This is a genomic window from Microcoleus sp. K4-B3, assembly GCF_036704615.1.
Taxonomy (GTDB): Bacteria; Cyanobacteriota; Cyanobacteriia; order Cyanobacteriales; family Microcoleaceae; genus Microcoleus.
In genome coordinates this window covers 1-54,652 of sequence record NZ_JAUBSF010000039.1, presented here as the reverse complement: position 1 = coordinate 54,652, position 54,652 = coordinate 1, and the positions used below count along the sequence as shown (strand labels likewise).

The window sequence follows — 54,652 nt, the reverse complement described above, 5'->3', positions numbered from 1 at the left end:
GACTAATTATGAAATGGAACCGAAAAATAAAAAGTAAAGGTAACTTAGTTAATGCAGTTTAGATGTTTGACAGCTTACCATCAACCAGGATAAAGAGTGCGATATCGGGACGCATGACAAGATCGGGGTCGTTAACCAAATCTAGACCTAACACATCAGAATATTTCCGATAATTGTAATCCCAGGTCAGTTGCACGTACCCCCGTCCGTAAAACGGATAATAGGGCAGAGTTTTGCGGTCGTTCTCCCCTTCAGGTTCACCCAAATAATACGATTCCTTTACGGGTTGGAAACTATCTGCTGTTTCATGTTCAACGGTTGCGAGAATGTAAGCAATTTGAGCTTGAGAAGTAATTCCTTGGCGATGAGCTTCTTTGATAATTGCCTGCACCGCTGCTTCTTTATCACCACCTTTCCAATCAGGTAACATTCCAGCACCCTGCTTGGCATCCAGTAAAGCTTTAGCGGTGGTTGCCCCTAATACATCTCCGCCATCAAGTTTACGGCTGGCTTTAAAACTTCTTAAGGCTTCTTGCGTTTGAGGGCCGTAAATCCCATCAACAACCTCTAAAAGATGATTAGCGCGTAAAATGGTTTGAATTTCTGCACAGAATAGTTGATCTTCAACTAAAACTCCCGAGTTAATATCATCAAAAGGAATTGATTGCTTTTGGTCAATCACGTCTTGGACTTTCAGGCCGGATGGTTCGCTGGAAACCCCACGAGACTGTCCAGAAATTAACTGTGTCAGTTTAGTTTGGGTGACAAAACCGACAATTCCATCCACCTGCAACCCTTGTTGAGCCTGAAATTTTCGGATTGCGGCATCAGTTTCGGTGCCAAAGATACCATCTGTTGTAACTGAAATGCCAACGTTGGCTAAATCTTCTTGAAGTTTGCGGACTCGTTCTCCCTGCATTGGGGGTACAACCAGTCGCAGATCGCCTTGTTGGTCACTGCTGTAGGGGGCTGCATCAATTCCAGGGGAAAGGAAACTCACATGAAGATGATTGTCATGTCCATCCCAAAATTCTACCCCTGTGATTTGTGGATCGTTGAACAAAATTGTTTTAACACGCAAAATTGGATTATTGTAGAATAAATCTACCAATTCTTGAGTGCGATCGCGAGAGTATTCAGGAGCGCGCCAAGTAAGTCCAATTTCTGCATCAGTGTTAGCAACAAGAGAAATATCAACATCAAGTCCGTTGTCATGAGAGCTATGACCTGGTGTTGGCCCTTCTGCTGTACTGATATCTCCGATGCCAATGCGGGGTTTAGGATATTTTTTTACCCACTGATTACAGACATATTTGAGAGCCTGAAGCACTTCTGGACGACCATAGCAATTGTCTCCGTAACATTCATAGCCATCTCCATTGGCAGGCATTTGTTCAAAAAAACCTCGCGTTCCCCAACTAAACTGCTCAATTTCTTCTGCGGTGAAACCAATATTTGCAGTGCAGTGGGTATGGTTATGCTGCAAGGTTTCAGAGCGTTTGCGATTGATTTCTAATACCATTGTTTTTTTCCTTGTGAGAGTTTGTTTTTTGCTTCAAGATCGCTTTTTAGGATGGCGATCTAATCAACGTTGAATAATCTTGCAGCACTTTGCTTTCCCAAGTTAAAAGGTGTGAACCCCCGCCCCCAGCCAAAGTGCGAACAGGCTTACCCTCCGCCACATCCCAGAGTCCGATCGTCCGATCCCAGCTTCCAGAAGCCAGGATTTTACCGTCAGGGCTAAAGGCGACACTCTCAACCCAGTCCTGATGGCCGATCAAAGTTTGAATCCGTTTACCCGTCGCCATATCCCAGAGTCCGATCGTGTCATCGAAACTCCCAGAAGCGAGAGTTTTGCCATCAGGACTGAAGGCGATACTCAAAACCCCTTGGTGATGGCCCCTCAAGCTTGCAAAAATTTGACCCGCAGCCAAATCCCACAGCGTGATTTTATTGTCAAAACTGCCAACAGCCAGAGTTTTACCATTAGGACTAAAAGCAATACTCAAAACAGAATTCTTGCCATCTGTCAAAGCGCTAATCAGTTTACCCGTAACCACATCCCAAAGTTTAATAGTTTTGTCGCTACTCCCAGAAGCAAGAGTTTTACCATCCGGGCTAAAAGTAAAACACTCAACCCAACTCTGATGACCGGTCAAGGTGTGAATGAGTTTACCAGTAGCCACATCCCAGAGTTTGATAGTTTTGTCGCTACTCGCAGAAGCAAGGGTTTTACCATCAGGACTAAAAGCAATCTTCAAAACCCAATTTTTATGACCCGTTAACCTGTCAATAGATTTACCAGTAGCCATGTCCCAGAGTTCGATCGAGTTGTCGAAACTTGCAGAAGCGAGAGTTTTGCCATCAGAACTAAAAGCCACACTCAAAGCTCCTTTCTGATCGCCTCTGAAAGTTTTAATAACTGTGCCGGTAGCCACCTCCCAAAATTTGATACTTTGGTCGAAACTCCCAGTAGCGAGGGTTTTACCATCGGGACTAAAAGCGACACTCCAAACAGAACGCTGTTGCTCTGCCGAGGGATCGATCTGCTGGATCTGTGCCACATCCTGAACTTGAATAATTCTGTAAGATGCCAATCTTGTTTTTTGATTAAAACGTAAATTTGCATCAATACTACGCATCTTAATTGTCGCTTTTTCTACCGATCGCCACTGCCACACTGTCAAGCAAGACGCTAAGATCAATGCTAAACTATAAAAAACAGTCAATTTTATGAAAAGATTGTGGTATTTTTGTTTACGAAATATCGCATTAAATTCCATAGCTGATTTCCTCCCTTAACCCTGAATAATATTTAGATGCTTCTACTTTGACCATCTAAGAGCCGCGATTTATGCGATCGCACACCTGGCGGTCTTCTTTACTAAGATTGACATTAGGATTATTGAAATAATCGCGCATCCAAAAGCAACCATGCTTTAATAAAGCATCGAGTTCTAATCCCTCCAAATTCCACAAAATCATCGTCGTATCATCGCTACCCGATGCCAAAGTCTTACCATCAGGGCTGAAACTAAGACTGCGAACCGCCGCAGTATGCCCCGGCAGAGTAGCGATCCAAGTGCCATCCGGTTTCCAGAATTTCACCGTCTTATCATTACCCGTCGAAGCTAATATTTTGCCGTCCGGGCTAAAACTGATACTATTAGCTGCCACCCTATGCCCCGTCCAGCTTTTGAGCAAAGTGCCATCTTTTTTCCAAACTTTAAGCGTGCCATCATCGCTAGCCGAGGCAAGGGTTTGACCATTTGGGCTGAAACTAACGCCATAAACCTGATCCTCATGCTTCATAGTATTTAGCAAAGTTCCATCCATTTTCCACAGTTTGACGGTCTTATCAAGGCTTGCTGAAGCAAGAGTTTTACTGTCAGGACTAAAACTAAGACTCAGAACTAAACCGCTATGTTTAGAAAGAGTATTGAGCAAGGTACCATCTGGCTTCCAAAGCTTCACTGTGGTGTCATAACTTCCAGAGGCGATCGTTTGACCATCTGGGCTAAAACGAACGCTCACAACTTGAGCTTTATGACCAGAAAGGGTATTCAGCAACGTGCCATCTTGTTTCCAAAGTTTTACTTTGCTATCCAAACTACCAGAGGCGATCGTTTGACCGTCGGGGCTAAAACTGACGCTAGAAACCGGCGCTTGATGCCCAGAAAGGGTTTTCAATAAAGAGCCATCTCGTTTCCAGACTTCAGCCAAGCTATTAGCAGTTCCCGAAGCCAATGTGTCATTTTTGGGGCTAAAACTAACACCCAAAACAAGATCCGTCTGCCCCGTCAAAGTTTTGCGTAAGCTATTATTAAACTTCCACAGTTCAATGCTATTATCAATGCCGGCAAAGGCAAGAATTTGACCGTCGGGGCTAAAAGAAGGGCTCCGTCCAGTTAAAGTATTCAGCAAAGTACCATCGCGTTTCCAAACTTTAACAATATTGTCAGCACTTGATGAGACGAGCAACTGACTGTCTGGGCTAAAACTAACCTTGAAAATATAAGTATTATGCTCAAGAGTTTTAACTAAAGTGCCATCGGGTTTCCAAATTTTTACCGTCTTGTCTTCACTTGATGAGGCGATAACCTCACCATCACGGCTAAAACTGACACTCATAATCCGCGCTTTATGGGCAGGAAAACTTTTCCGTAAACTGCCATCGAGTTTCCAAAGCTTGACCGTTCCATCCGCACCACCCGAAGCAATAGTCTGTCCGTCTGGGGTAAAACTGACACTAATGACTGGAGCTTTATCCTGAATGGTTTTGAGCAATGTGCCATCGGGTTTCCAAAGCTTAATTGTCTTGTCCGCACTAGCAGAGGCAAGAGTCTTGCCGTCTGGACTAAAACTAACATTCAAGACGGGTCCTTTATGCCCAGAAAGGGTATTGAGTAAAGTGCCATTCGGTTTCCAAAGTTTAACCGTTCCATCGGCACTAGCAGAGGCAATAATTTGACTGTCTGGGCTAAAACTAATGCTATAAACTTCGTTGGTATGTCCCGAAAGGGTATTGAGTAAACTCCCATCTGATTTCCAAAGTTTAATCGTATTGTCTGCACTAGCAGAGGCAAAAGTTTGATTATCAGGACTAAAAGTGATGTTATAAATAGCAGCTTGGTGACCTTTCAAGCGATTGGATTCTCTGATGCGATAAATAACAGATTGCAGGGCTGACACAACCTCCTCCTGCGTGTTTGAAGAAACCCAAACTGCCTGTTTCATTATTTTTAGGGCTTTTAAAGCTTCTATCAAAGCATCTAATTCTCGATCGGAGCTAAAAAGTTGTTCAGCCGATAGCGCTAAGCTTCTGCTTTGGGCTTGTAGATTTTGGTTCCATTGATAAAAGAGAAATCCTAATGTCACAGCAAAGGCTGTAGCAATCAGGCTAATTTTGCGGCGGAGGTTGTTACGCCGGCGTCGGAGGCTGCGCTGTAAAAATTCTGCCTCTACTTCGTTAAACCAATTTTCATCGTATTTGAGATGTTCGTCTAATACTTTCAGATAAGGGTTGGTATCCCATAGAAATTCTTCTTGTTTTTCTTGGCTGCGTTTTTGGAGGCTGGGTTTGCGCTTCCCGACTTTAATCAAAGTTGCATTAATCTGGTAAAAAACGTTTTGACAAGAGAGGAGGCTGCTGTCTATAAAATTAACAAGTGGTTCTATTTTTTGTTGAAAATTCAGTGGCTTTTCTTTGCTTTTCCACTCTATAGCTGCTGGGGTTAGCCGCCGTTGCAAAATTAAATTTTCCTGATGTTCTCGTTCCCAAACTATTAGCTTTTGCCATCCTCGCATCAAGACATCGTGGGCCGGTTCAACATAGCCTTTGCCTTCGGTATCTCGCCCTTTTACTAATAGACGTGCGGCACAAAATTGCTCAATGGCTGTTTGGACTCGTTGATTTTCCGGTTCGGGATAAATTAATTCTTCATCTAATACCCGCCGGCGAGCTAATTCACCACCGCCTACAGCTACCATGCGTAACATGATGTGGCGGATGGTTTTTGCATAAGCACGATCGCTTTTAAGTAATTCGTCATATTCCGCGTCGGCTCTTTGGGTCAGACTGCGTGTAACTCCGCCCAATTCTTCATAGTCTTCTTGAGTAATTGCCCGATTATTTCTTTTCCCTTCTCTGACGTTTTTAATATAGTTAAAATAAAGTTCGCTCAGGGTGAAAGAAAGTAAAGGTAGTGCTCCGGGCATTTGTGCGACTTCATCAATTAATTGCTCTACCAAGGTGGCCGGTTCAAAATACATCACCTTAGCAGCAGCAGGATCGACAATCGCTTGGCGTAATTCTTCCCGTGTCATGGCGGGAACAACAAATCGTGATTTTTTCCAATAGGGTTTTAAGGCTGTATCTCTAAACTGAGGTTCAAAATCGGAACGTAAAGTTATGACTATTCGCAACCAATCAGGGAGAAATTCTAAGGCTTTTGCTAACCAATTTAAAAAATTTTCTTGGTCTTGGCTATCTTGGGTGAGAGTCACTAATTCTTCAAATTGGTCGATGACTAACAGCAATTTTGTGTGAGGATTAAAGTTTTTCCATGCACTGAGTTTGTATAACAAGCTTTGCAAAGTTTGTCCTGCTTCCAAACTGGGAGATCTAGTGCTAGTTTCTGGTAAGTCTTTGTCAGAAACTAGCTCGTTAGAGATCAGGAATTCTGTTAAATTTTCGTTTTCTATGGCAGAGTTTAAAGCACTGAAAGGAGACTCACCCGGACGAATAGGAGAGAGGATGCGCCAGTTGGGTTGAGTTGTTTTCAATTGGGGAAGTAATCCAGCTTTGACTAAGCTAGATTTCCCTGAACCTGATGCGCCTAGAACCACAGTTAAGGGATGTTCTGTGACGAATTCAACTAATTTTTCATTTAAAGCCTGTCGGCCAAAGAATTTGTCGCTATCTGCTTCTTCAAATGATTGTAATCCTTTGTAGGGATTGGTGTTTTCATTTAGTTTGGGTGCAGGGGGCAATTGATTAACGTCAAAACCAGGAAGAATAAAAATATATTCGCCCTTATCATGGTGTTTTAACTGTGCAAAACCCGGGGTTTGTTTAGCTGCTATTTTGCCGAATTCTGATTGTAAATAGGCATAGAGTTCTGTTGCGGTAATTACGCCATCTTTGGTAAGGTCTGCTTCTCCCTCAAGCGCCTTGAGTAAAAGTTCTGCAAAGGGAGAGTGATTGGAACTTTCGCTTCGCTGTCCAAACCGATACAGGGAGTCGGCGGCTTTTTCATCATGCGCTGCTGAGGTAATGACTTGCTGGGCGCAGCCTGATGTGTAGCGAGCGTACCGTTCGCGATATACTTTTTGCGATCGCACCGCCTCCCGATGAACTGCCGCCCAGCGAAAAGTCCCAGCAAAGCAGCAATCCAGGATAATTAACGAATGGCGGCATGGCAGTTGGATTAAGCTATCGTGCAATCGCTGCATCGACAGCCAAGTGTCGCTATCATCTCGTTCACCATCTTGAGGAATCAAAAAGCCAGCCGGGCCTTCTGCATTATCCAGTCCATCTAAGGCGATGCCATGTCCCGCAAAATAGAACAAAATGCGATCGTCCGCTGCAACTTGCACTTTATGGCCATCCGGAAAAACCAGTATTTTCTCGGCAAAGCCTGCCAAGAGATCGCTGATATTAGACAGAGTGGCATCTGTATCTAACAGTAACAAAACTTGGTATTGATACTTTTCCTCGATCAGATTGGCAAGTTGTTGAGCATCATTGGCTGCTGTTTGCAAGGGGGGAATGTTGTTAAAATAGCGATCGATACCAATCACCACTGCCAGACTGCGTTTAATCTCCGACATTCTTTAATTCCCCCGACTAATTTATTTCAAATTTCAGTTTGATTATGGTCAAACTGTCAACCAAAAACTAATTGCTAGTTTTTTTAAACTGATATAGTGCCTGTTCCTTAGACTGACTCGTTGATTTTTGATTCACTGGTTGTTGCACGGGAGAACGAGGCCATAGACCAATTAAGCCAATAGCGGCTGCGATTAAAAACGCAGCTAGCCCAATTCCTAAACCTGTTATCCTTGAATTATTTTGTGTTTGAACGTTTAGCGTATCCGAGCCAACTGAATGTGAACTGGTGAGACTGTTAGAGGCTGGAGAGGGACTTTCTACGGGAGTTTTGGCAAGCTGTTCTGCAACAGGTAAAGGGTTGACTGTATTTTTAACCACAGGCTGAGAATTCATAATCTCTGGCTCATCCTCTACTATTGCCACGGCCAAAGGTTTTACTAATAACTGGCTATTGCCATTTGGAGTGGGGAAAAGAGCCGCTGCCAGAGCATCTAACCCAGCCTGATGTGTAAAGTAGCTAAGATGGTCGCACGCAGTATCCGGTAATAGGATTTTGGGTGCTGGAGAGCGATTAGCACTGACATTTTTGATGCTAGTTAAAGCAACGGCAATATCATTAGGCTGACTGAAAAATGCCAATTCTACAACTCTGTCTTTAGTTTGACCAAAAAGGTTGCTCAATAACCGTTGTAAGGGATTTGATTCCTTGTCTGGTTGAAATTCTAGAGCTTTTGAAACAATTGAGCGATCGCCCGCAATAATTGTATAGGGAACCCCTGGGTCAGGATTTTCGGCAAGTTTTTTCAGAAAAGGAGAATCCGGTCGCATTTGCTCTAGCGAGTAATCATTTGCTTCTAAAAACTCCAGTAATTGAGCAACTATTTTGGTCGACCAAATAATTTTTGAAAGTTGATTCAACCCTATCCCAAGCGCTGTGAAAACCCAATCCTGTACTGTAGGCCAAGGAGAACCCCCATTAGGCGTCCCTAACATCACCAAGTGCTGTACGATCTGATTCCCACCTTCTCGCTCGATAAACCAGCGAGAAACCAAACCCCCCATTGAGTGAGCCACAATATGCAACTGCTTGCCGTGATTTCCTCCCAAACCAACTGCTTGCAATCTTTGACCTAATAAGCGGCTATTTTCCTCTATGGTTGTTTGGATATTCTCGTAGTCAAAAGTCAAAACTAAGTCATAAATTTCTGCAATCTGTCGCTGTTGTCCGTCCACTTCTACTAACGTCTGTCTGACACTAGGAACCATACTTTGCGTGTCCCCTATAATCCCGTGAATGTAGAGAATGATTCGCTGGGCTTTTCCAACTCTAGCTTTAACTTGGTCTGGATTTTTTTCGTAGCTGACATCACCTTTTTCGCTGACCTCTGCTACAGCTAAAATAGGATATTCATAAGGTCTTCCCAATTTTTGATAGGCGACTTTTTCAAAGAAAATTCGGATTGACCCGTGAAGGCTGCGACTGCTAACTGTTGGTTTGGGTAAGCGTTCCAGCGTAATCTCTATCTTGCCATCTTCAGTTCTCGCCCCTCTTCCTAATGGCAAGAAAAATTCCCCATCATAAGCAAAAGGTAAGATATGCTCATTTTCCGCTAATTCTTGATTGACCAACAAGTTGAGAGGGGTTGCTGGTGTCACCGCTTGATAACCTTCTACATCACTTAACTCCAAAGCACTTAACCCTGGATCAGTGCCTCGGCTGGTTGTAAATTGGAAAGATTCACTCACGCGATTTTGTTGTCGCAAAATCGCAGGTAAAATCAAATTCCCTAAATCTCGACTCGCTTGGGGTACAGTGGTGAGATTCACTTTCGCTTTTAAAGTTGGATGAGCTTGAACTTCGACGGCACCCTGTTGTAAGGCAGTGCTGCGATTAGCGTTAATGGGTTGAGCATCTTGAGGTCGGACAATTGTAATCGTGACTTCCTTTGTCATCCAATCATCATAATTTCCCTTGGCTCTCACGGCTTCGCGAGTATTAACTTGTGCCATCAAGCTATTCAGAGTTCCCTCAGTTTCTCCAAGAGAACGAGTCAGTTTAGGCGGCGCTAGTCCATCTTGCTTTAACAAGCTAGCATCAAATTCTGTGGTACATACAATTAGCTTGAGAATATCCTTATACTCAGTAATTCCTTGTTCAAAATATTCGTCTGGTACTTGAAATATAATATCATCAAAGCTGGTAATACTAGAGGGATTTTCTGAATTTTTGGCGGGAAGCAAGATGCTGCTATCTCTGTCAAAAAATGGAGTGTCTACGGCAAAACTTTCAGAAAGATCGATAACATTGCAATACAATTTTTTGTCACTTTTATTGGTCAGCCTTATTTGGATGTTTGGCGCTTGCCACTCCCCATTGTCATAGGCGTAATCGACACGCATCTCAGATGAGGAGATGTTTCCGTCTCTATCCCCTGGCGAAGATTCTTGCTGACCGCAAAGCAGAATTATTTCCATTTCCACCTCGTCGGTTTTAATGCGGCTGGTCGCCGGAGTGGAGAGTTGTAAAATGTTATTCCAACGGGCAATATGTTCTAAACGATAAATCACCTGTAAAGCAATTTCCTCTGTGTATCCCGACTGATTGGGTTCTTCGGGAATCGGAGCAACTAAAGGCCGGTTATTATCAGGCTGTAAAATCCAATACTGACCCTGACTGACTAACAGATGGCAATCTGCATCTTTAGGTTCATTTACCTGCTGCACATACAAAGAAGGTTTGTTGCCAATTGCTGCTTTTGACAGTGCTTCTTGCAGATTTTTGATGCCTTGGACTTCACTTTCATCGCCCTTAATGTAAATTTTCAACGCTGGCAACGGCAAACTTGTCACCACTGCCCAATAGCTCTCAGTTTCTGATAAGCTGTCTTGACCGTTAATAATTTCTACTTGGCTGCGTTGTGGCAATACCTGAGTGACTCGTGCTTCGCCTAAAGCTTCTGAAAGTTGGCGCAATTTTTGGGCACTGCTGCCATAGGGAAAAAATGCTAGTCGAGTATCTCCCCCATTAGAGGGTTTAGGAATTCCGTGAATAGACCCTCCATCAATTACCCAATTCCGAAGGTTTTGACTGTGAGTTAATGTGAAGTAGTGAGGCCGTTCTTTAATAGCACCGCCCAAGAAAGGTTGGTCTAAATCGTGCCTGTCTGTTGCTTCTACTTGAGGCGACTGTTCTTTGACTTTGCCGGTCACGAGAGCATTCATATTTCTCGCTAAATCTCGATAGGTTATGCTGCCATTTGTTCGCTGTAGTGTTTGCAGCAAAAAGTAAGAGAAAGCTCCTCTACTTTCTCCATCCTCAGTTTTGTATTCTTTCGCCAGTTCGTAGTCTCTACAGGCAGAGAATAAAATGTGCTTTCCCTTGGGCAAAATCACACCAGTTGTCTTTTTTTCTGATTGTTTAGCACTGCTTAGTATTTCATGAATTGCGGGTGCGTCTTCGGCAAAAATAAACGTGCTTAACGGTCGCTCCCGCGAGTCTACTAAGGCGCGCCTCACTGTTGTTTCCGGGGGTAAGTCTCTGGTTCCCGAACCGGAGTGGCAGCAGTCAAGAATGACAACAATGCGGGGTTCTTTTAGGGCTATTTTGGATATGAGGTAGGCTAGTTCTTTATCAGCTAAGTCCCGACCATTTTCTGCACGGCTGTCATAGCACACTAAAGTTTCATCTAAGCGGTCTGCCTCTAATTCCCAAAATTCCTCTGGTGATTTCTCTTGAGCGCCATGACCGGAATAGTAAAATAAGACCACATCTTCGCTGTCAGCGTTGCACAAATGCTGCTGGAAACCGCTGATAATTGCCTGACGAGTGGCATCTTGATTGAGCAGTATCCAAGGTTGGTCTGTAGGCTCTATCAGTTTCCATTCGCTATCTTGAGTAATTCGCTCTCCCAGATAAGCTTCTATAGCTTTAATATCGTTAACACAACCTTTTAAGGGAGGGACGATAGGATTAGATGCGGGAGAATAGTTGTCAATACCAACTAACAGCGCGTAAATGTTTTTTGCCATAACTGCCTTGTTTAATTAAAGTGTTTAAATTTGTTTTAATCGTTAATAGCTAATATTTTATATCTTTTAACGATTCTAGGAAATGGAGAAATGACACCAACTCTCACGAGCGGGAAATAAAATGTACCCAAAAGCTTCCATCGGGGGGGATGCAGTTATCTTTAATCATTCCGTAGGAGTAATGCAGGAACTTACCCTTTTCATCGTTTCCGTCTGGCTCATTGCGATCGTATCCATCGGCGAACCATTCCCCATAAGGATCGTGAACAATGAAGCCGGCGCTGTCATATCCAACTAATGCGATAATGTGGCCACTTTGAGTAAAGTAACCGTGTACAACTGCTGGGTTTCCACTCGCTAACCAATCTTTAACTTGTTCAATGGTGGCCGTTTCACTGTAGTTATCTTTCGCTCCATAGTCGCGAACAATTTGAGCTATATGAGCGCCCACATGGCGATCTAATCCTTGATCTAAGGCATAGTTGTAAAGCTCATCCTCAAACTGGCCCTCACTGTGCCGACGAGGAATCTTTAGATACTCCAAACACATCGCTATTGAAGTAACATTGCAGGAACCATCAGGGTTGATTTCATTATCTCTCTGAGATTTGTAAGGAACAGGCAATTTAATTTCATCGCGTTTTGGATAAATTCTGGTAGTGCCTTCAAAAACTTCGGCGTGTTCTCCAAAAATATATCCAGTCCAAGTATTCTCAACTGGAGTATCAGCTAAGGTAATTTTTAAATGACCGCGCTCAACTTCAAATGATGCAACTCTGAGGGTGAGGCCGGCTTTGAGATGCTGTTTTTCTGCCGGCAACAAAGCATCGGATTGCAACGGTTTATTTTTAAGGAGAGTATCTTGGATAATTTTCACCTGAATTGAGGGAAGACCTTCCGCTCCTCGCGTTGCTACTTTATCAACTTCGAGGAGTTCGGTAGCTGTTCGTTTTCCCAAAAATCCTGGTTCATAGCAGCGATTTAGTTTTTGGAAGCGTTTTAAAACAGCAATAGAAACAGGGCCAAAGATATCTTCTACTGTGGGAGAGAGTAGCCCTTGAGCGATCAGAATCTCTTGGATTTCCAAGCTTAACTCTTGATCGGCTACTATTTTGCTGACATCGTATTTGATATTTGTCTCGACAAAATCTTGGAGATGCATTTTTTATGCCCCTTTATGCCTCGGGTTTCCTTGTTGCATAGACCAAAACAGATTTGGATTGGGAGAAACTTTTTGCTTAATCCTAAAAATCTGTGACAGCGTAGGTTCAATAGTAGGAGAATAATCGCAAAAAGTTCCTAGCTTTTAGTTTAGTCTTAAATTAGCCAAAAGGCCAGCTCCCAACTGGCCGTAAGTACAGGACAGAACCTGTACTTTTGGCTAGGTGTCGTGCAAAACTACAGGCTGGCAAGGCTTTTCGGAGGGCGCTCGATTGCGCGATTTTAGATTTTAGATTTTAGATTAAAGAATTGCTCCCACGGGCTGTAGCGATCGCACGTTATGAGTACGCTACGCTTTTTTCAAGGGTCTACGGCCTGTACCGGGGGGCTGTGACCAAATTGCTTTCCGTCAGCATAAAAAATCAAATACAGATCAACCCGGTTGCTTTCGTCTACTCCAAAAAGCCGATCAAAAATCGTACAAAATATCAACTTTAATAAATTTTCACTATTTAGATAGATGTCGTATTTTTAGTTTTTTATCTACGATGATTGTATCGAGTTATTAATAGAATTGCCGTGATTTTTCCCAACCCTAGTCCATTTCCAGGCCCGCAGATTCCCAGTACCGAACCGGGGCTGCCGACTATACCCGCATCGCCACCAGTGCCGGGCCCCGTTCCCGAACCGATTCCCGGGCCAGTACCGGAACCGGTACCTGCGCCAATTCCCCAGCCAATTCCTGAACCGGTGCCGGAAACTGTACCCTCTCCAATTCCTCAGACAGTGCCGGGGCCAATTCCTCAGACAATCCCTGAACCTATTTAAATTATGTTTTAGTCGATCGCGAAATTTAAGATTGTTTGTGAGGTCGATCGCAAAAACCGGGTTTCTCCCAAGTCCCCAATAATTTTGTTGAATATCAGACTTGAAAAAACTCGGTTTTTGCCTAAATTATCGATTAATTGAAGTTGAGCGCAGTCTCTTTACAAAGGTCAACAGCATCCAAATCAGTGGATTTGCCGTCAGAGTATTCGGCCCTGACATCAAAAACACAGCCCGCATCCGAGCCGCCGTAGTCAGCTTGATTCCACTCAAAATCTGCCTTTTCCCGATCGGCAATCGGGGCATCTAGCTCGTTTTCTCCCCAAGTATCCTTATCGGGAGGAGACATATAGACGGCTGTCATCGTCTTGCCGCTGTTGTTAACCACCGAAATTTTGACCATCTGAGCGAAAAGGCTAGCTGCTGTCAGCGCTAACAGGGGCAGCGAGAGCCCCGCAGCGATCGTTACTTTGCTTAACCACTTGTTAACCATTTACCCTCATACCTCAAGTTCGATATTTATTCAAGCTTAGCTTTAGAAGTTAGAAGGGACAAGTCAAATATATTGCTGATACTTATGATATTTTGATACAGTGATATGTTTCTTAATAGCTATGCTTACTGCCGGAATTGTCGGACTGCCTAATGTTGGCAAATCTACTTTGTTTAATGCTCTGGTTGCTAATGCCAAGGCGACTGCTGCTAATTTTCCTTTCTGTACGATCGAGCCAAATACGGGTATCGTGGCAGTGCCAGACGAACGGTTGAAGGTGCTGAGCAATATTTCCAATTCCGCGCAAATTGTGCCGACGCGGATGGAATTTGTGGATATTGCGGGTTTGGTGAAGGGGGCGAGTCAGGGGGAAGGACTGGGAAATCAGTTTTTGTCTCACATTCGGGCCGTAGATGCGATCGTCCACGTTGTCCGCTGTTTTGAAAATGACGACATCATTCACGTTGCGGGTTCTGTCGATCCGATCCGAGATATTGACATTATCAATCTCGAATTAATTTTAGCAGACTTAGCTCAAATTGAACGCAGGCTCGATCGCACTCGCAAACTGGCGCGCAACAACAAGGAAGCTCAGGCCGAAGTGGATGTACTCGAAAAATTGGTCGCGGTTTTGAATGCGGGGAAACCGGCGCGGCAGTACAGTTTCACAGATGAAGAAGCTGAATTAGTTAAAGGTTTGGAATTACTGACCAACAAACCAATTATCTATGCTGCTAACGTGTCTGATGACGATTTAGCAACTGGAAATAACTATGTCGAACAAGTGCGGGAAGTAGCAGCTAAAGAAAATGCTAAAGTTGTCATAGTTTCGGCGCAAGTTGAGTCAGAATTGGTGGAGTTATCCGAGGAAGAACGAACGGATTTCCTAGAATCTCTGGGGGTAAAAGAAGGTGGCTTAAAATCTCTGATTCGAGCTACTTACGAATTATTGGGTTTGCGGACTTATTTTACTAGCGGGCCAAAGGAAACTCGCGCTTGGACGATTATCGCGGGAATGTTAGCACCGCAAGCTGCGGGGGTGATTCACTCGGACTTTGAGCGGGGTTTCATCCGGGCCGAAACTGTAGCATATGAAGATTTGGTTGCTACGGGCGCGATGAATGCAGCTAAGGAAAAAGGCTTAGTTCGCAGTGAAGGAAAAGAGTATATTGTACAAGAGGGGGATGTGCTGTTGTTCCGATTTAATGTTTAGCTTTTTTAAGGAGATGAACACATGGATATCGTTTCGCTGGCAATTGCTTGGCTGGTAACTTCGGTGAGCTTTTTTATTATTTCCAAGTTGCCCATCGGGGTGGACATTGACACTTTTGGAAAAGCGATGATTTCGGCAGCGGTTTTTGGATTGCTGAATGCTTTAGTGCGGCCGCTTTTTGTGGTTTTGGGTTTTCCATTGGTGTTGGTAACTTTTGGTTTGTTTATGATTGTGATCAATGCTGCTATCTTTGGATTGGCGGCTTGGCTAGTAGATGGATTTCGCTTGCGGTGGGGAATTTGGAGTGCTTTGCTGGGGGCGATCGCCCTCGGTTTTATAAACTCTTTGCTCTATGAGGTGTTGCGGACTCTGCCTAGTGTAAGGTAGATCCGGGTAATGCGGGGGGCGGAAGGAAGGGGCGGGTTTATTTATCCTGTTGGTCATAGCAAATATTTCGGTTGAAAAAGGTTTGTAGTTGCGCTTCAGCGCCGACCGGCGCTGAAGCGCAACTACAAAACTAAAAATTGCTTGAAGACTGTGCTAGTTTGCCTTAGTCCTGTAGTTATTATTAGCCTTCGCAGTAGTCGATAAATTGCTCTGGAACTAGGCGCAATTCGCCAGATCGAAAGCGCTCGATCGGCATCCAAAGTGCGGTAAATATCCACTCTCCGTCTGCAAAGGCTAGACTCTCCAATTGATAAAATTTTGGTTCGACAAATTCGCACTGATAGAGTTGTATTAGTTCGTGTCCGGCTTGGCCATTAAAAATAAAAAAATTTTCCAAACAAGCCAAATATTTTATATTTGTTAACTCGGCTTGCATTTCTTCTTGAAACTCTCTTTGCAAAGCGTCGATGCTGTGTTCTCCGAATTCTATGCCACCGCCCAGAGCTCGGTAAAATGTGTCTTGTTTGACCGGATCTTCGCATTCTGACACGAAAATGCGATCGCCCGATCGAATTAATCCTAAAACAATTACGCGAACTTTACCTTGCATAATTAGTCATCAGTCATTAGTCATTAATCATTAACTGGTTCCTAGGCTCTGCCTAGGAATCAATGTCCAGAGGCTCTGCCTCGCTTTCGGAGCAGGCAAATAGGAGGCAGAGCCTCCGGATATGTGTTACCAGGCAGAGCCTAGTAACGAGTAGAATCCGCCCCTAATGAGTAATCACTAATGACTAATTATCAGCAGCAAAAGACTCTCGACGGCGACTGTTGTCAACGGGCCAGTTTCTATTTTCCCCGCCAATAATGAGTTTTTCAATCGTTACGAATTCTTTGCTGAGTTGCTGGAAAACATTAATTAAAACATCGAGACCTATCGCATCGCTAGTCCCCAAATCAAACCAGCAGCGAGCCCAAGAACCTTGATACTCCATTTCTCCCATATTGTGCATCAAAGCCATCATGCTTTGGTCGGCTAGATTAACATCGTAATTCATCTGACTGATATCTAAGCCTTCATCTTGAACTTGCAAATTTTCCGCATTAAATCCTCCAAGTTTTCCCAAGAAAAACCAAGAGTCAAACACTTCTTCAACATACTGTTTTTCACCGTTTGAAGGCACGTTGCTGAACTTCAGCCAAATCCAGAGGTCAAAGGGGTTAAACTCGCGAAACTCTACTTGCATAGTTTTTTGGTGTTTTTATAGTGGTGGTAAGGCCGCCGGCCCCCAGACTCCATCTGCATCTCTAATTTTATCGCGCATCGGGTCGCAGGCGCGAGATTTGCTGTCGAGACGGTTGCGGGTTCTGCACTGCTGAAAGAAGATTTCGGCTACTAAACTGCGCGGCAGTTGGTCGGGTTTTGCTAAGGCTGCGTCGAAGTTTTTTCGGGCTTCCTCAAGTAAGGTTTTGTTGCCGTTGTTCCTCTGGGATTGGGAAAACAAAATTTGTGCTTTTAGATAGAGAACTTCGGGATTATTGGGCGTTTCTGCTAAGGATTTGTTGGCAAATTCTAAAGCGCGATCGTACTTTTTCAAGTCTCGATAACCTACTGCCATGCCGCGATAAGCTAAGTAGCGCGGAGAGGCTTTTTGTTCCAGTCTTTGAATGGCTTCGTTGGGGTTGGAAAAGGGCAGGTTTGTGGCTAGAATTAAGTCCATGTAGCCTTTGAGCAGGTTAAGTTCGGGGTCGTTGGGCGCTATTTTATCGGCGGCCTCTAGGTATTGAAATACTACTCGCAGTTTGTTGAGTGCTTGGGGCGCGCCTTTGGCTGTTCCTTCTTTGGCTATAATGTGCGACCCTTCTAGAAAGTGACCTGCTGCTGTGTAGATGTTGCCGCGCAATGGATTAGTTTTAGTCAATTTTTCCCCGACTTCGCGGGTTTTTTGTGCGTAGGAATTCATCGAGTTTAAGTCCTGCTCGATGTATGAGAGGGAGGCTGCCATTGCATAGGCTAGCGGCTCGTTTGGTTCGGCTGATAGTGCTTGTTGAATTTGAGTTTTTGCTTGTTTGTAGTTTCCTTGCTGAAACATTGTTTTGAAAGCGGTTTCGGTGTTGGGCCCGATCGCCTGCGGGTTGCTGTTGCGAAAGGGATCGCCCGCTACTGCCGAGTTAATGCAGATGCTGAGGGCGATCGCTCCTGCACAGGCGATCGCCCGCACTGTCTGTTTAGAACTTAACATTTGCTTGCCCAGCGATGCTAAAGGGGTTTTCGTCATCGTCAATTCTCTCAATGTAATATACTGTAAACTAGAAACAAGAGAGTTAAATTTTCAGACTTTCGGGCTGCGACCAAAAAAAGAGTGAAATTTGCTTGATTTTTTGTGGTTGTTGAGGTATATTTTAATAAGGGAAGTGTGAATTGTAATATATTAAACGACAGATTTCCATTATTAAAATATACCATGAAAAAACAGAAAAATCAAACGCCAATCCTGAAAAAAAAGGAAGTTTTTGTAAAGATTTATGTAAAATAATTGTGTGCAATCAGCAACAGCCAGAAACAGCCTTAACTATTAATAGCACAAATCCGTTAAATCCGTTCAATCCCGTACACTGTTAGTTAGCGAACTTCCTTCTCCCCAAATACCAATTGCGTTAATGCTTTATCTAAAAAACTTAGTATATCATCCTACCGCCTGTCCGAATCCTATTCTGAAAAATATTAACTTAGAACTGCCCTCGCAGCAAATGGGGCTGATTGTCGGTCGCAGCGGTTCAGGCAAAAGTACGCTATTAGAAATATTAGCAGGTTTAGCGGAAAAAACTAGCGGCGACATCCGCTGGCGCGAACAGGAATTAACACCGGAACACTTGCAAGAGTTAGGAGGTTTAGTGTTCCAGTTTCCAGAAAGGCATTTTTGCGGAGGCACAATTTTAGAAGAATTGCGACTGGGACATCCTGAATTGGGACAAGAACAAATTAACTCAGCAATGGCAGAAGTGGGGCTCGGACATTTGCCGCTGCGCGCTTCCCCCCACGCTTTGAGCGGCGGACAACAGCGCAGGGTAGCCCTGGCAGTGCAGTTAATTCGGCAGCCGCATTTGCTACTATTGGACGAACCGACGGCGGGTTTGGATTGGTCGATGCGGCGGCAGTTGGTAAGCTTGTTGAGCAAGTTGAAAAGTCACTGGACTTTGTTGATTGTTACTCACGATGCTAGCGATTTGCTGAGCGTTGCTGACCGATTTTGGACTTTAGACCACGGGGATTTGCAGGAGGTCGATCGGGCTAAGTTAGAAGCTAAGGAAACGAGTTTTGTTAGTCATTAGTCATTAGTCATTAGTCCTTAGTCCTTAGTTGTGCGGGCTGGTAGAGCGGATTTGTGGGCCATTTTCGACGAAAATAATTTGCATAGTTATAGTTTAGGAAAGAGTGGGAAGAGAAGATGAATCAGATTACAATACCTGTATTGCCGGAGATGAACGAGTTGTGGCAAAAAACGCTGAATTGGCAGCCGGATGAGTCGCAGCAGCAACAATTTCAGCGGCTTTATGAGTTAATAGTCGAGGGAAATCGCTCCTTGAATTTAACTCGAATTACTGAGCCGATGGAGTTTTGGGAAAAACATTTGTGGGATTCTCTGCGGGGAATTGCGAGACTGCTGCCAGCTAATCACAATTCGGCGGAAAATCCCGAATTAGGCGCCGAGTCGGTACACAAAGCGATCGACATTGGGACGGGTGGAGGTTTTCCGGGGTTGCCGATCGCGATCGCCCTGCCGCAACTATCAGTTACTTTGCTCGATTCTACGCGCAAAAAGATTGCTTTTTTGGAAACAGTTGTGCCGTCTTTAGGAATAGAAAATGCTGCAACTTTGTTGGGCAGAGCCGATGAAATTGCGCGAGGGCCACAGCACAAACAAGCTTACGATCTAGCACTTCTCCGAGCAGTGGGAGCCGCTCCTCTCTGCGCTAAATGCGCGCTCCCTATGCTGAAAAATGGCGGTTTGGCTGTACTTTACCGTGGAAATTGGACGGTGGAGGAAGAAACGGAGTTGCAAAGGGCGATCGAGCATTTGGGCGGTAAAGTTGAGTCAGTCGAAGCATTCACAACGCCGACGAGTCAGGGGGCGCGGCACTGCGTTTACTTGCGGAAAGTTGTACAGCAGTTCGAGCGTCCCGTGCGCTAGCTATAGCCGTTTTTCAATACTAACTATGCTTGCCAATAAGATTGCACTTGTTACAGGTAGCTCGAAAGGAATTGGTGCTGGCATCGCCCTTGAATTAGCCAAATCTGGTGCAGATATTTGTGTCAACTATTGCGATTCTCCAACATCTGCGCGAGAAATAGTCAACCAGATTCACTCTGTCGGGCGTCGCGCTATCGCAATTCAAGCAGATGTCTCACAGCGCGACCAAGTGGAAAGGATGATCGATAGATGCGAGCAAGAACTCGGTCAAATCGATATTCTAGTAACAAATGCGATCGCCAGCGTCCGAAACACCTTGCTGGAAACTAAATTTGAGGATTTACAGCGGACACTAGAAATAGGGGTGTACGGTGTGTTTCACGTCTGTCAAATAGTCGCCCGCCGTATGGTCGAAAGGAAGGCCCAAGGCTCGATTATCCATATCTCATCCCCGCACGCTCATTTTCCCTATAAGGGTGCTATTGACTACAACACCACCAAAGCAGCCTGTCATCACCTCGTTCTTTCTATGGCCAATGAACTGATGTGGCACAAAATTCGGGTCAACATTTTAGAGCCTGGGTGGACTGATACTCCGGGTGAGCGACGCTGGTACAGCGACGAATTGCTTGAGTCGTTCAGCAACCAAATGCCTCTGGGCCGGATGGGATTCCCGGAAGATTTAGGGAAAGCAGCAGTTTTCCTGGCATCTGATGCGGCTGGCTACATCGCGGGCAGCGTGTTAAAGGTAGATGGTGGATTGTACATTGAGGGCAGCCCGAGTTTGACCTCAGAATCTCAAGATAAGTAGGTAGGTGGCATTAAACTGAATTATCTAACAGTATGGAAACATTGCTCTGTCAGCCACGCTTAAGGCTCAGGATATTTGACAATTGTTTACTTACTTAATTGCGTTTTACAGCGCCTACCTACTTAAAACAGAGTTTGTTGTTGGGCTGTCTGCGCTCGAACGCAACAACAAACTTTGTGGAACTAGGCGCTCGCCTTTTCGTAGCGCTTGTTAATTTCCGCCCAATTAACAACATTCCACCAAGCCTTTAAGTAGTCAGCGCGCAGGTTTTGGTATTTGAGATAATAAGCGTGTTCCCAAACATCGTTACCCATAATTGGATAGTTGCCATCTATAAAAGGCGTGTCTTGATTTGCAGTAGTTGTAATCTCAAGTTTGCCAGCTTTATTGCGGACTAGCCAAACCCAACCGCTGCCAAAACGCTTGGTGCCGGCATCGTTAAATTTTGCTTTAAAATCGTCAACACTGCCGAACGTTTGCTTAATTGCTGTTGCAATTGCCCCTGTGGGTTCGCCGCCGCCTTTGGGACTCATGATTTCCCAAAACATACTGTGATTTAGGTGTCCGCCGCCATTGTTACGGACGGTTGTGCGAATATCTTCCGGCACTTTGCTCAAATCTCGCAGCATATTTTCAGCACTCATATTTTTGAGCTGCGGGTATTTGCTGACAGCATCGTTGAGGTTTTTAACGTAGGCGGCGTGGTGTTTGTCGTGGTGAAATTGCATTGTCCGCGCATCGATGTGCGGTTCTAAAGCATTGTATTCGTAAGGCAAAGGCGGCAGTGTAAAAGGCCCGGGAGTTTGGGCTATTTTTGGACTTTCTGCAACTGGACTTGCTTGCGATACATTATTTCCTGACGCTTGGCAAGCACCTGCGGTAATAGCTCCGACGGTGGCTGTCACTAAATACAAGAAATCTCGGCGTTTGAGAGTCATAAAAAGTACCTAAGTGAATTATTAACTGTTTTATCTCAGATTAAAGCAAAATGGGAGTGAGTTGAGAAAAAAAGTTGTATCGCCCGAATGGATGAGACGGATGGGCGATGGTTGTGAGAGTTTCTCAAGTATAGGCTAATTGTGTGCGCGTAACTAACTCACGTGCTCCGGTTCACTAATCCGGTTTCGAGACAGAAACCGGGTTTTTTTTAGATTATTCTTGGGACAAGCGCTGGATGGCTTCGCCTCCAAAAAGCCGATCGGCTGCTTGAAGAATACCGGGAATTTTAGCAGCGTGGGGACTGTGGGCTAGACAGCGGCGCAAGTCTAATTCATCGAGGCGATCGGCTTTTTGGCCCGGGAACCAGTGGCCCGCATTACCTAAGAGGTTGTAGCGCATCTTGCAATAGTCGATCGTATCGTAAGCCTGCGCCAAATTCCACAGCCACAGAATCACATAAATATTAATACCTCCGGGAGTATTTTCGATAGTTGGTAAACCGACGTGCCAAGTCTTAAACCACTCTTCTCCTAATTTATCAATTGCTGCTTTTTCTAATTTTTCTAATATCGGAGGCAAAATTTCATCGGCTCTATCTAACAATTCTACAGCTTTCAGATGCTCGTTGAAATCTTCAGGTTTGGCTGCGCCCAAACTCAAAGTGTGTACTTGCGGATGCGACAAACAAAACAAATCGTTAAACACCATCGGACTCAGCGGATAGCACAAGTCTACCAATTTTTGCGGCGGGCTGTAAAGTTGACCGCCTTTGTCGGAAGGACTGATAATAAAAACGCCCATATCGTGACGTTTAGCAGCTTCAATAGCCGGCCAATTAATTTGATTGATGTAGTACCAGTGCAAGTTAAGATAATCAAATTGATTAGTTTCAATTGTTTTGACAATCACATCCGTCGGGCCGTGAGTTGAGAAACCAATAAACCTAACCTTGCCTTCTGCTTGCAACTTTCTCGCCACATCCATGCAGCCGCCCGGACGGATAGACTCCTCTAGCAATTCCCACGTATTAATGCCGTGTAGCGACAGTAAATCGACGTATTCTAGTTGCAAATAAGCTAAGGATTTATCAAAGTCTTCGCGAAAGTCTTGAGAGTTCGGTTTGGGGCTAACTTTCGTTTGCACTATCAACTTTTCGCGGGGAAAGTTTGGGAAAATTAGACCCAATTGCATCTCAGAAGTGCCGTAACCGCGAGCAGTTTCTATGTGATTGATGCCGCATTCAACCGAGTAGCGAATCGTCGCTTCTAGATTTTGTTGATTGTCTGGGGGAATTTCATTGGCTGGCACGTCTTGCCATTTATACTGATATCTCATGCCACCGCAGGAAAAGACGGGCATGGATAATTCTGTGCGACCGAATCTGCGATATTGCATCATCATAATCAAAGTCAAAGCTATAGCAGAAGGAAGTTCGGCAACGGATTATGTAACGGATGTCAGGAAGAAGGAAGTTCGGCAACGGATTATGTAACGGATGTAACGGATGTAACGGATGTCAGGAAGAAGGAAGATTTAACAATTGCAAGGGTTTCACTGATTAAGAAATTCTTAATAGTCTTGGCGGTTGCTATAGGGTAAGAAACCTTGTTTTTGGTATTTTTGCGGGTGGTAACTCCCATATTACAGCGTTCTATTGAACAGGCAAGATGCCTGTTCCACAAATAGTTTTTGACCACCAGCGGGCCAGTCTTGACTATTTAGAAATCTCCCGTACTACTGGTTTTCCGTCTTGAATTTCGCCGACTAAAACCAAATCTGTACAGTCTACAAACAAACCATTTTCTAACACACCGGGAATGTTATTCAAGCTTTTTTCCATTTCTCCGGGGTTGGCAATATCATCAAATTTGACATCAATTACCATATTACCTTGATCGGTAATTACCGGGCCTGCTTTTTTCACACCCATGCGGAGTTCGGGTTTGCCACCCAATTTTTCAAGGGCGCGCATCACTGGTGTTAATGCCATCGGTATAACTTCGATGGGAACGCGAAAAGTCGAACCCAATTTATCTACGATTTTGGAACCGTCAACTACTACAATAAACTGAGTTGCGAGGTAATCGACTACTTTTTCGCGGGTGTGGGCTGCGCCACCGCCTTTAATTAAGTTGAGGTGGGGATCTACTTCATCAGCGCCGTCAATAGCAACATCAATTCTGTCAATTTCATCTAGTGTTGTCAGCGGTACTCCGTACTGTTTGGCTAACACTTCTGATTGAAAAGATGTCGGCACTCCTTTGATATCTTTGAGTTCACCTGATTTTATGCGATCGCCCAATGCTTGAATAGTATAAGCTGTAGTTGAACCGGTGCCGAGTCCGACAATCATACCAGATTTTACGCGATCGGCGGCAGCAAAGCCGACTTGCTGTTTCATCAATTTTACGGGATCTTGTTCTGTGGTCATGTTGGGTACTCCTGAATAGTTTTAAGATTATACCATTTATTATGGATTTATTTAACCGCAGAGGGCGCAGAGAACGCAGAGAGGAAGAAGAAGAAGAGAGGGAACTGGCAAATTATTTCAAGTGGGAACTTCTCTCTTTTTTCTCTGGTCCCTCTGCGTCCTCTGCGGTTAAATAAAAAAAATCTAGTTCACAAATCGGTGGATAATTGCCACAATGAAAATCGGATTTCTCGATACTTATACTTGGGATTACAACATTGAAACTCCTTACTGCAAACCTTTGGGCGGCACTCAGTCGGCTATTTGTTACTTAGCTGAGGCGTTGGCAGCACAGGGAAACGAGGTATTTTTGCTCAACAATACTTCCAAGTCGGGGATGTCGCGCGGCGTTGATTGTAGGCGCAGGGTGGGGGACAAATCTAATTTAGAATTGCTGCGATCGCTCGATTTTTTAGTTATAGTCAATGTAGTCGGCAAAGCGCTGGAAATCAAGCCGCTTTTGGGGCATCGCACTCGGTTAATTTTGTGGATTCATAACGAACCGGGCTTTGTATTCCTCCAAGATTTCAATAATGATCGAGAAATCAATGCTTGCGATGCCTTTGTATTTGTCAGCGACTGGCAGCGCGAGCAATTTCAGCAGCGCTTTGGGATTGACTCGAATCGCAGTTATGTTTTAAGAAATGCGATCGCACCTTGTTTTGCTAACATTTTTGCCGATAATATTCCTATCCTATCTCAGAAATCTCGACCCCCCATTCTAGCTTACACCAGCACTCCATTTCGCGGACTCGATATTTTGTTAAAAGTCTTTCCCGAAATTCGCCAAGCTGTCCCCGGAACCAGATTAAAAGTATTTTCAAGCATGAAAGTACACCAAATAGACGACAATGATAACCAGCTTTTTTTCGGTCAACTTTACCGCCAGTGTCAGGAAACAGAAGGCGTCGAGTACGTCGGTTCCGTACCGCAACCCGAACTCGTCCGGCAACTGCGTTCAGTCGCGGTTTTAGCTTACCCGAATACCTATTTGGAAACCTCATCTATTGCCGTGATGGAGGCGATGGCCTGCGGTTGCCGGATTGTGACGAGTGAATTGGCAGCTTTGCCGGAAACAACTGCTGGATTTGCCCGTCTAGTTTCAATGTCAGGGGTGGAAAATTTTGCATCGATAACTAATTGGAAGCGGGCTGGTAAACCAGATTGGGAGGGATATACAAGGCGGTTTTTAGAGGCGATAGTCGGAGTTTTAAATGAGGACACGGGTGCGGGCGGTGCAACTGCTGAAAATCATCTGAGACAGCAGGTAGAATATATAAATCGAGGGTGTACTTGGTCTGTGCGATCCCGACAGTGGGTAGAATGGCTGAATAGTATTACTGTACAACCTGTAAGAATGGCAGAGCAAATGATAACGGATTCGTTGGTGGATTTAGAAGCAGCTCAAGCTTATTTTGTCAAGGGAAATCGGCTGAAAGATGCAGGCAGGCTTGATGAGGCGATCGCAGATTACAAGAAAGCTTTAGAGTTTAACTGGGAAGATGTCGAATCTCACAAAAAGTTGGCGGAAGTTTATGTTTTGCAAGGAGAATTTGAAAGTGCGATCGCCTGTTGCAATCTCGCTCTTAAATTCAAACCAAATTTTGCTCCGGCTTACTTGACAATGGGCAATGCCCTGCACAGTCAAGAAAAGCTGGAAATGGCAATTCAAGCTTACTTGCAAGCTTTAGAAATTCAGCCGGAATTTGCTGAAGCCAGCGCGAATCTCGGCAGTATGTATTACAAGTTAGGGCAATTGGAACAGGCGGCAAATTATTACCAAAAAGCTCTCGCCATTAATCCTAAATTGTGTTCGATTAATTTGATGCTGGGCAGCGTTTGGCAGCAGCAAGGAAAGTTAGATGCAGCAATTGCTTGCTATCAAAAAGTGCTGCAACTGCAACCGGGAGATGCCAGCGCTGCTGAGAAACTATCGAGTTTAATCGCACAAAAACAGCGGCAAACTACCGACAGCAAATTTATCGAATTAGAAACAGAATCAGAGGAACAGCAACCAGTATCTGTCAACAAAGATGAAGGCTACGGCTTGCAGCCTTCGAGCATAAATTTGCCGCCAGCACCAACCACTGAGACTTTAAATACTCCGTTTACAAACCCCGCCGAAGTTTCCGAACAAGTTACCTCGCTCAATGTTCCAGATAGCGGGCAAGTTGCCAATTTTCAAGAAGTAGAACCGTACAAAAAACTGGCAGAACAGTTTTTAGTTGAAGGTAAAATTAAAGAGGCGATCGCCGCGTGCCAGCAAGCGATCAAAATCCGACCAGATTTCATTCACGCTTACGTCACTTTAGGCAATGCTTTGCAAGCAGTAGGCAAAATTGAAGCTGCCATTCGTTCATATTCTCAAGCCCTAGAATTGCAGCCAAATTTTGCGGAAGTGCGGGCCAATATCGGCAGTATGTATTTCAAAATGGGGCGTTTGGAAGAAGCGATCGCCCATTACCAGCAAGCCATTGCCCTCAGTCCAGATTTAGCAGGAGCTCACTGGAATTTAGGGAAAGTATATCAGAAACATGGCAACATCGCAGCAGCGATCGCCTGTTTTAAAAGAACATCCGAACTCAACCCGCAGCTAGTCGGCGCAGACTTCCACTTTAACTTAGGTAATCGACTTTTCAGCGAAGGAAAGCGCGAGGAAGCCATCGAAAGCTACGAAAGAGCGATCGCCATTAAACCGGATTGGGCAGAAGCCTACGGTAACATCGGCAGCGCGCGATCGCAACAAGGCAATCTCGACGCCGCCATCGCTTACTATCAGAAAGCTGTAGCTTTAAAGCCGCAATTAGAAGTTTTGCACTTCAATATAGCCAACTCTTTTTTACAGCAAAACAAGTACGACGAAGCAATTACTAATTACCGCAATACTCTGAAAATCAAGCCCGATTGGCCGGAAGTTCACGCTAACCTCGGCAGTTGTTTTTCCATGCAGGGGCGGCTGGAAGAAGCTTTAGCCAGCTATCAGCAAGCTTTGGCATTAAAACCGGATTGGGCAGAGGTTTACTGTCGGATGGGACACATTCAGAAACAAGATAAGCCGTTGGAGGCGATCGCCAATTTTGAAAAAGCGATCCAATGCAACCCCAAATTCAGCGAAGCCCACCAACAACTGTGCGACTTGCTAAGCCATTCCACCAACCTTGCCGGAGCCCGCAATGTAGCCGACAAATACTGCGAAAACTGCGGCGATGTCGCCCCAGTCATGTCAGCTACAGCCTACGTCTTTTCCTACCTGCAATCCGGTGTCAGCAAACAGGCTATTCAGAAACTCGAACAAATCGAAAAACTCTGCTACGAAAAGGTGGAAAGCTTTAGCGTAATCGAACTAAAACTGCTCTACGAAATCTTCCTGTTTGCAGTTTCTCACCTGCGAGACAACCGCGAAAAAAATGCCTGTTTCTACAGGCTAATTGCCAAAGAATACTATAAAAAAGCCGTCCCGCTGCGGCAGCAACTTAACAGAATCAAGCCAGCCAATTACCAAATCAAACAACAGCCTTTAAAAATCGGCTTTCTTTCCAAACACTTCCGCCGCCACTCGGTAGGCTGGTGCAGCGAAGCTTTAATCCGCGAATTAAGCCGCATTACCCCCCACGTTCACCTTTACGTCACCGGGAAACTCAACCGAGATGAAGTTACGCAGCGGTTTGAAGAAATGGCGGGCAAGTTTTACTGGCCTAAAAAATATCCAAACGGCTTTGCTGATGGCGGCGAAATCTTCGCCGAAGTAGCGCAAGACAACTTGGATGTTTTGATAGACTTAGACTCGATGACAGTGCCAACAAATGTCGAAGTCCTATACCAATATCCTGCGGGAATTTGCGTTTCTTGGCTAGGATTCGACGCACCATACATTTCAGATAATCACTACTTTCTGTGCGACGAACACACTCACCCCCCTGGTGTTGAAAAAAATTACTTAGAACAGTTAGTGAGATTGCCTGTTTGTTCGGTAGCAATTGGCGAACTGCAAAGCATTCCTGTGAATCGAGAGGCGATTAGAAATGCTCTCGGAATTGGCTTGGATCAAATGACTTATCTGTGCGTTGCGCCAGGGAGAAAAACGAATCCCGAAATGGTACGATCTCAAGTTAAAATCCTTAAGGAAGTACCAGATAGTTTATTAATCCGCAAAGGTCAAGGCGACCCCGATGTTATTCACAGCACTTACCGCGAAGAATGCGACATTCAAGGAGTAGATTTTGCTCGGATTAAGTTTATAGGGCAAACCAGAAGTGAGGAAGAACACCGGGCTATTTATTATGTAGCCGACGTGCTTTTAGATTCCTATCCTTACAACGGGGGAACTCACAATTTAGAGGCTTTGTGGGCGAATTTGCCAGTGGTAACTAGATCCGGCGACCAATATCTTTCGCGGATGGGTTATGCTTTTCTGAAAAGTGCAAATCTTGATGTTGGTGCGGCGTGGAGTTGGGAGGAATACACGCAGTGGGGAGTTAAGTTTGGCCGCGATGCGGGTTTCAGAAATGCGGTGAAAGAGCATTTAGTAAAATCTAAGCAGCCAGAACATCTCGCCCCTTTGTGGAATCCTAAAAAGTTGGCTGAGGATATGTATGAGGTGTTTCAAAAACTGTTAGCTAAATAGGGAGGAATTGCTATAGGAATTCCTCATTAGTTGTGAACTCCTTCCTTGCTCTATTCTCTTCCTCTGTGCCCTCTGCGTTCTCTGCGGTTCAATAAAAAAAGAGATATCAGGTAGAAAAAGGCGGTTTCTGGATATTTGTACGCTACTCCCAGTGAAGTTTTGTAAAAAATGCTGTGAAAATGCGTAATAATTTCGCGCCGAATCTGATTAATAGATAGCTGATTCATAGTACCGCGATCGCACTAACTTTATGCCAGTTAGGGCGATCGTTTTTTTAGTAATACCAATTTCAAAAAAGAATGCAACTGTAGACAAGCTCCAAACCAGCAGCTTCATCAGTAATTCCCAAATCTACAATCTAAAATCTAAAATCTAAAATCTAAAATAACCTGACTACTCACTAATCGCGATCGCCACTCGATCGCGCCCGCCAGACTTAGCTCGATAAAGTGCCTTATCCGCCGCTTCAATCAGCATTTTCGGGGAATTTTGACTTTCCGAAACGCCCGCAACTCCCAAGCTGAGAGTCACACAATCGCTGACAACAGACTTGATGTGGGGAATTGCCAAGGCTTTGACGCGGCTGCGGATTCCCTCAGCAACAGCCTGTGCAGCCACGATATCCGTATTTGGCAAAATTACCCCAAATTCCTCGCCGCCGTACCTAGCAGCGAAATAGAGGCGTTCTGCAGGTGCGTTCGTGCAAGCATCCCCGATCGCCCGCGCCACTTGCTGCAAACAAGCATCCCCGGCTTGGTGGCCGTAATTGTCGTTGTAAAGTTTAAAACAGTCAATGTCGCACATAATCAAAGATAGCGGTTCCGAAGAGCTCGACTGCTCCCATTCCCCGTTGATCACCTCGTCAAACCGGCGGCGGTTAGCTAATTGAGTCAGACTGTCCAAATTCGCCAACCCGTCCAACCGCTGGTTAGCAGCAGCTAACTGCTGGTAAAGTAAAGATTGTTCGATCGCGATCGCCACTTGAGTGCCCAACTGACTCAGCAAATCCACGTCAAACTGCTGCCACTGGCGGGGTGCCGAACAGTGGTGGGCAATCAGCAAACCCCACAACTTCGGCACTTGACAAGAACCATTACCTTCCCTAGGTTCCATTCCCTGCTGGACAATCGGCACTACCAAATTTGCCTTCACCTGACACGCCGCCAAAAAATTAAGGTGACACTCGCTCAAATTAGAAGCATGAACATCCTCTATGGCGCGAATGCGGCCCTTTAAATACTGTCCGATGTAAGTATTGGCAAAACAGCAATCGTCAATTGGCATCCCCTTCAGTGGAATCCATCCTTCTCCAACCGACTCCACCACCACATCTCCGTTCCAGTCGGGTCGGAAGCGGAAAACCAGGACGCGATCGGTTGCCAAAAACTCCCGGACTTCCGCTACTGTAGTGTTGAGAATATCTTGGAGATCCAGAGAAGAACGGATGCGCGATTGAATCTGTGCGATCAGGCGTTCCCGTTCTATTTGTTGCCGCAGCGCTACTTGGGCTTGCTTACTTTTAGTAATGTCCCGACCTTCCGGCAGCAGCAATACTATTTTGCCAGTTTCATCCGCGACCGGTTTGAGAGAAAAATCAACAATTGCCGTCCGATTTGCACCTTGAACTTCCACTTCGTAGCGAACAAATTCACCTTTTGCGGATCGAGAAATCGCATCTTGCAACTGTTCCCGAACTTCCTCAGAATCTCCCCACCACGGCAAGAGCCAAAACGGTCTATTTGCCACATCCCGCAGCTTAATTCCCGCGAAATCCAGAGAAGTTTGGTTAGCTTCCAGCAGAGTGCCGTCCGGTTTTAACAAGCTCACAAATTGGAAAGAAGAATCAAAAATTGCCCGAAAGCGCCTTTGAGAATCTCCCAACATTGCCGTCACCTTTGCGCGAGAGGTAATATCGCGGAAGCGCCACACCCTGCCAATAATATTTTGTCCGACTCGAATCGGCTGCGTGTAGCGCTCAAAAGTGCGGCCGTCTTTAAATTCAAGAATATCGCAGCCTTTGGACTCCGCATCGCTATAAATTTCTTTAACTCTCTGCAAAAAAGCGATCGGATCTTTAACTTGCTTGGTGAGAAATGTCAGCCGCACCGTTCTATCCATTGAGTTTCTAACTTCTTCATAAATTCCCCACATTTGGACTAACTTTTCGTTAAAACTAATCAGTTCTCCGGCGGTAGTAACGGCGAGGATGCCGTCTGCCGTTGCTTCCAAGGTAGCGTGCAGCAAAGAGCGCGATCGCTCTAATTCTGCTGCGATTAATTTGGGTTCCGTGAGGTTTCGCACTGCTTTCACCTGCACTAAACGACCTTCCCAAAATACGAATTTGCTGCGCACGTCAGCGGGAAAAGCAGTTCCGTCTCGCTTAAGAAAAATAGTTTCACAGACTGTATTGCTGGCTGCAGAAATCATTTGCGGCGCCTGTTTGTATGATTTCGGCGACAGTAGTTCCAGCAAGCTCATTCCCGCCATTTCCGCAGGTTCGTAACCGAACAGCTCGGCAAAATTGCTGCTGACGCTCAAAATTGTGTCGCGGTCAGCCACGGCAACTGCTTCAAAATAAGCTTCGGATTCAAGCAAGCTCGGTACTACTGTGTTCCTGCCATTTTGGCGGGAGTAGCTGTTGCTAATTAGCTGTTGCAATTGCGTATTTGCCGAGTACAAAGCGGCCATAGCTTGCCGGTACATAGCAGTACGTTTATCGACTTTTTCTGCGAGGCGATCGCGATATTCTCGCAGTTCTTTTTCGACTCTAATTAAATCAGTAATATCTACTGCAAACACGATCACGCCAGCAACTTTACCTGTTTCGTCGCGGTAAGGTATTTTATCTGTCCGCACCCAGCATTTTTGACCTGAGACAGTTGGCAGCAGTTCGACTTTACCCTGTTTGGGAAGGCCGGAATTGATTACTTCCAAATCTTCTAAATAATATTGCTCTGCTTCATCTGGATATATTTCATAAAAAGATTTACCTTCTAATTGAGCTGCGGGCAAACCTCTCGATGCAGCGGCAGCTTGATTAATTCGCAGCAGGCGGCTTTCGGTATCTTTGTACCAAATCATCGCCGGCACGGAATCAAAAATAATTTGCTGTTCTTGTTGCTGCAGGCGCAGTTCTGCTTCTGCTTGTTTTCTTTTAATTATTTCTTGTTGCAGTTTTTGGTTGGCTTTTTTTAGTTCAGCAGTGCGTCTTTCTACTCTTTCTTCTAGTTGGTCGTAGTATTGGGTTAGCAAGTTTTGCTGCTGTTCGCGTCGCATTGCTTCTAATTTCAAGCTTTCGCTAGCTGACAAACTTGACGATACAAAATCTGCTAATATTTGGGTGAATTCGTGTTCTTCTTCCGTCCAATCGCCGTCAGAACTGTGGCGTTCGGCGCTGACTATTCCCAACCTTTGACCTGCCAGCACAATCGGTACGTTTAACAGGGAAGTCGTGCCCCGATCGGCAAAATAAAGACCGACAAGTTCTCGCGTTCTCGGGTCATTTTCTGCTGCCACAGTTGCGATCGCACTTGCGGAGCTTAAAGCTTGAAAATATGCCGGACAGTCTGCGGCTGTGATGATTATTTGTACGGAATGGAGTTTAGTATTTTGTTCGTAAAGGTCGATGCAGTGAAGTTGCGTTTTGTCTTCGCCGTACAGCCAAATACTGGCTCGATCGCAGTTGACAATACTGACAGCAGTTTCTGTTACTTCGCGGATGAATCCTTCTAGATTGTGGCGTTCTTTAAGTTGACTTTTGGCTAATTTTGCGATCGCCAAAGTTGGACTGCGCCAATTTTCTCTCTGTTTGGGCGGCAGCGATAGCGTGGATGACTGCGAAGCGGCCTTAATTTCTTCGCAAACTAACAGTACAGCCGGCAGTTGGAAATTGGCAATTGAGCGACCATTGGTATTTTCCTCTATTTTCCAATCTACCGCAGGCATTGCGCGCGCGGTTGCTTTTACCGTGATAATCCTGCCGTCTTTGCAAGTCAAATAACCTTCCCAACAGGCAACTTTTGGAGTTGCCGTACCGTTTTCCGGCTGGGCCAATCCGGCAAATTCTGCCTGCATTTTCCCTTGATCTTGGCAGTAAAATATGTTAAAAATTGAATGACAAATTAATTCCTGCGATTTGTATACGAGGCGAGACTCGCCGAATTGATTGAGCGAAAAAATTCTTCCCAAAGCGTCTAGGACGAAGTAAATGCCAGGAAAATTGTCGTAGAGAGTTAAATACCAATCCTGTTCGACTTGTTTGCTGCACGAAAGTTTTGCTGCCGCGAGCTCGCCCTCCGTGTCGGTTAAGTGAGAATTGTTGGTTTCTGGGTTGCTTGAATTACTTTTTTTAGCAAACACTTTTAGCTTAACTCGACTGTAATTAATTTTACTTTCTGGAATTTAACTTTCTTGTGAAACTAAATTAAACCTGTTGTGTGAAAAAAGTTACAAGTTGTAATAAACTTACAACTTGTCCAGCGCGCTGGTTTTCACTTCCCAATGCAACCACTTTGTTTGTTTGTAGTTGGTAGACCGTCTGCCGACGATATTTCCCGCTAGTTGCAATGCCAGCAGGTTTAGCTGCAATTACCCGGTCTGTACTTTTAGCATCCCAGACAATGGAAAAAATCGGCAATCAATGGTTTTAAGTATATATGATAACACTCAAATACCTAGTATTGGGACTGACCTACTTGGGATTCGGTTTGGGATATTTGCCGGGGCTGCGGATGAACCGGGCGGCAGTTGCAATTGTCGGGTCAGCTTTTGCGGTGGCTTTGGGGATACTGGATCTCAAAACTGCTTGGGAGGCGATCGACCCAGGTACGATCGTTTTTTTGCTGGGAATGATGGTCGTTAATTCGGCTTTGGGAGCATCGGGTTTTTTTCAACTCGCTTTGGAGTTTTTAACTCGCTTTACTCGTTCTCCTTTCGGCATTATGGTGGCAGTTACTTTTGGCAGCGGCATTCTATCGGCATTTTTTCTCAACGACACTACTGCTATTTTGCTGGCCCCTTTAACACTGAGTCTGACTCGCTCTTTGTCTCTCAATCCTATCCCTTATCTTTTGGCTTTAGCCGGAGGAACTAATTTAGGTTCGGTGGCGACTGTGAGTGGGAATCCGCAAAATATTCTCGTCGGTGCTTTTTCGGGAATTAGTTATTTGGAATTTGCCCGGTCTCTCGCACCAGTAGCTTTAATTTGTTTGCTGATTCAAGTAGCTTGGCTGTGGTTGCTTTATCCAGAAGTGCGTTCTTGTAAATCTTGGCCGGAGGTTCCCCAAGTCCGCTATCGATTGTTCAAGCCTTTACTAGCAAAAAGTTTGTGGGTGACAGCAGGACTGTTAGTAGCTTTTTTAGCGGGTGCACCTTTGGCAGAATCTGCCTGGATAGCTGCCAGTATATTGTTAATTACTAGGCGCGTCAAGTCCGATCGCATTTTGCAAGGCGTTGACTGGAATTTGCTAGTGATGTTTGCGGGATTGTTTGTAGTGACTAAAGCAACTCAACAACTGGGTTTGTTGGACAATTTAACTAATTTGACTGGTACGCCGCTGAGTTTGTTGGGAGTAACAGTAATTCTTTCTAACTTAATTTCTAACGTACCGGCAGTGTTAGTTCTGCAATCGGTGATTGTCAAAACAGATACACAAGCTTGGCTGTTGTTGGCAGCGGGTTCTACTCTAGCGGGTAATTTAACTTTGTTGGGTTCTGTGGCTAATTTAATTGTAGCTGAAGTTGCAGGGAAATCAGGCGATCGGCTGACTTTTAAAGAACATTTGCGGTTCGGGCTGCCGCTGACTTTCTTTACTTTGGGAATAGCTTATTTTTGGCTGTACTAAAAGGCTATAATCATTGCACAATCATGCTCATACAATTAAATTTTAGCCTCGCGCTTTTACCTGTGCCAACTGGATTTGTTTTCCATGAACCGCAGAGGGCGCAGAGGGCGCAGAGGGGAAATGAGAAGAGAATAAATGAGAGGGAAAGAGGTAGGTTGACAAATCCTTGCAGATTTCGGTATAAAGTCTTTAGGTCTCTGTTTTGGACACAATTGTAAAAGTCGCGATTTTCCAAGGCTCTATCTTAAATCCTCGTCCTTCGGGCAACTTTTCAGACAAATTGGCAGGTCGTTCCAACAAATCTACTGGCTCTACAATCTCTAATTCCAAATCACTATTGAATTTTAACACAGCCTCCTTCCCCTCGGATTCGCAACAGCGCAAAATCCACACATTAGAATCGTCTTCCGACTGTTTGAAAGCCATCAAAACTAAATTGTCCGCCGACAAATCTAAGAACTTGCCAACTGGCGGCAGAGTCTTGTGGTCATTTTTCTCTAACTTGGGTAACACCTTTACTAGCAGCGGCAAATTCAACTCATAGCCGCGCCGAACTGTGGCCGCCTCTTGCCAATTTCCAGCATGGGGATACACTACACAAGTAAATTCGGAAACTCCTACATCTGCTTGTTCATCGGGCCAAGTCGAGCCCCGAAGCAAAGTCAGCCGAATTCGATTTGGTTGAAGGTCGCAACCGTATTTGCAATCATTGAGCAAACTCACTCCAAAACCGTCATTGCTGATATCAGTCCAGCGCAAAATCGGCACTTCCCATTTGGCTTTTTCTGCGGGTGTTTGCGGCTTGGTTGTGCGATCGATCGCACCGCCGGGAATTTCGCAAGTTGCAAAATCTGCTTCTACATTTAACCCAAAGGCTGCTTTTACTAAAACGTGAGTTTCTTGCCAATCTGCAACTGTCTTGATTTTCAGCAGAGGCGAACCTATTTCTACTATATAATCTTGGCAAAACTCCGATTTGCCAATTTGTCGGACTACCCGCAAACTCTGCCGTATTTCTCCCTGTGCTATCCAGAAAATATCTTTCAGTATCGGCCCTGGTAATTGATGTTTTTCATAATTTGGATCGATATTCCAAGCATCCCAATATTGACCGCTGTCTTGAAATGCTTGCAGTTGATTGCCGCCTGCTGCATTCAGGACTTCTCTGTTGTTTACTTTATCCCAAATGCTGGATAAATCCCCGGTTTGTCCGTCTACTGTTGCCCGAATAAATTCATTTTCTAAAACCATTTCTGCGGCTGCAAAATGCGTTTCTTGACAAGGTGTGTTTTTTTGTGCTATACCGTATGTAAGTTTTGATAACTCTGTCTTTTTTTCAGTTTCTGGACTCGCGGACGCATTATCTACAGTTTGAGCGTCTTCGCGACACAGCCAAAACACCTGGTAGCCAACGGCGAGGAGATTATTTGCCCAAAATAGCAGTGTAGATTGCGATTGCGGTCGATCGCCCCTGACAATCTGCGACACCAGTGGCTGTCCTGAAAAATCGTAAATTTGCCAAGCTGAATCAGCGGAATCGGGAAGCGGTACGGCAACAACCTCAGAGCGCGACCAATTGAGAGTATTGAAAATCAAAATCGGTTGAGCGTCGGGCCCAGGAGGGGAAGGGAGAAAAATTTGAGCCGAGATTGCATCCAAAGATTTTAGCAGGATTTCGCGACAAGTGCGATCGACCTCGGCAAAGGCTAGATTAGCATCCGCATAAACTTGGGCGATCGCAGAACCGGGCAAAATATCGTGAAACTGGTTAAACAAAATTTGTTTCCAAGCTGATTCTAACTCAGATTTGGGATAAACCGCACCAGTACAAATCGTTGCCAGCGAAGACAGCAACTCCGCTTGGTAGAGCAATTCTTCGCAGCGCCGGTTTTGGCGTTTTTGGTCGGCGCGAGTCGTGTAGCAACCCCGGTGGAATTCTAAGTACAGTTCGTCTTTCCAAACAGGGAGAGTGCGGGGAATACTTTTAAGTTGTGAGATGGGAGGATTTGCATCCGAAATTGCCGACAAATTGGACAATTCTCGCGCCCGCAAATTCCCGACGGTTTCGGCAACTAGCAAATTTTCCTGATTGTCCGATTCTGAAACATCGCTTTCGGGCTTAGTTGCGGAAATTGCCGACAAGTTTGACAATTCTTGCGCCCGCAAAAACTCCTGATTATCCGGTTTTGCAACATCGCTTTGCTGCGAACTTTCCGCAACTTCTGGCAAAAACTGAGTCTCAATCAAAGACAAATAATCAACCGCTTTCACAAATTCCAACCTCGGGAAAAAAGGCGACATTTTCCAGCGTTTCGCCACCTCCAACATATCACGAGTCGGGCCGCCGCCGTGGTCGCCAACCCCAGGCAACCAAAGAGCATCTTGCAAACCAGTCTTAACTTGCCAGTCAAAAGCATAACTTGCCATTTTCACAGATTCTATACTTTCGCCAATTGGAGGAGACATCATACTAAAAATTTTAGTACCGTCCAACCCTTCCCACCAAAACGCACCGTGGGGAAATTCCGTTGAATCGTTCCAACGCAACTTTTGCGTCACAAAATAATCAACTCCACCTTGCCGCAAAATCTGAGGTAATTGCCACCCAAAACCGAAAGTATCCGGTAGCCAAGCTACCCGCATCAATTCCCCAAATTTTTCCTTTGCGTAACGCTGTCCGTAAAAAACTTGCCTCACCATTGATTCAGCAGAAATCAAGTTTAAATCCGGTTCTACCCACATCCCGCCGACAACTTCCCAACAACCCGCCACCACCTGTTCTTTAATCGCTGCAAATAAGTCCGGCCGATGTTCTTCCATCCAAGCATAAAGCGCCGGAGTTGAATGACAGAAAATCAAATCGGGAAACTGCGATTGCAATTTCAATACCGACTCAAAAGTTCGCTTTGCCGCTTCCCAAGTTTCCTGGACAGGCCACAGCCAAGCTAAGTCTAAATGAGCGTGACCGACCAAATAAATTTTACCTGTATATATAGATGTCTGCTCGCCGCTTTCTCCTATATATATAGATATAGTGTTGCCGTTTTCTCCAACCTCCGAAACTTCCTCTTTTCTTCCTCCCTCTGTGCCCTCTGCGCCCTCTGCGGTTCCCTCCTCTAAATCCCCCGAAAAAGATGCCAGAACACCAAGTTCTCCTATATATATAGATGTAGCATTGCTATTTTCTCCCACCTCAAAAACCTCATCTTTTCTTCCTCCCTCTGCGCCCTCTGCGCCCTCTGCGGTTCCCTCATCTAAATCCCCCGAAAAAGCCCGCAGATACCCCATTAAATTGTGCCGCAAAATAGACAGCGAGCGATCGAACTTTTCGCGATCGCACACCGCCGACCAATCGATCGAACCAAGCGCCAAATCAATCTCAGATTTCAGCGTTTCCCCCTTGGCAAACCAGGGGCGATTTGCTATTGTTTCGGTAGAGAGGTATTGGGAATTTAAATTTTCTAAATTTTGAGTTAGCGAATTTTGCAAAATCTCTAATTCGGCCGCCAAAAAACCCGGATCGAAACAACAAGAGTCCGCAGCTTCGTACAAACAAATCGATCGCACTAAAGCACCGCTATCGTGACCCGGACTTACCAACCGCAAAATAACTAAAAATTCATCTCCGGGATTGGCCGACGAACTCAACAAAACTCGATCGGCAAAATCAAATAAATCTCCCTGTCCGACTAACTCGCCGTTCACAAAAATTTGAGCATCTTCTGCCCACCAAGTCAAGCCCAGCAGCAACCGCAAACCAACCACAGGATAGCCGTGCAAATTGTCAGGAATTACAAATTGCTGGCCCAGATACAAAACTTGCTTCCCAGACGGCCAAGCAATATGTCCTTTGCCGTTAAGTTCGGCAACAGGGCTGTTACAAATATTTACCGAAGAGACAGCCGAGTCAGAATCGCAGTACCTCCAGCCAGACTGAACCTCCACTTGGCTGAGGCGTCGCAACTTCTCGACAGCGGCAGAAATATTGTTGCTAGCAGGTGACACAGAAGCGCTCATATTTCGCTAAAATAGGAATTGTGTATTAATCAAAGATCGGATTGAACCGCGAAGACGCAAAGGACGCGAAGAAATAAAGGTTTCAGAGGGTTTGAAGCTGCGATTAAGATCTCGCTTTGATTTTACAGCAATATTCAGCAATTCCGGCGCGAATCAAAAATCTGAATTCAATAATAAAACTTATGTCCAACGGTTACTACGGCCCCTACCAAAGCCGACTATTAAATTTTATATCGAAACAGTCCCGCCAAGTGGCCGACAATTGCGATCGAACTTGGCGTCAAATTAAAGAAGCAACTCTCACCGCCACCCAAATTCTGCTTTATCCAGCTTATTTGCTGGTGCAAAGTTCCCGACTGTTGGGCAGACAGTTGCGGGAATCAAGTCAAAAAGTAGATTTACCGGAACTGCAAGAATTTGGCGGGGACGAAAATCCCGATGGGCAACAAAATTGGTATCAGGGGGAAACTTCCGAGGAAAGTTCGATCGCCGAAATTTTGCACCTAGCCGAAAATTTACTAAACTCGTCGCAAACCGCGAAAACTTTAGCCAGCTTCCCGCTGTTAATTAATCAGGGAAATGCTGCTAGCGATTTACCTCCGGCTATCAATTTTAGCGGACAAATCACAAAGCATCAAACAACTTCCGTCTTAGAACACCCGCTGGCTAAAACTGAATTAAAACCGCAACCGAAAGTTGAGGGAATCGCCAGTTTTATCCCAGCCCGCACTTTAGTATTGGTCGGAAGAGAAAATCAGATATTAGATATTTTGACACCCGAACAGCAGGAAATGCTCGAAGGTCGCATAACTTGGGAAGTAGCAAACTGCGAGCCCGAACGGCGGGAAATTACCCAAAAAGAATTAAAATTTAATCTCGGTGTGGAGTCGGCGGCCAAAAAAGCGCAGTTGCCGCCGGTGCGTCGTTTTTGGGAATTGATGGCATGGCTTCAGACGAGCCCGGTTGCTTTGAAAAGAAATCAGTTTGGAGAATCAATCCTCGCAGTTAAAAAATCGATCGACCGCAATTCAATCCTAGTCCAAAAAGCCCGCGCCCAGATTGAAGCAAAAACCGCACAGCAGTCAATTGCGGCATCAAATTCGCTCGACCGCAATACCTCGGAATTAGAAAATAATTTTAACAGCAAGTTCGATCGACCCGCTAGTCCTCTCTCCTTTGTTACATTACTCGATCGCGCCGCTGTCAACCTCGAAGAATTTACCCTCCCGCCATCGGCAAAAACAATCGCTCAACCCATAGAAAACCCCGAAGTCAAAATTAATACATCCGGCACTGAAACCAATTTAGATTTGTCCGCCCGCGAAATCCTCGAAAAATACGCTCGCAACATCGAACAAATGATTTGGTCGTCAGTAGATCACCTCCTGGGAAAAGAAACGGCAGCAAGTGATAATACGGAGAAAGCAGTCGCAATTCAGTATTATTTGAAACAGCGACAAGAACAAGAAAACACCGAAAAAAGCCCAGAGGTCGATCGACCCTGGCTGAACTGGCAAGACTTATTCGGAGAAGCAGCACCGCAGCATTTAATCGAGGGCAGTTCCGAACCCGAGGCAGCAGCTCAAATCCCTTTATCACAAAGTAGCCCAAAAGTCAAGCAGGAAATTGCAGAATTAGGAGAACTGCCAGAAGGTCGATCGACCGCAGTCTCAATCTCCCCTTACCCCGAAGCACTTCACCGCCTGCTAGGGCAGCTAAAACAGAGCTTGCTCACAAAAAGCCCAAAAAGTCAACCCCAAACAGCATCTGATTTATCTGATTTAGCAGTTACTCAAAAAAATAGCTCTGCACTCGCAGCAGAATCAACCCCAGGGCGTGCGCCGGAAACCCAAGTGCCAAAAAACACAAACCCGAACACCCGACAAAACAGCCAATCCCCAGCAGCAATCACCGGGCAAACCAGCAGATACACCGCCGCAACCCCCGCTGCTGGCGAACCAAAAAATCAGAGCGCAGGCGTCCAACCCGAGGGCGACTACTTAGAAACAAAAGCAGAATCAATGGGATACATTAAGCACCCGCTAGAACAAGTGCTCGAATGGCTCGATCGAGTCATGCTGCGACTAGAAAACATCGCAGAGCAACTCTGGAATTGGGCAAAAATTAACTTGCCAAAAATCCTCAAAAGCAAAGAGAAAATTGACTAATCTTTAGCTTATGATAAAAAAGTTGCCGCAACAGCAGCAAATCAGCTCAGTATTATGCCATCTTTGGAGACTCCCACAGTGCTAACCCTCAAAATCGTAGTTAATGTAGTTGTTTTATTTTTTGTTTCCCTGTTCATCTTTGGATTTTTGTCCAATGACCCAGCCCGGAACCCCAACCGCAGAGACATGGAATAAACAAGTTATCTCGGCCACTTGCTGGGGGGCACGCCACCGCAGCCCCCCAGCAAGCCCGCCAACCCGCAAAAATTAGTCGAAAAAAACTTGACCTCGCACCAGCAGCGAGGTTATCTTGTGGCGGAAGCAAGTTCTGAAAGCAGCCATATTCCGGCGCGCCAAAGCCACTGCAAATTTTAGATGTCAGATTAATGTCTAAACAGTTGCCTTTTAGACGCAAAAATTTTCAATAATTTGCACCCTATAAAATCTCTAATCTAAAATCTAAAATCGGATGACTTACCTGTTGTAACTATGCCCTATCCGGTACCGCCGCCAGAACCCTCTGCCATCATCTACATCGCAAAGCCAAAAAAAGTCGCCCTCACTGTGGCGGCCGGCGATGGAGACACCCGCAGCAACCCCGCAGAAATACCGGAACCAAGCCCAGATATCGTTCAGCCAGAACCCACACCGGCCCCAGCAGAACCCGCAGCCACACTCCTCGGCACCACCCCAGCCACCGACCGGCCTCCAGAAATGGCCGACCCCCTAGCCGCAGTGGAAAGCGGCGAGGCAGTGGTGGGATTTCAGCGTCGGCCTCCTGTGGGAGAACCCAAAACAGGGACTGTTCAGCAAGATTCCTCGTTTACAGCTTACCAGTTGGGTTCGGTAGAAAATGCCATTGCCATTCGCAATCGGAAACGAACCGCAGAGGCGCAGAGAAAACAGGAGAGAAATCTTGCCCGAAAGCAGGAAAGTTGGTATCAGGCCCAAGGCCGGCAGTTAGAAGATAACTCTCCCGAACCTGCGGAGATTCCCGTTCCAGAACCCGCGCTAGAACCAGCACCCAGCGGGCAACAGCAGTTCGACATTCCCACGCCAGGAACTGCCCCCGCACCCAGAACTCCCGCTGCGCCGACACCGAAGCCTAAACCAGCGGCGCCGCCGGGAGTCCGCACTGCACCTTCTCAGCGGACGGTTCCTTTTCCGGTCACTCCAGCCGATACTATCGAAGTTAAGGCCGACCGCCAAGAATTCGACGACAAGCAGCAAATTGTCACGGCGGTTGGTAATGTTGTTGTGCGGTTCCGGCAAACGGTGATTGATGCCGATCGGGCGATCGTCAACTTAGTCACCCGCCAAGTGGTAGCATCCGGCAATGTCGCCTATACCCGCGGCCAACAAGTAGTGCGCGGCCAGCAGATGGAGTTCAATCTCGGCCTCAACAGCGGCGCAGTCGAACAAGCCAGGGGCGAAATATTCCTGCCCGCTGCAGGTAGCGAATTGACCCCCACACTGCCGACAGATATTAGTGCCGGGACGATTCTGGAACAGCCGCTGAGCGATCGAATTACCAGCCAGCAGCCCCTGCGCGGAGTCAAATCCCCCGGCGCTGCTACAGTGACTATCGGCGGCGGTGGACAGCTAGCAGCCCCCCAAGTTACTGGTGCGGTCAACCGCGTCCGCTTTGAAGCAGAACGCATCGAACTGCTACCAGACGGCGCGAGGGTAGCAACCAACATTCGGATTACTAACGACCCGTTTTCCCCGCCGGAATTTGAATACAGGGCCCGCAGGGCGACGATTAGAAGGATTTCGCCCACGGCAGAGGAATTGGTTACAACTAAACCCCGCTTGGTGTTCGACAACCGCGTGAAAATACCTGTGTATCCCCGCAGGCAAGTGTTTGACAGCCGGCAGCAAAACGGCCCGTGTTTGACCTTTGGCTACGACGGAGGCGACCGCGGCGGTTTGTATGCCGAGTGCGGTTTTGAGGTGTTGCAAAACGGGCCGGTGCGGCTAACCCTGACACCCCAAATTTACCTGCAGCGGGTCGTGGCCGAGCACGGCGGTAATCCGTTTTCTCCCGATAGTTACGGGCTGAAAGCGAGGTTACGCGCTAGTCTCGGCCCGCGCACCAGGCTCGACGGATCGGCAATATTTCTGAGTTTTGAAAATTTCCCGAACTTGCCGGAAGACAGCTTTCGGGGCAATTTGCGTCTCCGACAGTCGATCGGCACTCACTCTCTGGCAGCAGAATACAGTTATCGCGATCGACTGTTTAACGGTTCTCTGGGCTATCAAACCGTGCAGAGTAGTCTCGGGGCAGTCCTCACTTCCCCAGTCATCCAACTCGGAGGCACGGGCATCAATCTCAGCTACCAAGCTGGGTATCAATTTATCAATGCTGACACCGATCGAGCAGACTTGCTCGAACCAGTGCGGGAAAACAACCGCGTCGATCTGGGCCGTTCCCAAGTCAGCTTCGCCTTGAGCCGCGGCTTCAACCTGTGGGAGGGCGAACCGCTGCCCCGCACTCCCACCCAGGGTTTGAGGTATACGCGGACGCCGGTGGTTCCTTTCTTGCAACTGGCCTTGGGAGTCCGGGGAGTTGGGACTTATTACAGCAGCGGCGATCGACAAAATTCCCTCGCCGGCAGCGTCGGCCTTCAAGGGCAGTTCGGTCATTTCTCCCGCCCTTTCCTCGATTACACTGGGTTTAACGTGACTTATACCCAGGTGGGGCGGGACGGTATCTCGCCGTTTTTATTCGATCGCTTAGTAGATTTGAGAGTCCTGTCTTTTGGACTTGTCCAGCAAGTTTACGGAGGGTTTCGAGTCGGATTTCAAAGTGCTATTAATTTAGAAAGCGGGGAAGCAATCAGTACGAATTACACTGTAGAATACAGCCGCCGCAGCTACGCAATTATTTTGCGTTTTAATCCTGAGCGTCAAGTCGGCAGCCTGACTTTTAGAATTAGCGACTTCAACTGGAATGGGACTCCCCAACCTTTTTCCGGGGACGCGCGAACTGTAGAAGGAGGCGTGCGTTTATCCGATTAATTCAATTTGGTTATTAGTTATTGATTATTAGTTATTGATTATTAGTTATTGGTTATTGCAACCAACAATTAACAATTAGCAATTAACAACGAACCAATAACAACGAACCAATAACAACGAACCAATAACAGCGAACCAATAACAAATGACAGAAGTGACAGCAATATCTGCACAAGCAGCGGCTCTGCTGGTTCACTACGGTTTTGACCTAGGTGGCAAAAAAGCCGAGAAATTGGCGGGTGAATGGCTGACCAAGTATCCCGGCTATTGGCTGCGTTTAGCAGTGGTTGAAGCGCTTTATCAAGGGCGCTACAAAGCTGTTTCAGTGGGACAGCTATTGAGTATGTGGCATCGGATAGGTCAACCTCTCTATCATTTCAATCGCGAGTTTGAACGCTTGGTCTGCAATAATTTTCCTCAAAATTTAACCGGGGAAAGTGCTGCTCAACTGCCGCAGGAAGATATACTTTTATCGAACCCGGAATCGGAATTTAGTGCCGCAGAGTTAGATGTTCGTGGGCCGTCAGAGGCGCAACTTGATGTGGCGCTTCATGCAGAAGTCCCGAACACAGATCCCGAGGAAACAGGAAAATTGCCTGCAGCCGACGATCGCACAAAAGAAAATACAGAATTTGTAGTATATGAAGATGTGGCTGTTACCGCCCTCGCCGATCGAGCCGAAGCCGAGCGCAAATTAGCGGACAAACCTGCGGCAAAATCCTTCCCAGTTGTCAAACACACTGATTTTCACACTAAGTTAAAAGCCATTGCCCGAGAAGGACGCAGAAAGAAGGGAGAAAGCAGAAATAAGGTGTAAACTTTGGCAACTAGATAGTTATTTGTCACTTTTCACTTTTCGGACTTGCTCCCATCCGAATTTCCGAACAAAAAGAGGCTTGTTCGGTACCGTTAGCTTGCTTAACAACGCTAGTCCGCAGCCGCAAATTGGGCATGAGATACCACAGCCTTTCTTCGGCATGGAGAGTGTCTGATTCTGTAATCAATGTCAGCACGTCGTCGCCCATCACGTAGCGGCTGTTACCCTTGTCTTGCAACACTTTGCCTTCGCTGGGATTGTCGGGATTTGGTACGATCGCTAGTATGGTAGAACCGATTTGTTTAGCTTTGTCGCGATCGGGAATACCGTCCCAAGTAATCCGAACGCTGGTTAGCCCAGTAGAGGCCGGGTTAATGGAGTGTGCTTGGCAAAGTTTGACGACTGCTGCATCGCTAGCTGTCAGTATTTCTATTTTGAGGTCGGATTTACCTGCCTGCAATTTCCCAGAATTGAGATTGTGTACGGTGCGCTGGGAAAACCATTTGCCTGCACTTAACTCGAAAAACTCGATAACATCCATGAAATTTGTCTCTAAAGTCAATACTGCTTTATTTGCGATCGTGACTTGCGCGCTATGGAGTCAGAAACCCGGTTTCTTCCTACGTACCTAGCGGTCAAACCCATGATTTTGTCTAGAAACCCGGTTTAACAGTGCAAGTTCTATTCTATATTTTAGAGGAAGGGGGCGCGCCTGCAAAGCTTTCTGAGAGCTTTAGGTGAAGCAGATTGCAGATGTGGTTGAGGTACGAATCCCAACCAGGGCGACATCTGCCTCGCTGATGCGGCCCCATTGACAGAAAATTAGAGCATCCTGAATCGTGTTTCGTTAAAAAAAGTCTTCCACATCAAATAGGATTGCGATACCTGAAAATTTTTAGCTTGAGTTTGTTTATCGATCGACAATCATTACCCAAAGACCAGCTATGTTAAGAAAGACAACGATATATGTCAGCTTTTGTCGATCGATCGGTTAATTGGGCGTTGCTGAGTTGAATTATATTGGCAGCGATTGATTATAATCGCACTCCTTGAAAATTCTCAAAGCAGACTCAGACTAAAAAACGAGCAATTCATCGAACCATAACCAAACCAAGGACAGCAGGCCCTAGCACATAGCATTCAAATATGTCATGCTAAGTCAAGAGAAAAGATTCTCGATCGGGTTTCCAGCAGGGTGCAGCTAGCGATCGCATACATTTAAAAAAGACATCCACAAATTCATGAGCGAGTTTACACAAGGGCTGGATAAAATGCAGCCTGCAGAACAGAGACACTATTTAGGAATCTTGCCAAGTCAGCTAGCAGCGACTTCAGACTCCGAGAAATTATACAGCTTACTAACAGATTACAATTTTATTGAAGCCAAGCTGTCAGCATCCGGAGTACAGGCGCTAATAGAAGATTACGATTTAGCAACAAGTCCCGATATAATTACCTCAGATCAAAAAGGCGACCAACTCCAATTAATCCAAGAAGCAATTAGGCTGTCGGCCCACATTCTAGCCAAAGACCAAACCCAACTAGCCACGCAACTAATTGCCCGCTTGATGTGCTTTGAAAGTCCAGAAATCCAAGCACTGCTAGCACAAGCAAAACACCAAAAAAGCCCCTGGCTGCGACCGCTAACGCCCAGCTTTACTCCTCCCGGCGGGAGATTGCTGCGCACCCTCACCGGACATACAGATTGGGTACAAGCTGTAGCAATCACCCCCGACGGCAAGCGGGCAATTTCTGCGTCCTCCGACCACACTCTCAAAGTCTGGCACTTAGAAACAGGCGAAGAACTTTCAACCCTCGAAGGTCATCTTACCTACGTCAATGCTGTAGCTGTCACGCCCGACGGCACTAAAGTAATTTCCGGTTCTTGGGACAATACTATTAAAATTTGGGATTTAGAAACTGGACAAGAAATATTTACCTTTGCAGGCGATACTTTTGCGGTAGAAGCAGTAGCAGTAACTCCCGACGGCAAGCAAGTAATTTCTGGTTCTTGGGACGGCAGCATAAAAGTTTGGGATTTGACAACCAGGGAAGTAATTTTTAACTTCAAAGGTCACAGCAGTTTTGTCCAGTCCGTAGCAGTAACTCCTGATAGCAAACGGTTGATTTCTGGGTCTGGAGACAACAGCATAAAAGTCTGGAACCTAGAAACGGGAAAAGAACTTTTTACTCTCACCGGTCATGCAGATTGGGTAAAAAGTGTAGCAGTTACTCCCGACGGCGAACAAATAATTTCCGGCAGTTATGACGGAACTGTTCAAGTCTGGAGTTTTTCAGAAAGAAAGCAACTTTTCACTTTAGGAAAACACGCCAGTTTCGTTCAAGCTGTGGCAGTCACTCCCGACGGCAAACGAGTAATTTCAGCTTCCGGCGACAAAACGCTCAAAGTTTGGAATCTGGAAACAAAAGAAGAACTTTTCACTTTTACCAATCACATCTCACCAGTAAATGCTGTGGCTGTTACCCCCGACGGCCAGCGGATAGTTTCTGGTTCCTCTGACAAAACTCTCAAAGTTTGGCACTTAGAAATAGGAAAACAAAATTTATCATTTGCAGGTCACGATGACTGGGTAAATGCTGTAGCAGTGACGGCGGACGGTACTAAAGCGATTTCAGGTTCAGGAGACAACAGCATTAAAGTCTGGAACCTCAATGACGGACAGGAAATTTTTACTATTCCCGGTCATAAAGATTGGGTAAAAGCGATCGCAATAACAGCGGATAGCAAGCGAGTAGTTTCGGGTTCCGGCGACAAAACTGTGAAAGTTTGGAATCTAGAAACCGGAAAGGAAATCTTTACTTTCACGGGTCATACGGACTGGGTAAATTCTGTGGCAGTGACGGCAGACGGAACGATGGCAATTTCGGGTTCTGGAGACACAACTATTAAAGTTTGGAGTTTAGACACAGGAGAGGAACTTTTTACTTTATCAGGTCATGAGGACGGGATAAAAGCTGTGGCAGTTACTCCCGACAGCAAGCGGATTATTTCGGCTTCCGGCGACAAAACTCTGAAAGTTTGGAGTTTGGGGAAAGAAAAGAATATTTTGGCAAATGTCTGGAATTTAGCCGTCAAACATCTACTTTTCACCCTCAAAGGTCATGAGAGTTTTGTGAATGCTGTGGCAGTTACAACCGATGGCAAATGGGCGATTTCGGGCGGGCGAGAAAACAATCTTAAAGTTTGGGATTTGTCAAGTAGAAAAGAAGTTTTTACTTTGGTAGGTCATGACGATTCGATAACATCTGTAGCGACTGTGGGAAATAGGGTGATTTCAGTTTCGGATGACAATACTCTCAAAGTTTGGGATTTGTTGAGTCGAAAAGTAGTTGCTAGTTTCAGGGGAGATAGTGCTTTGAAAGCTTGTGCTATTGCACCGGATGGGGCGACAATTGTGGCGGCGGAAGCTTCAGGACAGGTGCATTTTTTGAGGTTAGAAGAGGGGGAAAAATAACCTACGTGTCGGGACACGGCAATGCCGTGTCCTTACAAATATAATGTGAAATTAACCGGGTTTGATATTAATTATGAGGGTGCGCAGTCCGCACCTTACGGCTTAATGTAGCCCGATCGCTCTTTTCCCCAGTCTAGTTTACAGTTGTTCCGGGTCAATTCCCATCGATCGCAGTCTTTCTGCCAGGACAGCAGCCCGCTGTTCGGCTTGTTCTGCCCGCAGCCGTTCTTGTTCTGCCCGCTGTTCGGCTTGTTCCAAGCTGCGAGAAACCTCCTCATAACTTGTAAACGGTTCGCCGTCAGGGCGATAAATTTGTAACTCTTCACCCGACAAATCAAAGCGAATTCCGAGTCGGGGACTGACCCAATTTTCGATCGCATCAATTACGTCCAAACGCCCCTCTGAACGCATCCAACCGCTGAAATCGTTGCGTTCCGGGTCGTACAGGTAATATTCCTCTACCCCGTGGCGATCGTAAAATACCTGTTTTTTATTCATTTCTGTTAGCCTGTTACCGGGAGAAAGAATTTCAAACACTACTTGTGGCGCGATATTTTCTTCTTCCCACTGTTTGTAAGAACCCCTATCTCCTTTCGGTCTGCCGAAGACTACCATCACATCCGGGCCGACGCGAATCTTGTTATCTCCTTCGACGGGATACCACAGCAAATCGCCCGCGACAAATACATTCGGGTCATCCGCAAATAGCCACGCTAAATTTTGTTGGATGATGAGTATCCAGCGAAATTGTTTCGTATTTTCTGACATTGGTTGGCCGTCGCTTTCGGGGTAAATTACATCAGGTTTTTGAGGAGACTTGAGTTGAGTTACCATAACTGTTGTCCGGCGTGAATAACTGTTGAATTTAATTTTAGCTTGTGGGAAGGGTGAGAAGTGCGATTCTCTGCGGGATAGCTACGCCGCGCGTACTTTTTCATCCAACCGAAAACACCCCAATTTCTAAGTTAAGTCGTCTGGGTTAATTCCCATTTCTCGCAACCGTTCCACCAAAATCTGCCCTCGGCGCCGTTCCTCTGCTAAAGCAGTTTCTGCAAGTTCTGCCCGCTGGCGTTCTTCTTCTAAACTGGTTTCTGCAAGTTCTGCCCGCTGGCGTTCTTGTGCTGTTTGCTGGCGTTCTTCCTCTAACAGTTGACAAATCTCAACGTAGGAGAAAAACCTCGTTCCATCCGGTCGATAAATTTGCAATTGAGAACCCGATAAATCAAAGCGAATTCCCAATCGAGGACTCGCCCAATTTTCCATTAATGCGATCGCATCCAACCCGTCTTCTGCCCGCAGCCACCCTCTGAGTTGGTTATTGCTAGGATTGTAAATGTAATATTCTTCAACTCCGTGGCGATCGTAAAATAGCAATTTCTTCTCCATTTCATCCTGCGTGTTGCCAGGAGATAGAATTTCAAACACAACTTGCGGTGCAATTCCTGACTCATTCCACTGCTGGTAAGAACCGCGTCTCCCTTTCGGCCTGCCGAAGGCAACCATCACGTCGGGCGCGTTAACAATATTCGGTCTTCCCTCGATTGGATACCAAAACAAATCACCCGCTACGAATACATTCTCGTCATTAGCATACATCCATTCTAAATTTTGTTCGATCACGAGAATCCAGCGAAATTGGTCAGTATTATTTGCCATTGGTAAGCCGTCGCTGTCGGGGTAAATAACTTCTTGCTGAGTAGGGGATGGGATTTGAGTTACCATAACAGTTGTCCGGGGTGAAAGACTGTTGAATTTAATTTTAGCAGTTTGTGAAGTAGTCAGAAGTGCGATTAAGAGCGGGATAGCTACGCTTCACGACTTCTCAATACAAACGCCTATTCCTCTTTCTCTTTTGTCTCTCTCTTCTCGAACTCTGCGCCCTCTGCGCCCTCTGCGGTTCATTAACAAAAAATCTCATTCAGCAGCGAAAATAGGGCAGACACCGCCCGCCCTACAAAACTATTTCCTCAGCAACTTCACCCCGCGAATCGAATAATCCAAAAGTTCGATCGGGTGCATCAAAGTAACTTCCTTTCCCTGCAACTCCAAATGCTTCTTAATTTGCAAAGAACAACCCGGATTAGAAGAAGCAATCAACTCCGCCCCAGTATTCAGCAAATTCTCCACCTTTTGCACTCCCAATTCATCAGCAACCTCCGGCTGAAGCATATTGTAAACCCCCGCACTGCCGCAGCACAAAGCCGCATCCACAGGCTCTTTTAACTTCACCCCCGGAATTTGTTGCAGCAACTGACGCGGCTGCAAACTAATCTTTTGCCCGTGCAACAAATGACAAGCATCCTGATATACAATTGTCAAATTTCCCTCAATCAAAGGATTGAGTTTTGCCGTAATTCCCGCACTTGCCAAAAACTCTTGCACGTCCTTCACCTTAGCAGCAAATTTCTCAGCTTTCTCCCTATATTGCGGGTCATCTGCTAAAATGTGACCGTATTCTTTCAAAGTGTGGCCGCACCCAGCAGCGTTGATAATCACAAAATCAACGCCAGTATTTTCAAAGCTATCAATCATTTGTCTCGCCAAAGCTTTCGCCTGTTCCGCTTGGCCTTGGTGTTCCGGCAAAGCAGCACAGCATCCCTGACTTTTCGGAATTACAACCTCGCAACCGTTAGCCGTCAAAACTCGCACCGTAGCCTCATTAACTGGCGAAAATAACAGCCGCTGCACGCAGCCTAAAATCACGCCGACTCGATAGCGTTTTTCCCCTTGTGCCGGAATTACCTCTGGCAAATTATCCCGGAAAGAATCAACAGTAACTTTCGGCAAAATTGATTCCATCGCGGCCAAGCGGGGAAATACTTTTTTCAGCAAACCTGTTTTGCGGACAAGTTTTGGCAGCCCTAATTTTTGATAAATAAACAGCGGTACAAGTAAAGGCCGCAATCTGTGAGGATAAGGGAAGAGATTAAAAATCAGAGTGCGAATTACATTATCGGAAAAAGTGCGTTCCTGATTTCTGGCAACTTGGTGGCGAGTTGCGGAAATTAACTTGTCGTATTGAACTCCAGACGGACAAGCTGTTACGCAAGCTAAACAGCCCAAACAAGTATCGAAATGCTGCGAGGTTGCTTCATTTAATGGTGCGTCGCCTTCGTTGATTGCATCCATTAAATAAATGCGACCTCTGGGGGAATCCATTTCTTTGCCGAGTACCCGATAACTCGGACAAGTTGACAAACAAAAGCCACAGTGCACGCAAGTATCGATTAATTTCGGGTCGGGCGGATTATTGGGGTCGAAGCCCGGGATTTCGAGGGTTTGTAAGTGGGGATTTTGTGCTAGAAAATTGCTTTCTTTGGCGGGTTTTAAATCGTCGCTGGGAAGGGGAGATTTTTCTGAAGTTTGCATATATATTACCTAATTGTTTTGGTTCGTAACAAGGACTTTAGTCAGTTTAATGTAATTTACGCAGAACCTTTATATGTTGGTTGGTAGCGCGAAACTTACCGCTATAAGTAGCGTGTCAAACTACTTTTTACAGAAGTCCTGAACGAATCAAGTCCTGACTACAAACTTTAAACTAAATACCACTTATAAAACGATGGGGACTCAAAAGATTTTCCGGGTCAAACTGCTGTTTAATCCGGCGCATTAAATCGATCGCACTTCCAGTATAGCCCCAAACATCTAACCGTTGCTTGATGTCGGCCGGCGCTGCTAAAACAGTCAGAAAACCGCCTTTCGCTTCGCACCCTCTGCGTACCTGCAACAGCGTTTCAGCCGTCGCATTCTCAAACCGCAAAACCCCCAAACCGCTGCCTGCATGAATCCAAGCGTCCTGTACCGGCAATTCGTTAATGGCCGTTACAACTTCCGACGGTCTGATTCCTATTTTGCAAATAATTGCCGACTTTGTGCCAGAATCCCAGATTGTTTCTGGCAATCTTTGCCATAACTGATGCTCATCATTTTCGCAGCAGCTACTGCCTTGCAAACCCAACTTTTCGCCAACTTCCAGCAAGCGGGCTGATTGTTGTTTAACGCTTTCTGCGATACTTTGAAATCTGACGATTAATCCCGTGCCCTTTCCTAAGCCTAATTTTGCGACTAATTCAGGTGACAGCAAATCGATCGCACTTGGTGTCAAAGCAGAGGATAATAAGATTTGAGCAGTTTGGGACAAAGCATTAGTTTGCCCTGTCAGCACTACAGTTCCCGAGGATTCAGGCAGGGGATAAACTCGGAAAGTTACTTGACTGATGATGCCCAATGTGCCGTAAGCACCAGTAAACAGTTTCATCAAGTCGTAACCGGCGACATTTTTAACAACTCGACCTCCGGCTACGGCAATTTTACCGTCCGATCGCACAAAGGTTATTCCCAACAACAAATCGCGAACCCCGCGATAGCGATGCCGCAAGGAACCGGCATCAGCAGTAGCGATAATTCCGCCCAAAGTTGCCTGTTGCGGATACGCCGGATCGATCGGCAAAAATTGACCTGCTGCGGCTAAAATTTGCTGCAAATCGGCAAACTTCATTCCCGCTTCCGCAGTCACGGTTAAATCGCCCACAGCGTGTTCTACAAGCCGATTGAGGCGCGAAGTGCTGACGGCAATATTAACTGCCTTAACTAAACCGCCCCAATCAAGTTTGCTGCCACTGCCACAAGGCAAGACTGCACAGCGATTTTGCCCAGCCCAAGCAATGACAGCCGCCAGTTCTTCCTGAGTATTGGGGTAAACGGTACAATCTATTTTCGTGCCCGGGGCAACTGCTTTTTCTACCCGTTCTTGCCAAAATACCTCTGTGTACTGCTGCTGAATGATCCCAGCAGTCCCGACAATACTTTCTAATTCTTGTGTGCTAACGTAATTTTCGGTAGAAAAAGATTTCATCAAGGTTATCAGACGCCCGGTAAAAAAAATCATCAAAACACTGCATAAAACCATTAAATATTAATACGGGCCCGATATTCAAAAGATGAAAAAACAAATGTCTCAAAAGCGAATTTCTCTGGGAATTACCGGTCTCAACGAAGTGATTGGCGGCGGCCTAATTCCTCAACGCTCTTATCTGGTGCGCGGCGGCCCGGGTACTGGCAAGACTACACTGGGCTTTCACTTTTTGGCTGCAGGTGTGGCTCTGGGAGAAACGCCCCTGTTTATTACTTTAGGGGAACCGGAAGCACAATTGCGCGCCAATGCCGCAACTCTCGGTTTTGATATGGAAGCGATGGCGTTCCTCGATTTGAGCCCATCCTCAGAATTTTTTACAGAAGTTCAGACTTATGACATTTTCTCGCCCTCGGAGGTGGAGCGAGAACCGACTACACAAAAGATTATCGAGCGAGTCGAAGCTGTCAAGCCACAACGGGTGTTTTTGGATGCGATCACTCAATTTCGCTACTTAGCTGCGGATGAGTTTCAGTTTCGCAAGCAAGTTCTGTCTTTTCTGCGGTTTTTGGTGGAAGGGGGGGCGACGGTGGTGTTCACCTCCGAAGGCACATCAAGTGCTCCCGACGACGATTTGCAATTCATCAGCGACGGAGTAATTTATTTAGAACTGCGCCCTGAAGGACGCACCCTGTCTGTCACCAAGCTGCGAGGCTCCAACTTCCGCAGCGGCCACCATTCGCTGCGCCTGACTCAGGCTGGTATGGAGGTATTTCCGCGACTGCTTCCGGACGACTTTCAACAGGATTTTGTTGCTGAAGCGATTTCTGCTGGGGTTCCAGAAATCGACGAACTACTGCACGGGGGACTGGAACGGGGGACTGTCACGGTGATTAGCGGGCCTAGCGGCGTGGGTAAAACGACGGTGGGGATTCAGTTTATGAAAGAAGCCGCAGGAAGGGGGGAGCGATCGGTAGTTTACATTTTTGAGGAGTCAAGTTCTACTCTGCTGCAGCGCTGCGAATCAGTTAACATCCCGGTTGGGGCGATGATCGGGCAAGGAAGTCTTTCGGTGATACCTGTGGAACCTTTGCTGTACTCGCCGGATCAGTTTGCCTGTATGGTACGGCAGGAGGTGGAGCAAGAAAAGACGCAGATTGTGATGATTGACAGTATTTCTGGCTATCAGCTTTCGATGCAGGGGCAAGATTTGGTGAACAATTTGCACGCTTTGTGCAAGTATCTCAAGAATATGGGAGTCACCGTTATCTTGATTAATGAGGTAGAAGTCCTTAGCGGAGATTTTCGGCTGACCGAGATCGGGATTAGCTATTTGGCGGATAATCTTCTGTTTATACGTTATCTGGAACGCCAACTGCATAATAGGACAGAAATCCGCAAGGCGATCGGAGTAATTAAAAAACGAGTCAGCAATTTCGAGAGAACTTTGCGAGAACTCGAGATTACTCGCTACGGCATCAAAGTCAGCAAACCGATACGGGGGCTGCGCGGCATTTTGAGTTCGGCGCCGGTGTGGATTGAGGATGAACCGGATGAAGATTGAATCGGGGCTTGTCGTGCTGTTTTTGGGCAATTGGAGCTAATTTTGCAGTCGTGAATCAAATTAGTAGGGTGCGCACCGCGCACCTCACCACTAGCCTCAGTCCTGGAAAACTTAAATATATTGGTAAATTTGTGTATTTTTCGACTTTTATCGTAGTTTTCAATCCTCTGAAATACAGTAGGAGCTTAGGGACGCGGCCGTGTCCTGTACCCGAGCATCTGTACTTCACTCAACTGAAAACCAATGTAATAGCTCGCCGAAAAGTAAGCTAATACCAGATTAAAAAAAACTCCAACTTTATGCACGATCCAAACCCATATATAATCAGTCATTCCCCATTGGTAACAAGTTAGAAGGGAGTAGATTTTGTCAATACCTCTTGGGATAGAAATATTATGGAATAATAATGATAA

35 protein-coding genes are annotated in these 54,652 nt (G+C 45.9%); 15 read left to right on the top strand and 20 right to left on the bottom strand.

Annotated elements, in window-relative coordinates; all coding sequences use genetic code 11:
- Positions 1 to 58: 58 nt before the first annotated feature.
- The 5 genes from QUA78_RS17560 to QUA78_RS17540 form a co-directional block, all read right to left on the bottom strand.
- Positions 59 to 1,522 (bottom strand): penicillin-insensitive murein endopeptidase, encoded by a 1,464-nt coding sequence (locus QUA78_RS17560; protein ID WP_333304996.1) that lies wholly within the window; start codon positions 1,520 to 1,522, stop codon positions 59 to 61.
- Positions 1,523 to 1,568: 46 nt separating this feature from the next.
- Complete coding sequence (locus QUA78_RS17555) at positions 1,569 to 2,729, bottom strand: WD40 repeat domain-containing protein (RefSeq protein WP_333398936.1); 1,161 nt, start codon at positions 2,727 to 2,729, stop codon at positions 1,569 to 1,571.
- A gap of 109 nt (positions 2,730 to 2,838) precedes the next feature.
- The gene (locus QUA78_RS17550; protein ID WP_333304992.1) at positions 2,839 to 7,332 is read right to left on the bottom strand and encodes an nSTAND1 domain-containing NTPase; all 4,494 of its coding nucleotides are present in this window, start codon (positions 7,330 to 7,332) and stop codon (positions 2,839 to 2,841) included.
- A gap of 67 nt (positions 7,333 to 7,399) precedes the next feature.
- Entirely contained in the window at positions 7,400 to 11,362 is a 3,963-nt protein-coding gene (locus QUA78_RS17545) for a caspase family protein (protein ID WP_333304990.1), read from the bottom strand.
- 103 nt (positions 11,363 to 11,465) lie between these two features.
- Positions 11,466 to 12,524: a C39 family peptidase gene (locus QUA78_RS17540; protein WP_333304988.1), complete on the bottom strand. Its 1,059-nt coding sequence runs from the start codon at positions 12,522 to 12,524 to the stop codon at positions 11,466 to 11,468.
- Between the two features lie 578 nt (positions 12,525 to 13,102).
- Here QUA78_RS17540 and QUA78_RS17535 point away from each other — a divergent pair.
- Positions 13,103 to 13,351: a gamma-aminobutyric acid A receptor, epsilon-like protein gene (locus QUA78_RS17535; RefSeq protein WP_333162589.1), complete on the top strand. Its 249-nt coding sequence runs from the start codon at positions 13,103 to 13,105 to the stop codon at positions 13,349 to 13,351.
- A gap of 133 nt (positions 13,352 to 13,484) precedes the next feature.
- Here the strand turns inward: QUA78_RS17535 and QUA78_RS17530 are convergent, their stop codons facing one another.
- Positions 13,485 to 13,841, bottom strand: coding sequence for a hypothetical protein (locus tag QUA78_RS17530; protein WP_333304986.1), 357 nt, complete (start codon positions 13,839 to 13,841; stop codon positions 13,485 to 13,487).
- A gap of 121 nt (positions 13,842 to 13,962) precedes the next feature.
- Between QUA78_RS17530 and ychF the strand changes: the two genes are divergently transcribed.
- Together ychF and QUA78_RS17520 are read left to right on the top strand one after the other, a co-directional pair.
- Entirely contained in the window at positions 13,963 to 15,054 is a 1,092-nt protein-coding gene (ychF, locus tag QUA78_RS17525) for a redox-regulated ATPase YchF (protein WP_333398935.1), read from the top strand.
- Between the two features lie 21 nt (positions 15,055 to 15,075).
- Positions 15,076 to 15,441 carry a phage holin family protein gene (locus tag QUA78_RS17520; RefSeq protein ID WP_333302057.1) on the top strand — a complete coding sequence of 122 codons (366 nt, stop codon included), beginning with the start codon at positions 15,076 to 15,078 and terminating at the stop codon, positions 15,439 to 15,441.
- A gap of 181 nt (positions 15,442 to 15,622) precedes the next feature.
- Here the strand turns inward: QUA78_RS17520 and QUA78_RS17515 are convergent, their stop codons facing one another.
- From QUA78_RS17515 to QUA78_RS17505, 3 genes are all read right to left on the bottom strand, one after another.
- Positions 15,623 to 16,051, bottom strand: coding sequence for an NUDIX hydrolase (locus QUA78_RS17515; protein ID WP_445302353.1), 429 nt, complete (start codon positions 16,049 to 16,051; stop codon positions 15,623 to 15,625).
- 184 nt (positions 16,052 to 16,235) lie between these two features.
- Positions 16,236 to 16,688, bottom strand: a complete 453-nt coding sequence (locus tag QUA78_RS17510; RefSeq protein WP_333046970.1) for a DUF3531 family protein — start codon at positions 16,686 to 16,688, stop codon at positions 16,236 to 16,238.
- 15 nt (positions 16,689 to 16,703) lie between these two features.
- A complete protein-coding gene (locus tag QUA78_RS17505; RefSeq protein ID WP_333302056.1) occupies positions 16,704 to 17,720 on the bottom strand; it encodes a Sll0314/Alr1548 family TPR repeat-containing protein in 1,017 nt (338 codons plus the stop codon).
- 382 nt (positions 17,721 to 18,102) lie between these two features.
- Here QUA78_RS17505 and QUA78_RS17500 point away from each other — a divergent pair, with 382 nt between their 5' ends.
- The 3 genes from QUA78_RS17500 to QUA78_RS17490 all read left to right on the top strand — a co-directional run bounded on the left by QUA78_RS17500 (position 18,103) and on the right by QUA78_RS17490 (position 20,445).
- Entirely contained in the window at positions 18,103 to 18,774 is a 672-nt protein-coding gene (locus QUA78_RS17500; RefSeq protein WP_333302055.1) for an energy-coupling factor ABC transporter ATP-binding protein, read from the top strand.
- A 116-nt stretch (positions 18,775 to 18,890) separates the two neighbouring features.
- Complete coding sequence (rsmG, locus tag QUA78_RS17495) at positions 18,891 to 19,634, top strand: 16S rRNA (guanine(527)-N(7))-methyltransferase RsmG (RefSeq protein ID WP_333302054.1); 744 nt, start codon at positions 18,891 to 18,893, stop codon at positions 19,632 to 19,634.
- A 25-nt stretch (positions 19,635 to 19,659) separates the two neighbouring features.
- Positions 19,660 to 20,445: an SDR family oxidoreductase gene (locus QUA78_RS17490; protein WP_333302053.1), complete on the top strand. Its 786-nt coding sequence runs from the start codon at positions 19,660 to 19,662 to the stop codon at positions 20,443 to 20,445.
- Between the two features lie 182 nt (positions 20,446 to 20,627).
- Here the strand turns inward: QUA78_RS17490 and QUA78_RS17485 are convergent, their stop codons facing one another.
- Together QUA78_RS17485 and QUA78_RS17480 are read right to left on the bottom strand one after the other, a co-directional pair.
- Complete coding sequence (locus QUA78_RS17485) at positions 20,628 to 21,383, bottom strand: Fe-Mn family superoxide dismutase (RefSeq protein WP_333302052.1); 756 nt, start codon at positions 21,381 to 21,383, stop codon at positions 20,628 to 20,630.
- Between the two features lie 214 nt (positions 21,384 to 21,597).
- Entirely contained in the window at positions 21,598 to 22,782 is a 1,185-nt protein-coding gene (locus QUA78_RS17480; protein ID WP_445302354.1) for an aldo/keto reductase, read from the bottom strand.
- Between QUA78_RS17480 and QUA78_RS17475 the strand changes: the two genes are divergently transcribed.
- On the top strand, positions 22,742 to 22,876 hold the full coding sequence (locus QUA78_RS17475; RefSeq protein ID WP_333302062.1) for a hypothetical protein: 135 nt from the start codon (positions 22,742 to 22,744) through the stop codon (positions 22,874 to 22,876). The two genes, QUA78_RS17480 and QUA78_RS17475, sit on opposite strands and share 41 nt — an antisense overlap.
- A 222-nt stretch (positions 22,877 to 23,098) precedes the next feature.
- On the opposite strand, the gene rpiA is transcribed toward QUA78_RS17475, so the two are convergent.
- Positions 23,099 to 23,815, bottom strand: coding sequence for a ribose-5-phosphate isomerase RpiA (rpiA, locus tag QUA78_RS17470; RefSeq protein WP_333302051.1), 717 nt, complete (start codon positions 23,813 to 23,815; stop codon positions 23,099 to 23,101).
- A 214-nt stretch (positions 23,816 to 24,029) separates the two neighbouring features.
- On the opposite strand from rpiA, the gene QUA78_RS17465 reads away from it, so the two are divergent.
- Positions 24,030 to 28,478: a tetratricopeptide repeat protein gene (locus QUA78_RS17465; RefSeq protein ID WP_333302050.1), complete on the top strand. Its 4,449-nt coding sequence runs from the start codon at positions 24,030 to 24,032 to the stop codon at positions 28,476 to 28,478.
- A gap of 207 nt (positions 28,479 to 28,685) precedes the next feature.
- Here QUA78_RS17465 and QUA78_RS17460 read toward each other — a convergent pair whose 3' ends face one another.
- Entirely contained in the window at positions 28,686 to 28,814 is a 129-nt protein-coding gene (locus QUA78_RS17460) for a hypothetical protein (protein WP_333302049.1), read from the bottom strand.
- 57 nt (positions 28,815 to 28,871) lie between these two features.
- Complete coding sequence (locus tag QUA78_RS17455; protein WP_333302048.1) at positions 28,872 to 32,837, bottom strand: PAS domain S-box protein; 3,966 nt, start codon at positions 32,835 to 32,837, stop codon at positions 28,872 to 28,874.
- Positions 32,838 to 33,133: 296 nt separating this feature from the next.
- Between QUA78_RS17455 and QUA78_RS17450 the strand changes: the two genes are divergently transcribed.
- Positions 33,134 to 34,321, top strand: a complete 1,188-nt coding sequence (locus QUA78_RS17450) for an anion transporter (RefSeq protein ID WP_333302047.1) — start codon at positions 33,134 to 33,136, stop codon at positions 34,319 to 34,321.
- Positions 34,322 to 34,510: 189 nt separating this feature from the next.
- Here the strand turns inward: QUA78_RS17450 and QUA78_RS17445 are convergent, their stop codons facing one another.
- A complete protein-coding gene (locus QUA78_RS17445) occupies positions 34,511 to 38,338 on the bottom strand; it encodes an alpha-mannosidase (RefSeq protein WP_333302046.1) in 3,828 nt (1,275 codons plus the stop codon).
- Between the two features lie 182 nt (positions 38,339 to 38,520).
- On the opposite strand from QUA78_RS17445, the gene QUA78_RS17440 reads away from it, so the two are divergent.
- The 4 genes from QUA78_RS17440 (at position 38,521) to QUA78_RS17425 (ending at position 44,344) form a co-directional block, all read left to right on the top strand.
- Positions 38,521 to 40,506: a hypothetical protein gene (locus QUA78_RS17440; protein WP_333302045.1), complete on the top strand. Its 1,986-nt coding sequence runs from the start codon at positions 38,521 to 38,523 to the stop codon at positions 40,504 to 40,506.
- 78 nt (positions 40,507 to 40,584) lie between these two features.
- Positions 40,585 to 40,701 (top strand): photosystem II reaction center protein I, encoded by a 117-nt coding sequence (locus tag QUA78_RS17435; protein WP_039887172.1) that lies wholly within the window; start codon positions 40,585 to 40,587, stop codon positions 40,699 to 40,701.
- Positions 40,702 to 40,995: 294 nt separating this feature from the next.
- Positions 40,996 to 43,527 carry a DUF3769 domain-containing protein gene (locus tag QUA78_RS17430; protein WP_333302044.1) on the top strand — a complete coding sequence of 844 codons (2,532 nt, stop codon included), beginning with the start codon at positions 40,996 to 40,998 and terminating at the stop codon, positions 43,525 to 43,527.
- A gap of 145 nt (positions 43,528 to 43,672) precedes the next feature.
- A complete protein-coding gene (locus tag QUA78_RS17425) occupies positions 43,673 to 44,344 on the top strand; it encodes a hypothetical protein (RefSeq protein ID WP_333302042.1) in 672 nt (223 codons plus the stop codon).
- Positions 44,345 to 44,369: 25 nt separating this feature from the next.
- Here QUA78_RS17425 and QUA78_RS17420 read toward each other — a convergent pair whose 3' ends face one another.
- Positions 44,370 to 44,885 (bottom strand): phycobiliprotein lyase, encoded by a 516-nt coding sequence (locus QUA78_RS17420; RefSeq protein ID WP_333302041.1) that lies wholly within the window; start codon positions 44,883 to 44,885, stop codon positions 44,370 to 44,372.
- A gap of 688 nt (positions 44,886 to 45,573) precedes the next feature.
- Between QUA78_RS17420 and QUA78_RS17415 the strand changes: the two genes are divergently transcribed.
- On the top strand, positions 45,574 to 47,820 hold the full coding sequence (locus QUA78_RS17415) for a hypothetical protein (protein ID WP_333302059.1): 2,247 nt from the start codon (positions 45,574 to 45,576) through the stop codon (positions 47,818 to 47,820).
- 138 nt (positions 47,821 to 47,958) lie between these two features.
- Here QUA78_RS17415 and QUA78_RS17410 read toward each other — a convergent pair whose 3' ends face one another.
- The 4 genes from QUA78_RS17410 to QUA78_RS17395 form a co-directional block, all read right to left on the bottom strand.
- Entirely contained in the window at positions 47,959 to 48,654 is a 696-nt protein-coding gene (locus QUA78_RS17410) for a Uma2 family endonuclease (RefSeq protein ID WP_333302040.1), read from the bottom strand.
- Between the two features lie 126 nt (positions 48,655 to 48,780).
- Positions 48,781 to 49,542 (bottom strand): Uma2 family endonuclease, encoded by a 762-nt coding sequence (locus QUA78_RS17405; RefSeq protein WP_333302039.1) that lies wholly within the window; start codon positions 49,540 to 49,542, stop codon positions 48,781 to 48,783.
- Positions 49,543 to 49,779: 237 nt separating this feature from the next.
- The gene (locus QUA78_RS17400) at positions 49,780 to 51,189 is read right to left on the bottom strand and encodes a heterodisulfide reductase-related iron-sulfur binding cluster (protein ID WP_333302038.1); all 1,410 of its coding nucleotides are present in this window, start codon (positions 51,187 to 51,189) and stop codon (positions 49,780 to 49,782) included.
- A gap of 172 nt (positions 51,190 to 51,361) precedes the next feature.
- Positions 51,362 to 52,678 carry an FAD-binding oxidoreductase gene (locus QUA78_RS17395; RefSeq protein ID WP_333302037.1) on the bottom strand — a complete coding sequence of 439 codons (1,317 nt, stop codon included), beginning with the start codon at positions 52,676 to 52,678 and terminating at the stop codon, positions 51,362 to 51,364.
- 97 nt (positions 52,679 to 52,775) lie between these two features.
- On the opposite strand from QUA78_RS17395, the gene QUA78_RS17390 reads away from it, so the two are divergent.
- Positions 52,776 to 54,239 carry an ATPase domain-containing protein gene (locus tag QUA78_RS17390; protein ID WP_333302035.1) on the top strand — a complete coding sequence of 488 codons (1,464 nt, stop codon included), beginning with the start codon at positions 52,776 to 52,778 and terminating at the stop codon, positions 54,237 to 54,239.
- Positions 54,240 to 54,652: the final 413 nt, after the last annotated feature.

Bases quoted from the DNA above. Each gene is read 5' to 3' on its own strand.
- rsmG (WP_333302054.1), top strand. From the start codon at position 18,891: ATGAATCAGATTACAATACCTGTATTGCCGGAGATGAACGAGTTGTGG.
- QUA78_RS17440 (WP_333302045.1), top strand. From the start codon at position 38,521: ATGTCCAACGGTTACTACGGCCCCTACCAAAGCCGACTATTAAATTTT.
- QUA78_RS17465 (WP_333302050.1), top strand. From the start codon at position 24,030: ATGAAAATCGGATTTCTCGATACTTATACTTGGGATTACAACATTGAA.
- QUA78_RS17420 (WP_333302041.1), bottom strand. From the start codon at position 44,885: ATGGATGTTATCGAGTTTTTCGAGTTAAGTGCAGGCAAATGGTTTTCC.
- QUA78_RS17460 (WP_333302049.1), bottom strand. From the start codon at position 28,814: ATGAAGCTGCTGGTTTGGAGCTTGTCTACAGTTGCATTCTTTTTTGAA.
- QUA78_RS17560 (WP_333304996.1), bottom strand. From the start codon at position 1,522: ATGGTATTAGAAATCAATCGCAAACGCTCTGAAACCTTGCAGCATAAC.
- QUA78_RS17510 (WP_333046970.1), bottom strand. From the start codon at position 16,688: ATGCAAGTAGAGTTTCGCGAGTTTAACCCCTTTGACCTCTGGATTTGG.
- QUA78_RS17500 (WP_333302055.1), top strand. From the start codon at position 18,103: ATGCTTTATCTAAAAAACTTAGTATATCATCCTACCGCCTGTCCGAAT.
- QUA78_RS17425 (WP_333302042.1), top strand. From the start codon at position 43,673: ATGACAGAAGTGACAGCAATATCTGCACAAGCAGCGGCTCTGCTGGTT.
- QUA78_RS17490 (WP_333302053.1), top strand. From the start codon at position 19,660: ATGCTTGCCAATAAGATTGCACTTGTTACAGGTAGCTCGAAAGGAATT.
- QUA78_RS17540 (WP_333304988.1), bottom strand. From the start codon at position 12,524: ATGCATCTCCAAGATTTTGTCGAGACAAATATCAAATACGATGTCAGC.
- QUA78_RS17480 (WP_445302354.1), bottom strand. From the start codon at position 22,782: ATGATGCAATATCGCAGATTCGGTCGCACAGAATTATCCATGCCCGTC.
- QUA78_RS17405 (WP_333302039.1), bottom strand. From the start codon at position 49,542: ATGGTAACTCAAATCCCATCCCCTACTCAGCAAGAAGTTATTTACCCC.
- QUA78_RS17390 (WP_333302035.1), top strand. From the start codon at position 52,776: ATGTCTCAAAAGCGAATTTCTCTGGGAATTACCGGTCTCAACGAAGTG.
- QUA78_RS17515 (WP_445302353.1), bottom strand. From the start codon at position 16,051: ATGCAAGGTAAAGTTCGCGTAATTGTTTTAGGATTAATTCGATCGGGC.
- QUA78_RS17400 (WP_333302038.1), bottom strand. From the start codon at position 51,189: ATGCAAACTTCAGAAAAATCTCCCCTTCCCAGCGACGATTTAAAACCC.
- rpiA (WP_333302051.1), bottom strand. From the start codon at position 23,815: ATGACCACAGAACAAGATCCCGTAAAATTGATGAAACAGCAAGTCGGC.
- QUA78_RS17545 (WP_333304990.1), bottom strand. From the start codon at position 11,362: ATGGCAAAAAACATTTACGCGCTGTTAGTTGGTATTGACAACTATTCT.
- QUA78_RS17395 (WP_333302037.1), bottom strand. From the start codon at position 52,678: ATGAAATCTTTTTCTACCGAAAATTACGTTAGCACACAAGAATTAGAA.
- QUA78_RS17520 (WP_333302057.1), top strand. From the start codon at position 15,076: ATGGATATCGTTTCGCTGGCAATTGCTTGGCTGGTAACTTCGGTGAGC.
- QUA78_RS17505 (WP_333302056.1), bottom strand. From the start codon at position 17,720: ATGACGAAAACCCCTTTAGCATCGCTGGGCAAGCAAATGTTAAGTTCT.
- QUA78_RS17475 (WP_333302062.1), top strand. From the start codon at position 22,742: ATGGATAATTCTGTGCGACCGAATCTGCGATATTGCATCATCATAATC.
- QUA78_RS17450 (WP_333302047.1), top strand. From the start codon at position 33,134: ATGATAACACTCAAATACCTAGTATTGGGACTGACCTACTTGGGATTC.
- QUA78_RS17530 (WP_333304986.1), bottom strand. From the start codon at position 13,841: ATGGTTAACAAGTGGTTAAGCAAAGTAACGATCGCTGCGGGGCTCTCG.
- QUA78_RS17485 (WP_333302052.1), bottom strand. From the start codon at position 21,383: ATGACTCTCAAACGCCGAGATTTCTTGTATTTAGTGACAGCCACCGTC.
- QUA78_RS17550 (WP_333304992.1), bottom strand. From the start codon at position 7,332: ATGTCGGAGATTAAACGCAGTCTGGCAGTGGTGATTGGTATCGATCGC.
- QUA78_RS17430 (WP_333302044.1), top strand. From the start codon at position 40,996: ATGCCCTATCCGGTACCGCCGCCAGAACCCTCTGCCATCATCTACATC.
- QUA78_RS17445 (WP_333302046.1), bottom strand. From the start codon at position 38,338: ATGAGCGCTTCTGTGTCACCTGCTAGCAACAATATTTCTGCCGCTGTC.
- QUA78_RS17410 (WP_333302040.1), bottom strand. From the start codon at position 48,654: ATGGTAACTCAACTCAAGTCTCCTCAAAAACCTGATGTAATTTACCCC.
- ychF (WP_333398935.1), top strand. From the start codon at position 13,963: ATGCTTACTGCCGGAATTGTCGGACTGCCTAATGTTGGCAAATCTACT.